Annotated in this window: 47 protein-coding genes and 2 tRNA genes; 29 read left to right on the forward strand and 20 right to left on the reverse strand. The window is 38.4% G+C overall.

The genetic code is table 11. The features are described 5' to 3' along the window. The 4 genes from QZV03_RS04480 to glmM (QZV03_RS04495) all read left to right on the forward strand — a co-directional run. Positions 1-10996, forward strand: a 10996-nt coding sequence (locus QZV03_RS04480; RefSeq protein ID WP_296874502.1) for an Ig-like domain repeat protein, incomplete at its 5' end; no start/stop codon positions are given. A gap of 319 nt (positions 10997-11315) precedes the next feature. After that, the gene (locus tag QZV03_RS04485) at positions 11316-12014 is read left to right on the forward strand and encodes a TIGR00297 family protein (protein ID WP_296874503.1); all 699 of its coding nucleotides are present in this window, start codon (positions 11316-11318) and stop codon (positions 12012-12014) included. Positions 12015-12062: 48 nt separating this feature from the next. After that, on the forward strand, positions 12063-13301 hold the full coding sequence (locus tag QZV03_RS04490) for a 2,3-bisphosphoglycerate-independent phosphoglycerate mutase (RefSeq protein ID WP_296874504.1): 1239 nt from the start codon (positions 12063-12065) through the stop codon (positions 13299-13301). 8 nt (positions 13302-13309) lie between these two features. Next, entirely contained in the window at positions 13310-14644 is a 1335-nt protein-coding gene (gene glmM / locus QZV03_RS04495) for a phosphoglucosamine mutase (protein ID WP_296874505.1), read from the forward strand. Positions 14645-14763: 119 nt separating this feature from the next. Here glmM (QZV03_RS04495) and QZV03_RS04500 read toward each other — a convergent pair whose 3' ends face one another. After that, positions 14764-14931: a rubredoxin gene (locus tag QZV03_RS04500; RefSeq protein WP_296874506.1), complete on the reverse strand. Its 168-nt coding sequence runs from the start codon at positions 14929-14931 to the stop codon at positions 14764-14766. Positions 14932-15088: 157 nt separating this feature from the next. Here QZV03_RS04500 and glmU point away from each other — a divergent pair, with 157 nt between their 5' ends. From glmU to QZV03_RS04525, 5 genes are read left to right on the forward strand one after another with little or no spacing between them, the layout of a single operon-like run. Next, the gene (gene glmU / locus QZV03_RS04505; RefSeq protein ID WP_296874569.1) at positions 15089-16378 is read left to right on the forward strand and encodes a bifunctional sugar-1-phosphate nucleotidylyltransferase/acetyltransferase; all 1290 of its coding nucleotides are present in this window, start codon (positions 15089-15091) and stop codon (positions 16376-16378) included. A gap of 9 nt (positions 16379-16387) precedes the next feature. Then, entirely contained in the window at positions 16388-16870 is a 483-nt protein-coding gene (locus tag QZV03_RS04510; RefSeq protein ID WP_296874507.1) for a gamma carbonic anhydrase family protein, read from the forward strand. A gap of 2 nt (positions 16871-16872) precedes the next feature. Then, positions 16873-17973 carry a histidinol-phosphate transaminase gene (gene hisC / locus QZV03_RS04515; protein ID WP_296874508.1) on the forward strand — a complete coding sequence of 367 codons (1101 nt, stop codon included), beginning with the start codon at positions 16873-16875 and terminating at the stop codon, positions 17971-17973. Next, positions 17973-18677: an anaerobic ribonucleoside-triphosphate reductase activating protein gene (locus tag QZV03_RS04520; protein WP_296874509.1), complete on the forward strand. Its 705-nt coding sequence runs from the start codon at positions 17973-17975 to the stop codon at positions 18675-18677. The genes hisC and QZV03_RS04520 overlap by 1 nt, the downstream gene beginning before the upstream one ends. 11 nt (positions 18678-18688) lie before the next feature. After that, the gene (locus QZV03_RS04525; RefSeq protein WP_296874510.1) at positions 18689-19825 is read left to right on the forward strand and encodes a tetratricopeptide repeat protein; all 1137 of its coding nucleotides are present in this window, start codon (positions 18689-18691) and stop codon (positions 19823-19825) included. A gap of 151 nt (positions 19826-19976) precedes the next feature. Here the strand turns inward: QZV03_RS04525 and glmM (QZV03_RS04530) are convergent, their stop codons facing one another. The 5 genes from glmM (QZV03_RS04530) to QZV03_RS04550 all read right to left on the reverse strand — a co-directional run bounded on the left by glmM (QZV03_RS04530) (position 19977) and on the right by QZV03_RS04550 (position 26007). Continuing rightward, positions 19977-21341 (reverse strand): phosphoglucosamine mutase, encoded by a 1365-nt coding sequence (gene glmM / locus QZV03_RS04530; RefSeq protein WP_296874511.1) that lies wholly within the window; start codon positions 21339-21341, stop codon positions 19977-19979. A gap of 63 nt (positions 21342-21404) precedes the next feature. Next, complete coding sequence (locus QZV03_RS04535) at positions 21405-21803, reverse strand: exodeoxyribonuclease VII large subunit (protein ID WP_296874512.1); 399 nt, start codon at positions 21801-21803, stop codon at positions 21405-21407. 227 nt (positions 21804-22030) lie between these two features. Then, on the reverse strand, positions 22031-23689 hold the full coding sequence (locus tag QZV03_RS04540) for an ATP-dependent DNA ligase (RefSeq protein WP_296874513.1): 1659 nt from the start codon (positions 23687-23689) through the stop codon (positions 22031-22033). Beyond that, complete coding sequence (gene thiC / locus QZV03_RS04545) at positions 23689-24963, reverse strand: phosphomethylpyrimidine synthase (protein ID WP_296874514.1); 1275 nt, start codon at positions 24961-24963, stop codon at positions 23689-23691. Before thiC ends, QZV03_RS04540 begins: the two co-directional genes overlap by 1 nt. Before the next feature lie 870 nt (positions 24964-25833). Continuing rightward, a complete protein-coding gene (locus QZV03_RS04550) occupies positions 25834-26007 on the reverse strand; it encodes a hypothetical protein (RefSeq protein WP_296874515.1) in 174 nt (57 codons plus the stop codon). An 837-nt stretch (positions 26008-26844) separates the two neighbouring features. Between QZV03_RS04550 and QZV03_RS04555 the strand changes: the two genes are divergently transcribed. Both QZV03_RS04555 and QZV03_RS04560 read left to right on the forward strand, forming a co-directional pair. After that, complete coding sequence (locus tag QZV03_RS04555; protein WP_296874516.1) at positions 26845-27699, forward strand: methanogenesis marker 8 protein; 855 nt, start codon at positions 26845-26847, stop codon at positions 27697-27699. A gap of 7 nt (positions 27700-27706) precedes the next feature. Next, complete coding sequence (locus QZV03_RS04560; RefSeq protein ID WP_296874517.1) at positions 27707-28360, forward strand: 3'-5' exonuclease; 654 nt, start codon at positions 27707-27709, stop codon at positions 28358-28360. Positions 28361-28414: 54 nt separating this feature from the next. Here QZV03_RS04560 and QZV03_RS04565 read toward each other — a convergent pair whose 3' ends face one another. From QZV03_RS04565 to QZV03_RS04580, 4 genes are all read right to left on the reverse strand, one after another. Beyond that, on the reverse strand, positions 28415-28804 hold the full coding sequence (locus tag QZV03_RS04565) for a hypothetical protein (protein ID WP_296874518.1): 390 nt from the start codon (positions 28802-28804) through the stop codon (positions 28415-28417). Positions 28805-28812: 8 nt separating this feature from the next. Further along, complete coding sequence (locus tag QZV03_RS04570) at positions 28813-29139, reverse strand: hypothetical protein (protein WP_296874519.1); 327 nt, start codon at positions 29137-29139, stop codon at positions 28813-28815. Between the two features lie 353 nt (positions 29140-29492). Next, entirely contained in the window at positions 29493-31697 is a 2205-nt protein-coding gene (locus tag QZV03_RS04575) for a CDC48 family AAA ATPase (protein WP_296874520.1), read from the reverse strand. Positions 31698-32007: 310 nt separating this feature from the next. Beyond that, positions 32008-33318 (reverse strand): prephenate dehydrogenase, encoded by a 1311-nt coding sequence (locus tag QZV03_RS04580; protein ID WP_296874521.1) that lies wholly within the window; start codon positions 33316-33318, stop codon positions 32008-32010. A 55-nt stretch (positions 33319-33373) separates the two neighbouring features. Between QZV03_RS04580 and QZV03_RS04585 the strand changes: the two genes are divergently transcribed. The 4 genes from QZV03_RS04585 to QZV03_RS04600 all read left to right on the forward strand — a co-directional run bounded on the left by QZV03_RS04585 (position 33374) and on the right by QZV03_RS04600 (position 37693). Continuing rightward, a complete protein-coding gene (locus QZV03_RS04585; protein WP_296874522.1) occupies positions 33374-34435 on the forward strand; it encodes an mRNA surveillance protein pelota in 1062 nt (353 codons plus the stop codon). Positions 34436-34478: 43 nt separating this feature from the next. Further along, positions 34479-35444: a cell wall biosynthesis protein gene (locus QZV03_RS04590; RefSeq protein WP_296874523.1), complete on the forward strand. Its 966-nt coding sequence runs from the start codon at positions 34479-34481 to the stop codon at positions 35442-35444. Positions 35445-35449: 5 nt separating this feature from the next. Further along, positions 35450-36496, forward strand: a complete 1047-nt coding sequence (locus QZV03_RS04595; RefSeq protein WP_296874524.1) for a glycosyltransferase — start codon at positions 35450-35452, stop codon at positions 36494-36496. 144 nt (positions 36497-36640) lie between these two features. Further along, entirely contained in the window at positions 36641-37693 is a 1053-nt protein-coding gene (locus QZV03_RS04600) for a glycosyltransferase (protein ID WP_296874525.1), read from the forward strand. Between the two features lie 5 nt (positions 37694-37698). Here QZV03_RS04600 and QZV03_RS04605 read toward each other — a convergent pair whose 3' ends face one another. Further along, positions 37699-39000, reverse strand: a complete 1302-nt coding sequence (locus QZV03_RS04605; RefSeq protein WP_296874526.1) for an NAD(P)/FAD-dependent oxidoreductase — start codon at positions 38998-39000, stop codon at positions 37699-37701. A gap of 80 nt (positions 39001-39080) precedes the next feature. Here QZV03_RS04605 and QZV03_RS04610 point away from each other — a divergent pair, with 80 nt between their 5' ends. Then, on the forward strand, positions 39081-39362 hold the full coding sequence (locus tag QZV03_RS04610; RefSeq protein ID WP_296874527.1) for a HypC/HybG/HupF family hydrogenase formation chaperone: 282 nt from the start codon (positions 39081-39083) through the stop codon (positions 39360-39362). Here the strand turns inward: QZV03_RS04610 and QZV03_RS04615 are convergent. The 9 genes from QZV03_RS04615 to QZV03_RS04655 all read right to left on the reverse strand — a co-directional run bounded on the left by QZV03_RS04615 (position 39351) and on the right by QZV03_RS04655 (position 46616). After that, positions 39351-39866 (reverse strand): amino acid-binding protein, encoded by a 516-nt coding sequence (locus QZV03_RS04615; RefSeq protein WP_296874570.1) that lies wholly within the window; start codon positions 39864-39866, stop codon positions 39351-39353. The genes QZV03_RS04610 and QZV03_RS04615 overlap by 12 nt on opposite strands. Before the next feature lie 115 nt (positions 39867-39981). Next, positions 39982-40056: transfer RNA gene (locus QZV03_RS04620), tRNA-Ile, on the reverse strand. A 101-nt stretch (positions 40057-40157) separates the two neighbouring features. Then, positions 40158-40442, reverse strand: coding sequence for an iron-sulfur cluster assembly protein (locus QZV03_RS04625; RefSeq protein WP_296874528.1), 285 nt, complete (start codon positions 40440-40442; stop codon positions 40158-40160). 59 nt (positions 40443-40501) lie between these two features. Next, complete coding sequence (locus tag QZV03_RS04630) at positions 40502-41413, reverse strand: DUF5591 domain-containing protein (protein WP_296874529.1); 912 nt, start codon at positions 41411-41413, stop codon at positions 40502-40504. Between the two features lies 1 nt (position 41414). Next, positions 41415-41906 (reverse strand): TIGR00295 family protein, encoded by a 492-nt coding sequence (locus QZV03_RS04635; protein WP_296874530.1) that lies wholly within the window; start codon positions 41904-41906, stop codon positions 41415-41417. Between the two features lies 1 nt (position 41907). Next, positions 41908-42426, reverse strand: coding sequence for a transcription factor E (gene tfe, locus QZV03_RS04640; protein ID WP_296874531.1), 519 nt, complete (start codon positions 42424-42426; stop codon positions 41908-41910). 80 nt (positions 42427-42506) lie between these two features. After that, the gene (locus tag QZV03_RS04645) at positions 42507-43709 is read right to left on the reverse strand and encodes a DegT/DnrJ/EryC1/StrS aminotransferase family protein (protein ID WP_296874532.1); all 1203 of its coding nucleotides are present in this window, start codon (positions 43707-43709) and stop codon (positions 42507-42509) included. Positions 43710-43712: 3 nt separating this feature from the next. Then, positions 43713-45599: a nucleoside-diphosphate sugar epimerase/dehydratase gene (locus QZV03_RS04650; protein ID WP_296874533.1), complete on the reverse strand. Its 1887-nt coding sequence runs from the start codon at positions 45597-45599 to the stop codon at positions 43713-43715. Positions 45600-45755: 156 nt separating this feature from the next. Next, complete coding sequence (locus tag QZV03_RS04655) at positions 45756-46616, reverse strand: coenzyme F420-0:L-glutamate ligase (RefSeq protein WP_296874534.1); 861 nt, start codon at positions 46614-46616, stop codon at positions 45756-45758. Between the two features lie 78 nt (positions 46617-46694). Between QZV03_RS04655 and QZV03_RS04660 the strand changes: the two genes are divergently transcribed. From QZV03_RS04660 to QZV03_RS04720, 13 genes are all read left to right on the forward strand, one after another. Next, on the forward strand, positions 46695-47270 hold the full coding sequence (locus QZV03_RS04660; protein ID WP_296874535.1) for a pyruvate kinase alpha/beta domain-containing protein: 576 nt from the start codon (positions 46695-46697) through the stop codon (positions 47268-47270). Positions 47271-47393: 123 nt separating this feature from the next. Continuing rightward, positions 47394-48530: a cell division protein FtsZ gene (gene ftsZ / locus QZV03_RS04665; protein WP_296874536.1), complete on the forward strand. Its 1137-nt coding sequence runs from the start codon at positions 47394-47396 to the stop codon at positions 48528-48530. A gap of 111 nt (positions 48531-48641) precedes the next feature. After that, on the forward strand, positions 48642-48821 hold the full coding sequence (locus tag QZV03_RS04670) for a protein translocase SEC61 complex subunit gamma (protein ID WP_296874537.1): 180 nt from the start codon (positions 48642-48644) through the stop codon (positions 48819-48821). Between the two features lie 235 nt (positions 48822-49056). Continuing rightward, entirely contained in the window at positions 49057-49527 is a 471-nt protein-coding gene (locus QZV03_RS04675; RefSeq protein WP_292605964.1) for a transcription elongation factor Spt5, read from the forward strand. After that, entirely contained in the window at positions 49527-50009 is a 483-nt protein-coding gene (locus QZV03_RS04680; protein ID WP_296874538.1) for a 50S ribosomal protein L11, read from the forward strand. The genes QZV03_RS04675 and QZV03_RS04680 overlap by 1 nt, the downstream gene beginning before the upstream one ends. Positions 50010-50188: 179 nt before the next feature. Beyond that, the gene (locus tag QZV03_RS04685; RefSeq protein ID WP_296874539.1) at positions 50189-50827 is read left to right on the forward strand and encodes a 50S ribosomal protein L1; all 639 of its coding nucleotides are present in this window, start codon (positions 50189-50191) and stop codon (positions 50825-50827) included. Then, on the forward strand, positions 50827-51837 hold the full coding sequence (locus QZV03_RS04690; RefSeq protein WP_296874540.1) for a 50S ribosomal protein L10: 1011 nt from the start codon (positions 50827-50829) through the stop codon (positions 51835-51837). Before QZV03_RS04685 ends, QZV03_RS04690 begins: the two co-directional genes overlap by 1 nt. 61 nt (positions 51838-51898) lie before the next feature. Continuing rightward, on the forward strand, positions 51899-52204 hold the full coding sequence (gene rpl12p / locus QZV03_RS04695; protein ID WP_295000801.1) for a 50S ribosomal protein P1: 306 nt from the start codon (positions 51899-51901) through the stop codon (positions 52202-52204). Positions 52205-52385: 181 nt separating this feature from the next. Beyond that, entirely contained in the window at positions 52386-55076 is a 2691-nt protein-coding gene (gene alaS, locus QZV03_RS04700; protein ID WP_296874541.1) for an alanine--tRNA ligase, read from the forward strand. Between the two features lie 205 nt (positions 55077-55281). Continuing rightward, positions 55282-55476, forward strand: a complete 195-nt coding sequence (locus QZV03_RS04705) for a hypothetical protein (RefSeq protein ID WP_296874542.1) — start codon at positions 55282-55284, stop codon at positions 55474-55476. 132 nt (positions 55477-55608) lie between these two features. Next, positions 55609-55974 (forward strand): DUF2283 domain-containing protein, encoded by a 366-nt coding sequence (locus QZV03_RS04710; protein ID WP_296874543.1) that lies wholly within the window; start codon positions 55609-55611, stop codon positions 55972-55974. 241 nt (positions 55975-56215) lie between these two features. Then, the gene (gene thiI, locus QZV03_RS04715) at positions 56216-57370 is read left to right on the forward strand and encodes a tRNA uracil 4-sulfurtransferase ThiI (protein ID WP_296874544.1); all 1155 of its coding nucleotides are present in this window, start codon (positions 56216-56218) and stop codon (positions 57368-57370) included. Positions 57371-57434: 64 nt separating this feature from the next. Beyond that, positions 57435-57506 (forward strand) — tRNA-Gln (locus QZV03_RS04720). The last annotated feature ends 165 nt before the right edge of the window (positions 57507-57671 follow it).

Raw genomic sequence — 57671 nt, forward strand, 5'->3', positions numbered from 1 at the left:
TGCTGTAATTTGGACTGGTTCTAATGGTATTGTTGATGATTGTAGGTTTGTTGATAATGAAGCTGCTAAACGTGGTGGAGCTATCTTTTTACAGGGAACATCTAAAGAAAACTGTACCAATACAGTATTTAAAAATTCTTACTTTAGAAATAACACTGCAGGTACCAATGGTGGTGCTATTGATTGGAGTGAAGGTGCTAATGATGGTTTGGTTGATAATGTAACCTTCATTAATAACACTGCTAAAAGATCCGGTGGTGCAATCTTCTGGAACGGTCACGATGGTACAATAACTTACGCTAGATTCTATGGAAATAGGGCACTTGGTATAGCTAATGCTACCGATGTTTATGGTAATGTTACATATGGTGGTGATGGTGGTGCTGTAATGTGGTCCGGTGGATTAGGTAAGGTATATTACTCTAATTTTGTAAACAACACAGCCGCTAAGCGTGGTGGTGCAGTATTCCTGCAAGGTAGTGCGACAGAGCCTTGTGATGATACTATATTTAAAGACGATTACTTTGCTAACAACGTTGCAGGTACCAACGGTGGTGCTATTGATTGGAGTGAAGGTGCTAATGATGGTTTGGTTGATAGTGTAACTTTCATCAATAACACTGCTAGAAGGTCTGGTGGTGCTATTTACTGGTATGGTGAAAGAGGTAGAATCATAGACTCAAACTTTGATGACAACAGGGCATTAGGTCTTGTAAACGCATCAAGTTCATACGGATACAACACAACCGGTGGTGACGGTGGTGCTGTAATATGGACAGGATCAAATGGTATCGTTGACAACTGTAATTTCACAGACAACTACGCTGCAGTCCGTGGTGGAGCTGTATTCCTGCAAGGAAGCCTTGAAGGATACTGTATGAACGTGACATTCAGCAATTCCTTCTTTGAAAATAACGTTGCTGAAACCAACGGTGGTGCTGTAAACTTCTACGTAGGAGCACGTGAAGGTAGGATATTAAATTCAACCTTCAAAAACAACAACGCTAAAACCGGTATTGGTGGTGCAGTTGTATGGAAAGGATACAACGGTACAATCCAAGATTCATCATTTACCGAAAACTATGCGAAAAATGATGGTGGTTCCGTATATTTCGAGGGTGATTATGGTAGAGTTTACAACACTTCATATGACGGCAACACTGCTGGAGATGACGGTGGAGCTCTCTGTTGGGCCGGTAATTACGGTAAAATATATAATTTAACTGCCAACAACAACAGAGGAATAAGTGAGGGTACTTCCCACTCCAAAGGAGGAACCTTAATTGTAACAGGTTCAAACATGACAATTGACGTAATGGAAATTAGCAACAGTTATGCTGAAGTTGAAGGTGGGGGTCTGTTCCTCACAGGTAACAATGTAAACATTTCTAATGTTAAATTCTATTTATGTAGTGTAAATGATGATTCCGCTGAGAATGTCGGTGGAGCATTGGACATTGTCGGAAACAATACTCGCCTCATAAATGCAACTATTCAGGGTTCAAACGCCAGATATGGTGGAGCAATTTATGTTCTTGGTAATCATACAAGAATTATCAGTTCTTCATTTGATAATTCTTCTGCTAATTTAGGTGGTTCTATTTACATTAGTGGAGATAATGCCACAATCATTGGTTCTAATTTCACAAACAGCTATGCATATGAAGATGGTGGTGCAATATATATCACAGGTTTCTTAACTGAAATCTATAATTCAACATTCATTAACGGTACTGCTGCAGATGATGGTGGTGCTGTATACTGGCAAGGTAATAATGGTACTCTTGATGGTTGTGTCTTTGTAAATAACAAGGGTATCAGTTCATATGAAGTTGGTAGCACTACAAAGAAACATACTTCTAAAGGAGGTACAATTTCAATAATTGGTAACTATACAAAGATATCTAATTCTAACTTCACAGACAGTTTCACTGAAAATAATAATGGTGAAAATTTCGGTGGTACTATTTTCATCACAGGGCATGATGTGGATCTTGTTGGTTGTAACTTTAATAATTCAGAAGCTAGAAGCTCTGATGGTGGAACAATATACATAATAGGTCATGACGTTAGAGTTATAAATTCCACTATCGATAATTCATCTGCAAGAAAAGGTGGAGCAATATATATTGATGGTGTAAATGCATCAGTTATAAACTCAACTTTAAACAATACTTTTGCAAAAACTGGAAATAGTTATACCGCTAATAATTTAGGTGGTGCAGTATACATAAAAGGTAACAATGCTAATATTATCGGTTCTGAGATTGAAAATGCAAGCGCTTACCAAGGTGGTGGACTCTACTTAGAAGGAGATTACTGTAATGTTACCAATTCTTCCGTGAAAGAAGGATATGCTTATGTTGATGGTGGTGCATTATATTCCACAGGTTCATATTCAAATGTATACTTCTCCAACTTCACAAGCAATGAGGCTAGAGGTGACGGTGGAGCAATGTACTGGCACGGTGGTAAAAATTCCAGAAATAATACTATTGTTGGCTGTATATTCTTGGAAAATGTTGCTTATGCAAATTCAGGTTCAAACACTAAAGGTGGTGGAGCTATCTATTGGTCTGAAGGTGGATATTATGGTACAATTAAAGATTCCCAGTTCATCAATAACTCTGTTCAGTCAACTGTTAAGGCTGATGGTGGAGCTATCCTTTGGGATAAATGTCACTTTGCAGTAATCGATAACTGTATTTTTGATGGAGATTATATTGAAACAACCAATACTGGTGATGTATGGATTCAAGGAGGAGCTATCTATTTAAGAGTAGATGATCCGTACACTATCAGCAATTCCAAATTCATAAACTGTTATTCTGAAAAAGAAGCAGGTGCACTATATGTCCAAAGTAATACTAATGGACGTAAAATTTTAATTGTCAATACCACATTCATAAACAATGTCGCTCAATCTATTGGTCAAAATTCCAATGGTGGTGGAGCAATTCAAGTCAAACAAGCAGACATTGTAATATTACAAAATGTAACATTTATCAATAACACTGCAAATCAAGGTGGTGCTGTTACTGTTTATGATACCAGAACAAATATCACATTCATTGATTGTACTTTTGATCACAATACTGCTAATAATGGTAATGGTGGTAGTATATGGGCTGAAAAAAAATTCTTCATATATAATACTACAATTGCTAACAGTACTGCATCAGGGTATGGTGGTGGATTATATACTACAGCAGACCTCAGTTATGATAACTTGACTTTCATAAATAACACTGCAACATCCGGTGGAGGTTTATACTGGAATAAAGCAGGCATTAAAATCCAGAATATGGAATTTATAAATAATACTGCGCTTGAAAGGGGTGGTGGTATTTATGTTACTGCAGGTACTGCTACAATCCAGAATGTCAACATGACAGGCAACAAGGCATTTACAGGTTCAGCCATTTGGGCAGATAAAGACATCACATTAGTTGATGTTTATTTAATGGAAAATCAGGCTAATTCAAGTTCACTTGACATCAGTTTCGATGAATCTACTGGAAAAATTGTCGTATTGTTCAAAGGTAAGGATAAATACTTAAATGCAATTTATCTCAATGGAGGGACCAAGTTATACTGTACCAATGTAACCTATTGGGATAAAAGTGGTGAAACCAACTCTGGAGCAAGTAAAATTACATGGCCAACCACAACTGCTCAAGATACTCCGGAAGGCGGTCAAAACCTAACTGTTAGAGTATATGGCGGTGATGGAAAGTTAGTTGAGCAAAATATTTTAACAGACAATGACGGTAAAGTTTACTTAAATCTGGCTGACATTATCAGTGATACTAATTATCACGAAATGTATGTTGAATCAGAACTCAATGATGATACATATTATACTATAATAAAAGCCACTACAAGATCTGCTTCACAGGTCAATGCATCTGCAAACAAAACTACATACCACTCAAATTCAACCCTAAATGTAAATGTGACTCAGGGAGCTACCGGTAACGTATCTGTATATATTGGAGATACATTCATTGCAAATATTACTTTAGATAATTCCAAAGGTTCCATTAATATGTCCACATTGGTTGAAGGAGTTTACTTGCCTGTGGGCAATCACACTTTATCCTTTGTTTATAACGGTAATGTGAAATATGATAAATCAAATACAACCGCAATATTGGAAATAACCAAAATAACTCCAGTAATGCTACTTAACGTAACCGGTATAGGATACAACTTGCTGGTAAATGTGACTGTAATGGATGGTGAGTATAACATTACAGATGTAACCGGAAATGTGACAATTCAAGTTGAAGACAGAACAGCAACAATATATCTCGGTAACGGTCAAGGAATGACCATTATTTACGGTTTACCAATTGGAAACTACACTGTCAATGCAACATATCATGGAGATAACAATTATTATAATATTACAAATTCAACTGAGGCAAATGTAACTGAAAAAACACAAACTGTTTTAGTGCTTGACGTTGACTCTGAAAAATTATACTACATTAACGAAACAGTTCCAATTAAGGTAACCATATTGCCTAAAGGTGAAGGGAATATAACTCTTTACATTAATGGTATACCTCATGAGTTAACCCTGCAGACTGTAGACAATTCAACTTTCGTCGAATTTAATGCTACAGAGCTAAAAGATGGAATAAATTATGTGTTTGCTACATATGAGGGTACTGAAATATATGCACCTTCATGGGCACAAGACAGATTCAATGTAACTAAATACAACTCAACCATTGGAATAGAAACAGCTAATATCACATTCAAAGGCACTGAAATCATCAACATCACTCTTCTGGAGGATGCTGAAGGAATTATAAAAGTATTGATTAATGACACTCCATACCTTGTAGAACTGGTTGGAGGATCTGCACAAGTAAATGTCTCTGATTTAGCTGTTGGAACTTACAACGTAACTGTAATATTCAATGGAGATAAGAAATATTACAATTCAACAAATTCAACATTATTCAATGTAACTAAAATCAAGCCAGCTATTGAAATTGACGTTGACAATGTAACTTATGGAAATGAAACTGTAATTACTGTAATTTTACCTGACGGCGTTACTGGAAATGTAACAATTAAAGTAAATGACACAATCCTTGTATATGAAGAGCAGGAAATTGTTGATGGCAAAGTAACTCTTCCGGGCACAATATTGCCTGCTGGCAACTACACTGTTGAAGCAACATATAATGGTGATGGAAACTACTCAGTATGCACCGCTCAAACTAACTTCACAGTATATAGGCAAGCACCTGTACTTACCGTCACAGTTGAAGATATCAACTATGGTGAAAGCGCTAACATTACAGTAACTGTTCCTGATGGGGTAACAGGAACTATAATTATAAAAGTTAATGGAACTGAAAGCGAGCCATTAACAATAACTGAAGGCAAAGTCAACTTAACTGTTGCAGGATTAGCTGTCGGAAATTATCCTGTTGAAGTTATCTACTCAGGCAACGATAACTATTCTGATGATACAGTCACTACTGACTTTGAGGTATTCCAAATCGGCACTGAATTGGATGTTGATGTACATGACATCACCGTTTGGGATACAGAATACATAAATATTACAATTAAAGACGCTGCTGGTGAAATTATTACAAACGCAACCGGCAACGTGACAATCAATATTGACGGTGTAAACCACACTGCAGAAATTAAAGATGGAATTGCAAGATTCAACACTTCTGATTTAACAGTCGGACACAAAGTCATTTGGGTATTCTATGATGGAGACAGAAACCTGACTGCAAACAGATCAATGGCAGAATTCGATGTAGGTCAAAGAGCTCCAATGGTTAACGTAACCGCTCAAAACATTACTGTTGGCGAAGACGGTAACATCACAGTTAAAGTGCCAGCGAATGCAACCGGCTATGTGATAATTGAAATCATTGGCGGAGACACCTACTTCAAGAATGTAACAAATGGTCAAGCTGTTGTATATCCTCAAAACCTAAAAGTAGGAAACTACACTGTAAGAGCAACCTACTATGGTATATCCACTGACAACTACACTGTAAACACTGCTGAAGCAAACTTCACAGTCAAACCGATTGAAGACTACAATATCACAGTGATTGCAAACAACATTACTTACGGTGAAAACGCAACTGTAATTGTCACATTGCCAAGCGATGCAACCGGAAACGTGACAATCTACATTGGCGGTGTTAACAAGGGAACAGTTAATATTACAAATGGAATTGCAACATTAACTGATATTGCAGGATTAAAAGCTGGCCAACATGAAGTTAACGTAACTTATAACGGTAATGAAAGATATGCTTCAAAAGACAAGAACGGAACAATATTCCATGTCCTGCCGACTGATGACTGGACACTTGACATTGATGTTGAAGCACATAAATACGGTGAAGATACAATAATCACTGTGACATTACCTGAAAATGCAAAAGAAAATGTGACTTTAGAAATCGATGGAGTAAACTACACTGTTAAACTAACCGATGGTGTTGGAGAATTAAGATTAAACAACCTTTCCGCTGGACTGCATGAAGTAAATGCATACTACCCTGGTGATGAAAACTACACCAACAAGTCATCCAGTGACAAGTTCATAATCGATCAGGCAACTCCTGCTATTGCAATAAACACAACCACTGCAAAAGTCGGTGAAAATGCTACAGTCAACATTACAGTATCCGGAAACGCAACCGGAAACGTAACAATATACGTTGACGGACAAATGTTTGAAAGAACAATCGTTAACCATACTGTTTCATTAAATGTAACCGGTTTGGCTAGTGGAAACCATAATGTTGTTGTGTTCTACAAAGGTGATCAAAACTACACTTCAAACATCAACTCAACTTCATTGCTCATTGTTAAAAATAGTTCAGACTTGATTATTGTTGCAACACCTGAAAGTGTTGTGGTGGGCAAGAATACAACAATCACAGTAACATCAGTTAATGTGACTTCCGGAAATGTGATTATTGAAGTGAACGGAATCAACTACACTGTTGCTCTCAGCAATGGCGTTGCTAAATTGAACGTTACCTTGCCTGTTGGTGATTACACTGCTAAAGCATACTTCCTTGGTGATGATAAATATAATGCTTCAACCAACACAAGCAATGCTTTCCATGTAATCAACAAGACTGCCGCTTGGGTAAATATTACTGCAGATAAGGTTGTTGAAATTGATAATAACTTGACATTTACTGTGACTACCAACAGTAATTCCACTTTGGTCGTGAAAGTTAATGGTGTTGTTGTAACTCCTGTTGATGGAGTATATAAATTCAATGGCACTGTTGCTGGTAACTACACAATCACTGCTGAGGTTGCAGAAAATGATTACTACACTCAGGCTTCAAATTCAACAGTATTCACTGTAGTCAAACATAACTCTACTGTAAGCATTGATGTTGGTAAAGTTTATGAGGTTGAATCTGACTTCAATATTGTAATTACTAACAATACTGCTGTAGTCGTAACCATTAACGGTAAAGAGTACTCAGTTGCAGACGGTAAAGTCGTTATCAACACCACTGCATTGACTGTCGGTCACTACATTGTAACTGTTACTATTGCTGAGAATGACAAGTATTATGCTAACAGCACAACCAAAGAGTTTGACATCATTAAACACAATGCTACAATCGCAAGCATTACTGTTCCAGATGTCAATGTCGGTGTTGGCAAAGCTGCTACAATTACTGTGACTATGGGTAACGTAACTGCTGGATCACTCATTATTGAGGTTGATGGACACAACTACACTGTTCCTATTGTTAACAAAGTCGCTCAATTGAATGTGACCCTGCCTATTGGTGATTACACTGCTAAGGCATACTACCTAGGAGACGACAAGTACAACCCAGTAAATGCTACAAGTGATGAATTCTCAGTTAAAGACAAAGAAATTCCTATAATCATCATTGATGCTCCTAAAGTTGTTGAAGTTGACAATAATATCGTGTTCACAGTCACCAATTCAACTCCTGTAAATGTGACTGTAAACGGTGTGACTGTTGAGCTTAAAGACGGCAAGTACACCTACAATGTAACTGTTGCAGGAACTGCTACAATCATTGTCAGGTCTGCTGAAACCGATGAATACTATGAAGGATTCAACTCAACCACTGTAACTGTGATTAAGCATAACTCTACTGTAAGCATTGATGAGATTCCAAACCACTTTGTTGGTGACGAATTCGATATAACTATTAATAATAATACGTCTGTTGTTGTAACAATCAACGGTAAAGAATATCCAGTTGTCGACGGTAAAGTTGTAGTGAACACTACCAAATTGCCTGCTGGAGAGTACACTGTTACAGCTACAGTCTATGAAAATGACAAATATTATGGAAACAGCTCAACTGTTTCATTCAATATTACAAAACGTGCCTCAAGCGTAAATATAACTGTAAACCCAGAATATTATGTTGGTGAAGCATTCAACATAACTATTCAAAATAATACTGCTGTTAATGTAACAATTAATGGTAAAGAATATTCAATTGTAAACGGTAATATTTCAATTCCTGCTGATGAATTGCCTGCTGGACACTACGTCATTACAGCAACAATCAAGGAATCAGACAAATACCTTGCAAACAGCACAACCAAGGAATTCGATGTTATCAAGAACAATTCAAATGTGAATGTAACTGCAGATCCAATAAAAGTTGGACAAACTGCAATAATCGAAATTGCCGGTCCAAATGATTATGGCGGCATGGCTGTTGTCACTGTTTATGGAAAAGACTACATGGTCAAATTAACCAGTGGCGCTGGTCAGCTTGAAATTGCCGGACTCGGTAATGGTACATATGATATTAACGTAACTTACCTTGAAAACGATAAATATCTCCAAAGCATTAACGATACAGTTAAATTAATCGTATCCAAAGTGGATGATGCTGAAATCACTTCAAGTGTTGAAAACATTACTGTTGGAGATCCTGCAGTAATCAAGGTTACAGTTCCAGAGGATGCTACAGGCAATGTGACAGTAACTATTGGAAATATCACAAGAACAGTTCCAATCAATGGTGGTGAAAATGAAATACTTGTTCCTGGCGTTCCTGTCGGAGACCATGAAGTGAAAGTGACCTATAACGGTGATAACAAATACTTGCCTGCTAACACAACTACCTCATTAACAGTCAAACCTGCTGAAACCGACCCTTCAGATATCAAAGTGGTTGATGAAGGTAACGGTACAGTTGTGGTTGTTGTTCCTAAGGATGCAACCGGAAATGTAACCATTACAATCAATGGTACTGACTACACTTCCACAGTCATTAACGGAACCGCAACTTTCGACCTGACTGATGAGAATCCTGGAACATATAACGTAACTGCAACCTACTCAGGTGATAAGAACTACACTCCTGCAACAACAAATGCTAATGTGACAATTCCTAAACATGCAACACCAATGAGCATTGAAGTCAAAGATGCTAAGGTTGGTGAAACCGTTAAAGTGACTGTAAATGTTCCTGAAGACCTTAAAGGCAATGTGACTGTTGAAATCAACGGTAAAACCTACTCTGCAAAACCTTCAAACGGAAAAGCAGAATTCGAAATAACCGGATTGCTTTCAGGCAACAAGACAGTTATTGCAGAATATGATGGAGACGACTGGTACATGGCTAATTCAACCACTGTAAACTTCACAGTATCCAAAAACCCTGCTCCAATATCTGTTGAAGTGGACAACTCCACTAATGGTCAAGCTACAATAACAGTAACCCTGCCAGAGGATGCAAAAGGATATGTGATCGTAAATGTTGATGGAGTTGACTACGGAATCAACTTGACTGCCGGTGACAAGTCAGTTACCGTTCCAATCACACACACTGGAGACTACGTTGCTAAGGTTAACTATCTTGGAGATGACAAATACCTTGGAAACTCCACTTCCAAAGACTTCCATGCTTCAAGCAGCAAAGCACATCCAAATATTGCAGCTGAAGTGGAAAATGTTCCTGTTGGAGAAGATGTGACAGTTAAAGTGACAGTTCCTGAAGGCGCTGACGGTAATGTGACCGTGACTATTGACAATGTCACCGTAACAGCTCCTGTAAAAAGTGGGGAAAACATTATTAAAGTGCCTGGTGTAAGTGAAGGAAACCATGATGTGAACATCTCATACAGCGGTAATGATCGTTATGAACCTGAAAAAATCACTAAATCAGTTTCAGTCTTCAGGTCAATTATTGCTAACGACATGACCAGAGGATGGGGCAGTCCGTATGACTACAAAGCGGAATTCCTGGATGAAACCGGACATGTGATTGCAGACACTGAAGTCAAGTTCGTTGTAAACGGCAAGACCTACACTGCAAAAACCAACAATCAGGGTATTGCTTATCTGGACACATCCAAATTGCCTGTAGGTAAATATAATATAACATGTATCAATCCGGTAACTGGTGAACAAGTCACTGCTAAGACAACTATTGTAAAACGTCTGATTGAAAACAAGGACATTACAATGGACTTCCTTGATGGAACCTGGTATAAAGTAAGGGCTATCGGTGATGATGGTAAACCTGTAGGTGAGGGTGAATTTGTCCAAATCAGTGTACATACCGTAAGTTACTCCTGTAAGACAGATAAGAACGGTTATGCTAAACTCAAAATTAACTTGAACCCTGGCAAGTACACAATTACTGCAGAATACAAGAACACAACAGTGAAAAACAAGCTTGTGGTAAAACAAACCTTTAAATTAGTCAAAAAGACAGTTTCAGTCAAAAAAGGCAAAAAACTCGTCCTTCAGGCTAAACTCAAATGGTCCAATGGTAAAGCCATCAAAGGTAAAGTCATTAAAATCAAATTTAAAGGCAAAACCTATAAGGCTAAAACCAACAGTAAGGGTATTGCAAAGGTTACTATAAAAACTAAAATTACCAAAAAGCTCAAGAAAGGTAAAAAGTACGCTTACTCAGCTACTTACCAGTACAATACTGTTAAAGGCAAAGTGTATGTTAAATAAATAGGAAGTTGATCTTCCTACTTTTTCTTCTTTTTTTGTAAATCTATCATTTGATGTAGATTACTCAGTTTAGATTTATTGATTTTATATCTTATATCTATTTTAATTAGTTTAAGGTTTAATTATTATTGTTGTTATACCAATAACTATCAATATTATTAGGCGTTATTTCCAGTATATTGATTTTCAAAACACTGCCAAAATCTTCATTGATATTGGATTGTAAATTTCATCTGTTTGTAATGGTTTTGGTCAGAATTATCTTAAAATATAAATTTATATATCATCTTCAACAAACATTAATTAAAAGTAGTGTGATATGATGGAAGAGATAATGATTAATTGGGCTTATGTAATCCTTTTATTTATTTTGGGTTTCATTACATATCAAAGGAAATCCCTGGATTTGTTCGGCTCAGTGGTAATGATTGTGATGGGAGTCGTGATAATATTTTCCGCTGGAGTCAACTGGCTGCTTTTAATTGTTCTCTTTTTGATAATGAGCCTCGCTGCAACCAAGTATTCAAAAAAGTACAAAAGGTCTTTGGGACAGTTTGAAGGGAGGAGAACTTCCAAAAACGTAATCTCAAACGGTGTTGTCGCATGTTTCATGGCTGCATTCGGAGGGTATTATTTGCCGTTCGTTGGAGGTTTCATCGGTGCAATCGCAACAGCAACCGCCGACACTCTTGCATCTGAAATAGGGGTGCTTGACCCTCATCCAAGATTGATTACAACTCTTCAGAAGGTTGATCCAGGTACCAACGGTGCGGTTTCACCTCTGGGAACAGCTGTAGCAATAGTGGGTGCTGCAATAATTGGAATTGCCGCATTCTTTTTAGGCATCGTTTCAAATCCGTTATCAGTGATAGTTGTTTCTGTTATTTCAGGTACTGTGGGATGCTTTATGGACAGTATTCTTGGAGCACTCTTTGAAAACAGGGGTTATATTACAAACGAGCATGTGAATCTTCTTGCAACGATTGTCGGGGCTATTGTTGGAATCATACTTATATAAACTTATTTTAACTATTAACTATAAAGATTATATTATTGGTGATATTTTATGAAAGGACTTATTTTGATTATGGATGGTATGGGCGACCGTCCGATTAAAGAACTGGGAGGTAAAACTCCCCTTGAAGCTGCAAACACTCCAAATATGGATAAAATGGCGGCTGAAGGAATAACTGGAATAATGGATTCAATCGCTCCGGGAATAATTCCTGGAAGTGACACAGCACACTTATCAATTCTTGGTTATAACCCTTATGAAGTTTATACTGGTCGTGGACCATTTGAGGCAAACGGTGTAGGTGTGGAAGTTTTACCTGGAGACATTGCATTCAGATGCAACTTCTCAACCGCCGATGAGGACCTGGTTGTAACTGACAGACGTGCCGGAAGGATTAAGGAGGGCACCGATGAGATTGTGGCTGTATTGAACACTATGGTTCTTGAGGACTATCCTGATGTTAAAATCATCTTTAAGGAATCAACCGGTCACAGGGCAGTTCTTGTCTTAAGGGGAGAAGGGCTTTCAGATAAGGTTTCAGACGCTGATCCAAAAGTTGAAGGAAACAAACCTAAGGAAGTAAAAGCTTTGGACGACACTCCTGAAGCTGCAAAAACCGCTGACATTTTAAATAAACTGGTTGTCAAAACCTATGAAATGGTTAAGGACCATCCTGTTAACTTGAAAAGAATTGAGGAAGGCCTGCCACCTGCAAATATTGTAATCCCGAGGGGTGCGGGTGAAGTGCCTGTAGTCGAGTCACTCAATGAAAAGTATGAGGTGAACTCAGCATGTATTGCAGAAACAGGTCTCATCATGGGTATCGGAAGGTTTGCCGGAATGGACATCATTGAAATGGAAGATGTAACCGGTGGAATCGATACCAATTTGGACAATATTCGTGATACAATTGTCGACCAGGTTAAAAACTCAGACCATGACTTCTTTTTGATAAACATCGACGGTGCAGATGAGGCTGGCCACGACGGACAGACCAAGGAGAAAAAGGAATTCATTGAAAAGGTCGATGAAGTTGTCATGAGTGAGCTAATTAAATTAGAGGATGTTTACATTTATTTAACTGCTGACCATTCAACTCCAATTTCTGTAATGAACCACTCAGGAGACCCTGTGCCGGTTTTAATCAGGGGTCCTGAAGTCAGAACCGATGACGTTACAGAATTCTCAGAACGTGCTTGTGCAAAAGGCGGATTGAACCGTATCCGTGGATCAGATGTCATGAACATCATGATGGATTTAATGAATTATGCACACAAGTTCGGAGCATAGGTGATAGCATGGCTGGAAAACTCTTTGGAACCTCTGGAATACGTGGAAAGATAGGTTCTGAGGTAACCTGTGAGTTGGCGTTGAATGTCGGAAAGGCACTGGCCTATTATCTGGGCAATTCCGGAACAGTTGTATTGGGTTATGATACACGTACCACCAACAAGATGCTTGATGAGGCAATAACCGCTGGACTTCTTGAAAGCGGAGTTGATGTAGTCAAGATTGGTATGGTTCCAACACCTCTGGTCGGATATGCAACAGAAAAGCTTGACGCCGATGCAGGAGTAATGCTTACCGCATCACACAATCCTTCCCCGTACAATGGAATAAAGCTATGGAACAAGAACGGGATGGCATACACCTCAGCTCAGGAAAGTGAAATCGAAAAGATTTACTTTGAAAAATCTTACATTTCCGTAAGTTGGGACAAAGTCGGAAAATTGAGCTACAATGAGGAAATCAAAGGTCAGTACGTTGACGATTTGGTGGCTATGGTAGACATTAAAGAGGGTTTGAAGGTTGTCATTGACTGTGCATCCGGAGCCGGAAGCGAAATATCACCACTAGTATTCAGAAAGGCGGGATGCGAGGTCACTACATTAAACTCCCAGCCTGACGGATTTTTCCCTGGCCGCAATCCGGAACCGAACGCCGATAATTTAGGAACCCTGATGAAGACAGTCGTTGCAATCGGAGCCGACCTTGGTATAGCACACGACGGGGATGCCGACCGTATGATAACCGTAGATGAGGAAGGTAACATCTCACCATTCGATTCCTTACTTGCATTAATCTCTAAGGAATTTGACGGGGATATCGTAACAACAGTCGATGCGGGACTGTGTATGGATGAATCAGTTAAAGGTGAGGTTTTAAGAACTCCTGTGGGAGATGTGAATGTTGCAGAGGTAATCATAGAGAAAAATGCGGCATTCGGAGGGGAGCCTTCAGGAACCTGGCTGCACCCTGACTTCTGCATGTGTCCTGATGGAATTTTATCCGGTTTAAGGATGGCAGAAATTGTCTCACGTGACGGTAAACTGTCTAAACTTCTGGCAAAAATTCCTTCCTATCCGAACATCCGTGAAAAGATAACCTGCTCAAAAGAGGAAAAAATAAAGGTCATGGAGAACATGGAGGATCTGCTTAAAGCATCCTTTGACGATATAGTTGACGTGAATTCCCTTGATGGTGTAAGGCTGACCTTTGCCGATGACAGTTGGGTACTGGTAAGGCCTTCAGGAACAGAAGACTATATCAGAATCACTTTGGAGTCCCGTGATGGCGAACGCGCAGAGCAAATCAGGGAAAAATGTGTAAAAATCATTAATGAAAATCTATAGATGAAAATCATTTTCATCTTAACTATTTTTTTTAAATCAATATAATTTTTAAAATAAGCTTGTTTTAAAGGAGAATTCTTTTTTTAAAAAATAAAAAAATCTGAAGAAGATTGATTTATTTATTCTTCTTCAGCGATGAATGCGTCAACACCTAAAGCTGCACATTCTGGGCAAACCCAGTCATCAGGCATGTCTGCAGGAGTTTTTCCAGCAGGAATGTTGTATGCAGGGTCACCTTTTTCAGTATCGAATCTATATTCGCAGTGTAAACAAACATATACAGTCATTTATAATATCTCCTTTAAATTTTTGCTATTAGCATAGCTAATATAATCTTATTATATTTTACCTATTATTTAATAATTTTCATTTGAGCAATCAAAATTATTTTATAAGTAAAAGACAAATACATATAATATTATAAGATAATTTTTATAGGGGATAATAAAAGTGAAAGCAATTATTTTAAGTGCCGGTGAAGGTTCAAGGATGAGGCCTTTAACACTTACAAAGCCTAAGACCATGTTGCCGGTTGCTGGAAAGCCAATCATTCAATATAATATTGAATCATTAAGAGATAATGGAATAACTGATATTTTGCTGATAGTAAGATACAAGGAAGAGATGGTTCGGGATTACTTTGGTGATGGCAGTGAATTTGGAGTTAATATTTCCTATGAAACTCAGGAAGACTTTTTGGGTACTGCAAATGCAATAGAATACGGTAAGGACTTCATTGATGACAGTTTAATTGTTTTAAACGGAGATATTATTTTGGATGATGAAATCATCAATGAAATTATCAAGAAATACAATTATCTCAAACCGGATACACTCATGCTTTTGACAGAAGTTGAAGACCCTTCAGCATTTGGTGTTGTTGAAATTGAAAACGGAAACATAAAAAGCATTGTTGAAAAGCCTAAAAAGGAAGATGCTCCAAGCAATCTTGTTAATGGTGGTATCTACATATTCAATGAAGATATCTTTGATAAAATAGAAAAGACTGAAATTTCCGAACGTGGAGAATATGAAATAACAGATTCAGTCACTCTCCAGATTGAAGACGGAAAAAAGGTTATCGGACACAAGACAAGCAAGGATTGGATTGATGTCGGAAGGCCATGGGAACTCATTGAGGTCAATGAGGAACTGATCGGACAGTTAAAAACAGAAATCAAGGGAACAATCGAAGAGGGAGCGCATATCCACGGTGAAGTCTTTTTGGATGAGGACAGTATAATCAGGGCAGGAGTATACATTGAAGGTAACGTATACATAGGAAAACATTGTGATATAGGCCCTAACTCATACATCCGTGGAAATTCCTACTTTGGTGACCATGTCCACGTTGGAAATGCCGTTGAGATTAAAAACTCAATCATCATGGAAAACACCAACGTAAGTCACTTGAGTTATGTCGGTGACTCCGTCATCGGTTCCAACTGTAACATTGCGGCCGGAACAAACATCGCTAACCTTCGTTTCGACAACCGGTCTGTAAAAACCAAAATCAAAAACCAGATGATTGACAGTGGAAGAAGAAAGCTCGGATCAATCATAGGTGATGCCGTAAAGACCGGTATCAACTCAAGCTTTTCACCGGGAGTGAAAGTTGGATACAACTCCACAATCGGTTCAGGGGTTTTGTTGTATGATGATGTACCCTCCGATACTCTTGTATTGGTAAAACAAAATCATATCATTCAAGACAAAAAGAAAAAACATAAATAAGGCGATATTATGGAAAATAATAAAGACTCTATTGTAATATGCCCAGGCGCACAAGTAATTGGAAAAGTTGAATTAGGCGAAGACGTATCAATCTGGCATGGTGCCGTTTTAAGAGGAGATACCGATTCAATAAGCATTGGAAACAGGTCCAATGTCCAAGACAATTGTGTAGTGCACTGTACCGAAGGTTATCCTGTGGAGATAGGGGAAAATGTTTCTGTAGGTCATGGTGCAGTGGTTCACGGATGTAAACTTGAAGACAACGTTTTGATTGGAATGAATGCCACCGTATTGAACGGTGCCCACATAGGCAAAAACTCAATTGTCGGAGCAGGTGCCGTTGTAAGTGAAGGAAAGGAATTTCCAGAAAACAGTCTGATTTTAGGCGTTCCCGCAAAACGTGTAAAGGAGCTTAATCCGGAACAGATTCAAATGATTCAAAATAATGCGGATAATTATGTAAAACTTTCCAAGCGGTACAAGGAAGACTAATCATGAAGGCAAGACAAATCGTAGAAGAGATGGACTCTTATGTTCCAGGAAGATCACAGGATGAAATCGCACAGGATTTCGGACTCAAAAAGGAAGATATAATTAAATTAGGTTCAAACGAAAACCCTTGGGGTCCTTCTCCAAAGGCACTGAAGGCAATTGAGGAGGAGATGTCTGCAATCAACAGATATCCTGAATCACAGTTGCATGAACTTGTTGAGGAAATCGCAAAATACTCAGATGTTGACACTTCACAGGTCATTGTCGGTGGAGACGGTGCCGATGAAATCATAGATGTTCTTGCAAAGACATTCATCGATAACGGGGACGAATTCATCGTTCCCCTGCCGTCATACATGTATTATGAGTATCTCTTAAAGCAATACGGTGCGAAACCTGTCTATGCAAGATGGGATTTGGATGAAAACAGGCTTGATGTGGATTCAATATATGAAAAGATTTCTCCCAAAACAAAAATGATTTTCCTATGTTCTCCGAATAACCCTACCGGAACACTGATTGAAAAGGAAACATTAAGGGAAATCGCATCAAAAAATCCTGAAATACTCATTGTCATTGATGAGGCCTACTTTGAATACTCAGAGGTTACAAACAAGGACCTGATAGATGAATTCGACAACATTTTTATCATACGTACCATGTCAAAGGTGCTGGGCCTTGCTGGAATGAGGATCGGATACGGTCTTGCATGCAGTCAGATAATAGAGTACATGCACAGGATTAAACCGGTATTTTCCCTTACAAGACTTTCATTTGTGGCTGCCCTCAACACATTCAGGGACAGCGAATATATCGAAAGCTCAATCAAAAGGGGAATCGAGTCAAGACAGTACCTGTATGATGAGGTATCAAAGATTGATGGATTATACGTATTTCCTTCAAAATCAAATTTCATGCTTATACGTGTCAAGGACACAGGATTTACAGCAAGCGAGCTGGCCCATGAGCTCATGAAGAGAGGGGTCATAGTTCGTGACTGCACATCATTCAAGGGTCTTGATGAATACTGGATTAGGATAAGCATCTGCACCCTTGAGGAAGATGAAAGATTTATTGAAATATTGAAAGAGGTCTTAAGCTAATGTATGTGGGCGGTAGCGTAATATCCTCTGTTGAGTTCCATGGCAACATGAGCCTGGTGATTTTCATGTCAAAATGTCCTTTGGCATGCAGATACTGCCACAATGTGGAACTTTTGGAGGACAGCACTGAAAAATCATTGGATGAAATAAAGCAGGAAATAGATTCATCAGCAGATTTTTTAGATGCTATTGTCATTTCAGGTGGAGAACCGTTAGTACAGCCGGATGCAGTAATTGACATATTTACCTATGTAAAGGAGATAGGTCTTAAAACAAAACTGGATACAAGTGGAATCTATCCGGAAAACCTTAAAAAGATTATAGATCTGGGTTTGGTGGATTACATTTCACTTGATGTAAAAACAACATTTTCAAAATACCGCAAAATCACAGGAGCAAACGTCGGTTTTCAGGTCAAAAAATCAATGGACCTGATTAACCAGGCAGGAATTCATCTTGAAATCCGAACAACATATGTTCCGACATTGCATACTAAAAAGGATATCATGAATCTTGTCGATGAAATCGAAGCTGAAATCTATACCATTCAGCAGTTCAGAAACAAGAACGTGCTTGATCCTGCTTTGGAAAAAGTTGAAGTTCCAAACCCTCATGATTTGGTAGACCTTGCACGCGAAATCAAGCCGTACTTTGATGGCGTCGTCAAGGTCAAGTCAGGGGAGTTCGGTGAACAGGTAATTTAGGGAAGTGTTATATGCCAATTTTATCCTTTTCAAGTAATGATATTGAAGTTATCACTGGTAAGAAAACCAGAACCATCAGAAAAGCATGGAAAACACCACTTAAGGTAGGTGACAGATTATATTGTTACTGGAATCTTGTTTCCAAGGAAAAGATGAAGATTTTTGAAGCTTTTGTTACCGGAATCGAAAGCATTCCATTTTCCGAAATCAAGGACAATGACGAGCTTGCAAGAGAGGAAGGATTTGAGGACTCAAAGGACATGCTCAGGGAATTCAAGAAGATGTATGGTGGAAGAATCGACCCTGATGAGGAGTTCCAGATAATATACTTCGAAAAGATTGACATTGATGACTGGAGAGGAGACAAGATTGATGAAAAGGCAATGATTACCAAAAGGGCTGATATTCTTTTTGACAGCGGTAAGTTTGACAAGTCAACAATGTGTTATGAGGCTGCACTGAGACTTGACCCTCATGACGTATACCTTTTAAACAAGCAGGGGGATAACCTTTCAAGGCTTGGAAAGTTCATTGAGGCCATCGAATGTTACGACAAGGCTCTTGAATACGAGCCGGATAACATTTACATTTTAAACAACAAGGCAATCGCACTTCTGAACTCAGGCAACATCAATGAGGCTCTTAAGGTCAGCAATATCGCATACAACTATCGTCCGAGCAGCCCTATAGTTCTCTATTGGAGAGGATTCATTCTGGAAATGCTTGGAAGATATGATGATGCGCTGAGGGTATATGACAAGCTTATAGTCATTGACAGTGAAAATCCAGAGGTTTGGAATTCACGCGGAAACCTCTTAAGTGACATGGGACTTTTGGAGGAGGCAATCGAGTCCTTCGACAAGGCTGTTGAGGTATGTCTTGACGATTCTGAGGTAGATGCCGCCGCAATCAATCGTATGGGCAATGCATATATTGATTTGGGTAAGTTCGATGAGGCACTGGAATGCTTTAACCGAGCCATATCTCTTGAAAAAAACAACATCGACTTTCTGCTCAATAAGGGTGTTGTTTTGATGGAGCTTGGAAAGTTCGAAGAGGCCGTCGAGAGTTTCAATATGGTGCTTTTGAGAAGCCCTGACAATGAGGATGCGTTCTTCCTGAAAGAGGAATGTCTCGAATATTTCTAGTGACATGTAGATTGTCACGCAAAAACATTTAGTTTTCAATAATCGAAGTTATTATATTAAAAATAGCTTTCATTAAATTAACTTTTTTTAGAAAAATTAGTATTTGCTTTATCGCAAATCTTATTAAAATAAAAGAAAAAATGGAGTAGAATTATTTTTTGTATTTTTTTATTAAACCCATACCCCAATCTGTCATTTCATCAGCTTTTTCCTGTGAGTCGGACTCTGAAAAGCATCTGAAAATCGGTTCTGTTCCTGATGGTCTGATGATTACCCAACCGTCATCCTTAAGGATTTTGACACCGTCTGTAAGGTCAAGTTCGAAATCGGTTGTGGTTTTAATCTCATCTGCAATGCTTTTCATTACAAATTCCTTTTCATCGTCCGGACATTCGATTTTCATCTTGCTTGCGTAATAGACAGGAAGTTCTGCTACAAGTTCTGATACCGGCTTTTTGGATTTTGCAACAATCTCAAGGATTTTGGCAACGGTCATGACTGCATCCCTTCCGTAAACGAAATCAGGGAAAATTAGTCCTCCGTTTTCTTCTCCACCAAACAGGCCGTCAGTGTCTTTCAGCTTACGTGCAACAAGAAGGTCTCCAACAGCGGTGGCTATTACCTCTCCGTTGTACTCCTCTGCAATGTCATAGATTGCCTGTGAGGTTGCAACTGTGGTCACAATGGTTCCTCCATTGTTTTCCTTAAGCATTTCGCGTTCGACAAGTGTGAATGTCTTGTCGCCCAAAACGAAGTTGCCTTTCTCGTCAATACAGATGGTTCTGTCTGCGTCCCCGTCGTGTGCAAGACCGATGTCTGCGCCCAATTCCTTAACGACGCTGATTAGCTCCTGGAGATTTTCCTCGATAGGTTCAGGGTTACGTCCAGGGAAGAAACCGTCTGCCTGTGAATTCAGGGTTGTCACTTCACAGCCCAATTTGCGTATGAGATAAGGGGCGGTAAAGCATCCTGCACCTGATCCGCAGTCAACAACAACCTTCAGCTTTGCCTCACGGATTGCGTCTGTGTCGACCTTTGAGACTGCCTCGTCTACATATTCGTCAATAATCTTGTCGTTGTGATAGATTTCTCCGATTTCTGAAAACGGTACTCTGTCAGGTTCTTCGTCAAAGTACAGTCTTTCGATTTCAAGTTCCATATCGTCAGGTATTCCGATACCGTCTTCATCTAAAAATTTAATTCCGTTATATTTTGGAGGATTGTGTGAAGCTGTAATCATTACTCCTCCATCATAATACTTGCGAACAGCATATTGCACGCCCGGTGTTGGCAGGATTCCTAAATCTACAACATCACAGCCGCTTGATAATAATCCTGCGATAACGGCATGCATCAGCATTGGGGAGGTTGTACGTGTATCTCCTCCAACAGCTACGGTTCCCTTGATTTGTGTACCGTAACATGCAGCAAGTCTTGATGCAAATTCTGGAGTTAAAACATCATTGGCGGTTCTTCTAACACCAAATGTTCCGAATAATCTTTTCTTATCAGACATATTAATAATTCCTTTAAGTTTATTATATTATACTTTTTGTTTTCCATAAATAAAAATATAATGCTAACTGACTATTCTCAAACTGTCTCCCCTTGATAATATAAGCTCCATTTCGGAGTTGTACTGTGTGACGGTTCCGACTACCTGGACCTTGTGGTTTTTAAAGCTGTCAATGTCAAGGTTTTTAGATTCAATCTCGGCCACCTGACTTTCAAAGATGATTAATTGGATTTGCGCTTCACCGTCATTAACCGTTAAAAAGTAGCTGGTCTTGGAGCTTGACTGCGCCACATCGGTTATTACTCCCTTGATGGATACTTCCTCGTCTATCATTCCACGGTTTATGTCCTTTATATCAACTTCCTTGACTTCAATTGTTGGAGTGAATGCTATAAGCCCGATCAGTCCAATGAGTGAAGTCACCAGTGCTATTTTAAGTAGTTTGTCGTCTGTAATTTCCATGCTTTAAGGATTAATTTTTGATTTATAAATATGTTGAAGTTTTTTTGACTGCAATATTGATTTAGAGTTGTTATTTAATTGTAATATGCAAAAACTTAAAAAATCGGGAATGTCCGGTCATGGTGAATCCGTCAGCGACTTCAGAATATATGTAAGTTGTGATGGTTAGGATTGTGGGGTTTTTTAAAAGAAAAAATAATGATGATTAATTTCTTAATCTCATTAAATCAGTTTCCTGTATTGTACATTGAAATAAGTCTTTCAACAGTATCCGCATCCATCGGACTTTTGTCCTTACGAATGTTTTTAACGACCGGGAACCTTAATGAGTATCCTGTCTCATATTCTGGGGATTCTACAATTTCGGAAAATGCAATCTCCAGAACTATTTTTGGCTCAACCTTGATTTCACGGCCTTTGGTTGAAATCTCAAGCTCCTTCATTCTGCCGGTCAGATACTCCAGTGTTGCATCGTCAAGACCTGTTCCGACAAGTGCAATGCTTTTGAAATCATCGTTTTCATCTCTTAATGCCACCAGGTATGATCCGACAAAGTCTCCCCTTTTTCCGATACCGTAGGTACCTCCAATAACAACCATGTCCAGTGTTTCAGGTTCGGCCTTGTACTTGAGCATCTTCTTGCCTCTGAGTCCCGGGATATAAGGTGCTGTGCAGTCCTTGATCATGATTCCCTCATGGCCCTCATTGATTGACCATTCGAAGAGTTCCTCGATTTCATTTATGTTGTCCTTGCTGGCCATCTTCATTGTACTCAGGTTCATCTCATCAACTGAGGTGTCGACGAAGCTTTCCAATGTTTCACGTCTCACTTTTAAAGGTTCATCTATCATTGGAACCTTATAATACATCACATCAAAAAGATAGACTTTTAAAGGCACATTCTCCATTGCCTCTTCCACGTTATGTTTTCTTCTGACCCTGTGAAGGACATTCTGGAAAGGCAGAGGCTTGCCGTCACGTGTGGCTATCACTTCACCTTCCACAATATAGTCTTCATGTGGGAGGTGTTCATTGAACAGTTCAACGATTTCAGGCAGTGCATGGGTGATGTTTTCCAGTCTGCGGGTGAAAATCTTGATTTCATCACCGTTTCTGTGAACCTGCAGTCTGATACCGTCATATTTTGTATCACATACTGCACATCCCATCTCCGGTATGATTTCATCCAGAGGCGGTGCCAGCTGTGCAAGCATAGGCTTTACAGGGGTTCCAGGTGTCAGGTTTAGTTTGGAAAGACCCTCTTCACCTTCCTCCTTGGCGGTTCTTGCAACAACTGAAAAGTCGTTTGTGAGCATCTGTGCCCTTTCGACGATTGCCTTGTCGATATTGAACGCCTGAGCTATTGCATCACGGACAACACCGTCACCTACACCGATTCTCAACTCTTCAGTGATTGTACGTGTCAGGTATTTGGCTTCTGTTGCGCTTGCCTGGCTTAACAGTTCCAGGATAACTGCAATCTTACGGTTTGTTGACCTTGAACCTGAAATCTGTGACAATTTTCGAAGGCTGTTGAATACAAAGTCGATTGTCAGAGGCTGTGAGAAGAATGTCATCTGGGACTTTTTGGCATACAGCTTGATGCATGCAAGACCGATGTCTCCCTCGTCACGGACTGCATCCTCAACGGCATCCTGTGTTGTTCCGACAGCTTCTGCAACTGCCCTTTCAACCAGTTTTCCTCCGATACCGATTTCCTCTGAGCTCCATGCCGGAAAGACAGTACCTAAAATCAGGAGGCCCACCTTTTCGATGGTGTCTGAATCAAGAGTCTTTAGGTAGTTTGAGATGATTTCGGTCTTTTCAAGCCTTTTTGTGGTTGCCTCAAGAGCAGAGTAGACATCCACAAGTTCCTGATATTTCATTAGAAGTCTCCTTTGGCTATTTTTACTGCGCAGTATTCTCCGCACATTGCACACATTTCGTCATCATCAAGTTCGCATTTGTCACGGTATTTTCTTGGTTTGGATTTGTCCAGTGCCAGGTTGAACTGTTCCTCCCAGTCAAAGTTCTTTCTTGCACGGGCCATTGCGCGCTCCCTTTCCCATGCCTGAGGAAGACCTTTTGCAACGTCTGCGGCTTCGGCTGCAATCTTTGATGCAACAACTCCTTCCTTCACGTCTTCCAAGCTAGGAAGTGATAGGTGTTCTGCAGGGGTTACATAACACAGGAAGCTTGCGCCTGCAGTTGCGGCTATTGCCCCTCCTATCGCTCCGGTAATGTGGTCATAACCCGGCGCAAGGTCGGTCACGAGAGGTCCGAGTACATAGAATGGTGCTCCGTGACATATTGTCTTTTGTATTTCCATATTTGCCTTGATCTGGTTTAATGGCATGTGTCCCGGACCTTCAACCATTACCTGGACGTTGGCATCCTGTGCCCTTTTTACAAGACCTCCGAGATTTACCAGTTCCTGTATTTGAGGGATATCGCTTGCATCTGCCAGGCAACCCGGTCTGAGGCCGTCACCCAGTGATAGTGTAATGTCGTATTCATAGGACAGTTCAAGTAGATAATCGTAGTTTTCATACAATGGGTTTTCCATTCCGTTGTGGTTGATCCATGAAGCCATGAATGTTCCTCCACGGCTCACGATTCCCATCATACGATTCTGTGATTTTAGTTTTTCAACAATGTCCCTGGTTATTCCGCAGTGGAGTGTCATGAAATCCACACCTTCCTTTGCCTGGTTTTCGATTGCCTTGAAGATGTCGTCAGGGTCCATGTCTATGATTTCCTTGTCTTTTGCTAGAGTTACAACGCCGGCTTCATATATAGGCACTGTACCGATACACAAATCAACTGCATCCATAATCTTTTTTCTGAAGAGTTTCAGGTCTGAACCGGTTGACAAATCCATCAGTGCGTCTGCACCGTATTCCTGTGCAAGACGTGCCTTGTCGACTTCCAAATCCAAGTCATCAATCTTTGATGATGATCCTATGTTGGCGTTGACCTTGGTTGTAAGGCCCTCTCCTATACCGCAAGGTTTTGAGTGTCCGTTAACGTTTTTAGGAATTACGACTTTTCCACTATCAATAAGTTTAACAAGTTTATTTACATCAATGTTTTCTTTTTCGGCAACATATTCCATTTCTGGAGTGATGTTGCCCTTTTGTGCTTCACTTTTTTGAGTCAAATTTATCCCTCATGTTGACTAATCATTAATAAATCTGTTCCTCTTAATATATAGAAGTTTTTCTTGTATATTATCTGTTGAAAAATCGGCTATTTTTTTAGTTTCAATTGTAAATACTTTTTATTTTTTATTTTACTTTATTTTAAATCTAAAAAAATTAATTTAATTATAAAATTGCTTTTGGTTTATAAAATTGATGTTATTTAAAACTTAATAATTTAAATAGGGCTAAAATTTAATATTATTTCACTCAATCACCATTTTTTGGAAAATTTTCAAAACTTTTTTTTTGCAATGATGGGTGATGAAGATATTGGCGAATTTTCTTCATCTTGAAATTGAGGTGATGATTAATGGACAAAATAAAAGTGATTTTAATAATCCTTGAGATTATCAAATTCATTTTGTCCGTTGTCTGTATCTTTAGATAGATTATCTATAGATTAAATTGTTGAATTAAAGAGGAGTTTTTGACGGTTATAAGGTTTTGCAGCTGGAAGTTTTCCTATAATTCCCCTTCTCTTTGTATATTGTTTTAAATGGTACACTTAATCATAAATTATAAATATGTTTAATGAAATACCTAAAAATAGCAAAGATTTAATCTTCGCTATAAACTGTTGAATGAAAAATCATTTCTCAGTTTCAAACCGTTATTGCAAATGGTCTAAAAAATTCGCATGGTTTATGGGCGGCAGTTCATAAACTATTTTTAGACTTACTATTTTTGACAAATCTTTTTTTATCTAATGATGCAAGAATACCATGACCTCTTCAAGGTCGTGGATGAATTGCATTAAATGAGGGGGGAGTTAGATAGGATTGGATGATTACTCATCCGCACCCTCTTGAGAACCGTACGTGTCTCTTTCAAGACATACGGCTCAAATAGACATTTATCTGAAAATCTTCGCTTTCAGCACGAAATATCCTAAATCTTTGCTTATTTACATACTTATAAGTCTTCTTCCAGTCGGTATCAGACCATATAGTATCGTATGATGTTGTGGACTCTAAAACAGTACTGTTTTGAGCATAACTCATCTTTTATCACCATCCTTTTAACAAACAAACATTAATAGTTTTATTTACATGTTGTCTACTCTTTGAAAGTCAGCCATGTTTCCATGCCTGCCACAGAGGGGCAGGTATCCGTTCACAGTTAATAATTTCCCTGTTTTCCTGCTATCTTTCGATTATAACGGCTTTTGCTTTCTTCAAAATCCTCTACCATCTGAAGAATTCCACTTCGTTCGCAGTCCGCTTACCTAGAATAGACATTTTTCTAGGACTTCAAATGGCTTACCGGGTTAATCTCCCATCAGATACGAATAAGGTAAGGTCCAAACTTTACACCGGCAATTCTGCGGGTTGTGCATTATAAGTATTAGTATAGTACTTATTTCCTAATTGCAATCGATAGTAGCACTCATTATAGTGCTTTGTATCCTACCTATCGGCATTTGTCACGATGCTTGCATTCGTTCACTTTAATTAACCATTCTTATTCTTCCTCTAGCCCTGATGACACTGGATACTAGTGTTTCATTAGACATTTTGCTCATGCAACTTCCTAGACTCGTTACCAAGCCAGGAATTTCACAGGAGGAAATCCCAACACAACAGGGATTAAAACAACTTCATGTAAGAAGTGTTTCACTGATACAAAGTAGGGAAAAAGGAGACCCTATCCCGTCGCACATACTTTTCAAATGCTCTCTCTTTAAATTTAAATAGTATTGTAATTAAATTATATTATAACAATCATAAATGGTTGTTAAACCGATGGTTCCGCGGGGAAATAAAACTCTAGGAATCCTCACCTTCTATAAGGTGAGGTTGTTCAATATAATCTTCTTAAATTATCATGATGGTGGTTATATGGTAGAAGATAAACATGTCATTGAAACATTAGGAAAAGTTAGAGTGGTAATTGAAAACGGACAGATAACCGAAGTCGGCTCCTCCGAGATGAAATACTGTCCAATGTTTCACGCAATGCATAAGGTCGATGAGCTGAACGAGGAATTCATCCGCAAAAACATACAGTTCAGGATAGATGACTTCGGAATGTGCACTCCTCAAAGGGTAATCGAAATGGATGACCTGGTGACCGTCGGAATATCCGAAATCCTGAAAACCAATATGGAAAAGGGAAACATTGACTGTGTTGTGGGAGCATGTGACGGTGCCGGAACACTGATAATGACCAATCCTCGTGTGGTTCAGGGGGTAGGTGGAAGAGTTTCAGGTCTTGTAAGCACCACTCCAATACCAGAAGTCATAAAAGGGCTTGAGGAAAAGGACTGCATAATATTGGATCCGGAAACTGCAGAGCTGAACCAGCTTGAAGGATTAAAGATAGCGCTTGATAGGGGATACAAGAATATTGCGATAACAATCCTTCCATGTGAAATGATTGAGGAAATCAGGAATTATCCGGTCGATGACGATGTCAATGTCTACATATTCGTGGCACACACAACCGGTGCAACAGCCGAAGAGGTTGAAATGATGTTTGAAAATGCGGATATTGTTACCGCATGCGCTTCAAAGGCCATTGACGAATATGCGGATGAACACAAGCCATACTACTATGGAGTGAAGGTTCCGATTTTCTGTGCAAGCGATGACGGAAGAAGAATGCTTGATGTGCGTCTTGAAAAAATAGGCAAGCCGTTGACTACCAATGAATATCCAAGAAACAAGGATGATGCACCGCATAAACTGCTGTGATGATAAAATGAAGGTTATATATTTTGATACTGAAACTACCGGTCTGGACTGCCGTGACTGCCAGATAATCGAATTGGCCATGATTACAGTCATCGAGGGTAAGATCGTTGATGAGTATGACAGGTTCATAAAGGTTGACGGAAAGCTTCCTCCAAGAATAACCGAAATCACTGGCATAACTGACCAGATGCTTGATGATGACGGCTTTGATGAGGCAAAAATTGCTGAGGATTTAAGGCAAAGGTTGACTCCAAACACTTTGATGATTGCTCATAATGCACAGTTTGACCTTTCATTTGTCTACAGTCTTTTGCAAAGGTATTATCCAGATGCTGATGAGATTCTTTCTAAAATGGATTGGCTTGATACACTTACTGTATTGAAGGACAGAAAGAAATATCCTCACAAACTGATTGACGGTGTTAAACATTATGGCATTCAAGAAGTCAATTTCCACAGGGCAATCGATGATACCAGGGCGTTGATGGATGTCACAAGGGCCATGATAAATGAACGTCCTGACTTGGAGGAATACATTAACATTTTTGGTTTCAATCCAAAATTTGGTGTAAGTGGTCCTATATTCCCATTCATTGAATATAAAAAACAGTATTATAATAATTTCATGGTTTCTTCAGGCAATATTTTACCTAAAAAATGAGTTCAAGTCAATATTGCTTTTGGTTTGAAATGGGGATTTAAAAAAAATAATTTTCTATTGCAATGCGTTTTGGATTTGAGAAGCTAAATCCAATGCCTTTTGAGCATCTTTTGAGGTGATGATGGTTACTATGTTGTAATCAGCATCCACTCTTAATTCAATGAATTCTGCGTATTTTTTGCTTATTGTCTTTTCGTTTAATTTGTTTAATGCTATACAGATTGCTGTGTGGTATCCAATATCATTTTTTGAATAATTTTTGATGTCATTGTAGTGACCATTGTTGATTATCCAATCATGGGTGTGGAGGTATGTTGAAAGATATGCCCTATTGATAATTGTTCGATCAATGCATTGCAAATCATAGGTATTGTCCGAAAAATTTTTTGAGTTTAGATATTCGGCTAAATCTATAAGATGTTGAGGTATGAATGCATGTGTCATGTTCTGCCTCAGTATCTGTCGGAGACTGCAACATTGCAGATTTCCATCAAATTGTCATGCCCTTCTTTGGCTGCAAATTCATCAACTTCATCAGAGATTAAATCCCATACATCAAAGATTTCCTGGTTGGACCAGGTTTTTGGTGCTCTGATATAGAATGAAGCAAATGAGTCATTATTTAAAGGATTCTTTTCTCTAAATAATATTTCCCCTAATCCATATTTAGAACTTAATTTGATGAGTTTTTGTTCTAATTTGGATAGGAATTCATCGTTTTGAACGACTTTACTTTCTGATGAGGGCATGATTGGACCGTTTTGTAAATGTTCAAGCATTTTTTCACCATTTTAATTTGTAAATAATCTTAATTTTTTCAGTCATGAAAAAATCCTATTTGCCTGCCACTATAATCCTATTAGTTTTTCAAGTATATAAAGATTATTCCTATCTTTAATTTGTCAAATTACCATTTGGTATCAATATTTAGTTCAAAAGACAAATTTACAAGCTTAAATCAATATTGGATCATTATAAAAAAAGTTAAAAGAGGTTGTGGGAAGATTCCATATCTTCCCAGACGGTAGAGAATTTTATCTATAAATTTAAATGGAGGTTGGGAAAGATTTCCGTATCTTTCCCGGGGTTAAATATGGTTAGATATCAGTTTGATTATGTAGGGAGTGTTTCCCTACATGTATTGAACTAGTTGTTCATCTTGGATTTGAGTGCTTCCTGGCTTCACTTTTTCGATTGCCTCTTTGAAGTATTTGTATGGGATTTCAGTAGTTTCGAGATTATCTCTTAAAGCCAACATTGCAGCTTCTCTGCAAATAGCTTCAATGTCTGCTCCAACATAACCTTCTGTGTTTTTGGCCAGTTTTTTGAGGTCTACGTCTTTTGATAGAGGCATGTTTTTGGTATGTACTTTAAATATGGATATTCTTGCTTCTTCATCTGGTTCTTTAACTTCAATGTGTCTGTCGAATCTTCCAGGTCTCATAAGGCCTGCATCCAGGATGTCCGGTCTGTTGGTTGCGGCTATGATTGCCACATCCTCGAGTTCCTCTAATCCATCCATTTCTGTTAATAGTTGGTTTACCACTCTTTTTGTTACTCCGCTGTCAGTGTCGTTTCCGCTACGTGCGCTGGCTATTGCATCTATTTCATCGAAAAAGATTACTGTTGGGGAAGCCTGTTTAGCTTTTCTGAATACTTCGCGTACACCTTTTTCTGATTCTCCAACCCATTTGGAGAGGAGTTCAGGGCCTTTGACTGAAATGAAGTTCGCTTCACTTTCACTTGCCACTGCCTTTGCAAGCAGGGTTTTACCGGTTCCAGGAATACCATATAACAGTGTTCCTTTTGGAGGTCTTATGCCAAGGCGTTGGAATGTTTCAGGATGTTTCAATGGCCATTCTACAGCTTCTTTGAGTTCCTGTTTCACATCTTCAAGTCCGCCCACGTCATCCCATTTGATGTCAGGGATTTGCACAAGGACTTCCCTTAAAGCTGAAGGTTGGATTTCCTTTTGTGCGTTTTTGAAGTCATTGCCTGTCACTACGATTTTTTCCATAACTTCTTTTGGGATCTCCTCGTCGTTTTGGATTTCAGGAAGTATTCTTCTGACTACTCTCATCGCAGCCTCTTTACATAATGATTCAAGGTCAGCTCCCACAAACCCGTGGGTTGTGCTTGCTATTTTATCGAGGTCTACATCATCTGATAGAGGCATGTTTCTGGTATGTATTTCCAGCACTTCTTTTCTCTCTTCTGTGTCGGGTACACCGATTTCAATTTCTCTGTCAAATCTTCCAGGACGTCTTAGTGCAGGGTCAAGTGAGTCCGGTCTGTTGGTTGCACCGATTACAACCACTTGTCCACGTGATTTAAGGCCGTCCATCAATGTGAGAAGTTGTGCAACGGTTCTTCTTTCAACTTCTCCATTTGTTTCTTCTCTTTTTGGCGCAATTGCGTCAAGTTCATCGATGAATATGATTGAAGGTGAGTTCTCTTCAGCTTCCTCAAAGTATTCCCTGAGGTTCTCTTCGGATCCACCCACATATTTGCTCATGATTTCAGGTCCGTTTATCAGAATGAAATGAGCGTCACTTTCACTGGCCACTGCTTTTGCCAGTAAGGTTTTACCGGTTCCAGGAGGTCCGTGCATGAGTACACCTTTAGGTGGTGCGATACCCAGTTTTTCAAAGAGTTCAGGTCTTTTAAGAGGGATTTCAATCATTTCCCTTACTTTTTTGACTTCCTCTTTTAGCCCACCGATGTCCTCGTAGCTTACATCAACGAGGTTGCTTACTCCTTCGATTTTACTTACATCCACAGGAGTTTCGTGCAGTTGCACTTCGGTATTCGGACCGACTATTACGATGTCTTTAGGATTTGTGGAGATTACTGCGAATTTGATTTCGCGCATTGCAGGGGTAAAGTCCATGAGCTCATCAAAGAGACTGTTGAATCCTCTTCCCATACCAGGTCTTGGTGCACGGATTTGGGATCCGATGATGTCTCCCTGTACCATCACTTTTCCTGCAAACAGTCCACGAACATCACCTTGTACACGGATATTGTCTTCGGTTGGTGCAAGAACAACTTTTTTAGCTTCTGTAGCCTGTGCTTTTTTGACTGTAACTTCTCCACCTATTGTTGCTCCTGAATTTTTACGGACCAATCCGTCGATTCTTATTACTGAAAGGCCAATGTCTGTTTGTGAAGGAAGGGCAATTGCTGCAGTTCTTCTTTCACCAACGATTTCGATAAGGTCTCTCTCATGGATTCCTAAATTGTCCATGACATTTGGGTCAAGCCTTGCAACTCCTTGACCTACATCCTTTTGTGAAATTGCTTCTGCAACTTTTAATGTGATTTCATTTTCTGCCATTTTATCATCTCCATTTTGGCTGTAATGTAAATGTAATTGTAATGTCAAAATCTTTTTGTTACTTTTTGTAACTTTATTGACAAACTAATCTGTGTATGTTTTAGTATATAAAGGTTTCGGTTCAGCCGATTTTTTAAAATGGATTGTAATGGCTTTAATTAATAAATAGAAATTTTATTGTTATTTTGGTACTCTAAAAATATCTTAAAAATATTTTTGATAAAAAATATAAAAAAATAGTTGATTATATTAAATTCTAAAATTTAATTACTTTTAGACACTTTAATCATTGTTCGTATCATGTAAAACATTATCTGATTGTTCCGCCAAAACCGATGAACAGGTTCTCAACATTTTTGACGGCATCTTTTTCAAGGGCAATGATTTCAAATGTCAGACTTATTGAATCATCAGCGATTTGCGAACCGCTATATGCATCAATCAGCTTGATATTTATTATATTGTCTATTTTCATCACTGTGTTCTGGATGGTTTCAACATTAACATTTTTTGAAAATACGCAACTTATTGATCTGGTGATTTTTGCTGAATTTTCAACTTTCCACTGGTGAAGCTCATCTGGAAGCATGATTCTGATGTTTGCTATACGGAGTTTCTTGACTTTATTGCCTCTTTTCAAAACTGCAGTCTTGTTGTCAAGCTCTTCAAGAACTCCAATATGGACCTTTCCGGAATAGATGTGCCTCAAACCAATTTCCTGACCTATGCATTCGTTCAGATAGCTGTATTCGTAGTTCAATGCGCCTATGGCCTTGTCACTTCTACCCAATGCATTTGTGATATCGCCCATATGCTTTGTAGCATTGATTGCAATTTCAACGAATTTCTCCTCATCTTTAGCATTGATGACATCCCTCAATTCGGTAACGGCTTCGGCAAATGTATTTCTGATGTGCGGGCCGTTGCTGTTCATGGATTGGATGTTGTATGTCAGATAAGGGTTTTGAGAAACGATACGTGCAATCATATCAATCATCAGATTGTATATCGGACTTTCATAGTCTTCGCTTTCTGTCAGGTCAACTTTCAGCTTTTCAATGGCTGAAGCGGTTGAGATGAATGAGAAGTGAGTCAAAACCTGCACAATACTCATCATGAAGTCATGCTTTTCAGCGGTGGTTTCGATGATTCTCATGTTCTTGGATGCGAGATAGTCATAAACCCTCTTATACCACTTGCCTTTTTTGTCTGCGGTCAATACAATGACCTGATTGTCAAGTCTGGTGGTGCGGGGGCCGAAAACCGGGTGTGTTGGAATGTATTCGACATTGTCGGGCAGAACCTCCGCCATTGTCTTTGAAGGCTCCTCCTTGATGGATGTAACGTCAATCATTACCGAACCGCTTTTCATGAATGGGGCAACTTCGCGAATCACGGAGGATGTGTGCTGAATCGGAACGGAAACAATCACCATGTCACAGATGTTTGCAATTCCTGCATTGGACTCAATATAACTGACGTCAAGCTCTTCAGCAACCTTTCTGCCCTTTTTGTGATTGGTACCGGTAATGTATACCTCAAATTCGTCTCTAAAATAATAAACAAGTGTCTTTCCTAAACCGTCTGTTCCACCAATAATTCCAACATTCATTTTAATCATTAAATATTTTAATTTATAGGTATATATTATTATCTAGAAAATTAATGTGACAATTATGAAAATCGTAAAGGAAGATGAAAAGGAAGGAATGGTTGAGGTTGTCCCTGAAACCCTGGATGATTTGTGGCACCTGTCCCACATAATTGAAGTTGGAGACAATGCGTCCTCAAAAACCACCCGTAGGATACAGGACAATACGGGAGATAAGCTGAGAAGTGATAGGGGAGTTAAGAAAACATTCACTTTGGGTCTTGATATTGAAAACATTTCATTTCACCTGTTCACAGGAAAATTAAGGTTGACCGGAGTCATAACAAGGGGGCCTGAGGATTTGATTCCACTGGGATCACACCACACCCTTGAGGTCAAGCTCAACACCCCATTGAAAATCAGAAAGCCGAGATGGCCAAAATGGGCAATCAAAAGGGTTAACCAGGCTATCGAGGCATCCAAAAAACTGGCGGCAATAATAGTGGTTCTTGAAGACGATACCGCAACATTGGGTTTGATGAGGCAATTCGGCATTGAATATTACGGTCCGATTAAGGGACATGTCTCAGGAAAGCGCATTGTAGACAAAAACAGGCAAAAGAACATTGTTGAGTTCTATGAAAAGGTAATCGAGTCAGTAACAAAGTTCGATGCAATCCAGAACATTGTAATTGCCGGACCGGGATTTGTCAAAAACGATTTTCATGATTATCTGAAAGACAAACACCCCGACCTTTCAAAGATTTCAATCGTCGAGCCTACAGGTTCCGGTGGAAGGAACGGAATAAGCGAGGTTTTAAAGAAGGGCACAGTCGAAAAGCTGACTTCCGAAAATCGTGTTGCCCTGGAGATGGGAGCCATCAACAACCTGCTCACTGAAATCGGTAAGAATTCCTCTAAAATTGCATATGGTGTTGGCGAAACCCAGAATGCAATCAACCTTGGAGCGGTTGAACAGCTGCTGATTCTTGACACCAAGGTGGCCAGCGAGAATATGGGCGATGCAATGGACATGGTCGAGAACATGAAGGGTGATGTCATGGTCATCAGCAGTGAACATGAGGGCGGAAAGCAACTGGAAAGCCTCGGAGGTATGGCGGCCATTTTAAGATACCCTATTAATTAATATTTATATATTAAAAAGAATTAAAATTAATATGTGATTTAAAATGATGTATTCATCGATACTTTTTGCATTAATATTTGTTTTTATTGTATCTGCAGTCGGTACGGCTGTAATAGATATTATATTCAGATTTTTGGGAAAAAGGGGATATATGGGAAATCTCTTTCCTAATGTACGGGGAGGTATTCCACGTGCAGTGGGAATTGTGCCGTTCATAATCCTTTCATTTTATATGCTTCCAAAATTCAACAATCTGATTTTGATAATAGGTATTTTTGCATTAATCGATGATATTCTTGGACGCAGAAAATCCTACCGTTTTAATATTGAATATGGACAGTTGTCAAGGGGAATTGGAATAATTCTTGTCATGATTGTCGGTTTGGCTGAAGGATTGGGACTGTCAGCTATATTTATCGCGCTGATGGTTCAGCCAATGAACATTTCAGACATGCAGCCTGGATCAACCTGTATCGTGACAATCATAATGTCAGTTTTGACAATTCTTGTAATGCTTCTTATCGGTTCACCGGACTATGCGGAACTGCCTGCAATGTACACTCCGCTTCTGATACTTGTGGTTTGTCTTGCATACTCTCCACTTGACTTTTCAGGAAAAATCATGCTTGGCGAAGTTGGAAACCACACTTTCGGTGTAGCGCTTGGAACAGCATTCTATGTTATGGGAGGATTGGTTGGAGTGATTGTCTTCGGAATAATCACAACAGCACTGATTGCTTTTGTCAGAAGGAATAACCTAACCGTATTCTTCCGTCAGAAATTGAGATTGCTTGACCCTACATTCGGGGACTTTTTCATGGATGTGTTGACCGGAGGGGGATTGGGAGATCTTGTCAGAAAATGGGTGCTTAAAGACAAGCAATATGATGTCAGATCCCCATTGTTGATTCTTTTAGGATTTAGAAGATTGTTATATAATCCTCATGCAAGTCATGCAAAAAGCTATATTCCGGATAATTATGTTCCAAGGCTTGAAAGAAGGGAATGATTTATATGAAATGTTTATTTATCGTTACTGGTAGAGGATTGGGTGGAGATGCAATGACCGCACTCAATGCAATGAAGGCACTTGAGAAAAAGGGAGTTCAATGCGAAATTGCACTGGATGCCTCCGCTCATGGTACACTATTTGAAAAGAACGGATACAAATGGCATAAGATTTCTGTTCCTCATGCCGGAGGCCATTCCGCTACCAAACTCTCAGCGATAAAAGGTGGTGTCAAGCTATTCGCCGCAACATTCAAGGCCAGAAGCCTTATCAAAAAACTGAAGGTTGACTTTGTCGTAGGTGTTCTGGGCGGAGGGGCAATTGTCGCCTCACTTGGAGGTAAGGTTGCAAGAAAACCTACATTCTCACTGATATCAACACCTCTTGATTCAAAGGTCTGTCCCAAATTCAACCAGTGCTATATATTGCCTGAACTGAACATGTTCAGATGGGAAACACTGCCGAAAAATACTGCAAAGGCATTTTATCCTCTCTCAGATAATATGGGTGATGGTGATGAGGCAATAGCACTTTCAAAGCTAAAGGAATATCCAAACTTCGATGAAAACAAAAAAACAATCGTATTTTCATCAGGTTCATCAATATTCAAGGGCATGATTGATGGGATAAACATTGTTGCAGACAAGACCGATGAATACAATCTTGTGCTGGTCGGAATTCCTTTAAAAGAGGAATACGGTGAGCTGATTGATGAAAACAAAATAATTTATGCCGGTTACATTGACTGGATCAATCATCTTTTCAAGTTTGCAGACTTGACAGTTCTCACAGATGACGGTGTGTCCCTGGAAGAGGCATTCACCAATGGAAAGCCTATTGTGGCTCTTGCACGTGTCAAATGGGGAAGATATCAGAACATGGCTGGTGTGTTCAAGGGTGCAATGATAGAATCTGAAGTTGAAAATGTCTGTGAAAGCATAGATGAGGCATTCAGAAACTATGATGCCATGCAGGAAAAGGCCCTTGTTTATGGTCAGCAATGTTTGGATGCTGCCGATGATTTGGCAACAGATATCTTAAGTAGAATATAACTACTTCCTTTCTACAACAAATATAAAGATTTAAATATAAAATGCGAGTTATTAAATATAAATCTATTTTATGATTTTTAATTTTTATCAATTTAAGATGAATATTCATGACTTTTTCATATTCATCTTAACAGGGGAAAATCTATGAAAGCTTTGTTTATCGTTACAGGCAGGGGTTTGGGTGGAGACTCAATGATTGCCTTAAATACCATGAGGGCATTTGAAAAAAGGGGAATTCAGTGTGAAGTTGCCCTTGATTCGTCTGCAGTCGGGACATTGTTTGAAAAAAACGGATACGATTGGCATAGAATATCAGTTCCCCATGCCGGAGGTATGTCTGCAACAAAATCATCTACATTTTCTGCAGCATCAAAATCATTGAAGGCAATGTTTGTTGCAAGAGACCTTATCAAAAAACTGGGTGTCGATTTTGTGGTAGGTGTACTGGGTGGAGGAGCGGTTATTGCTTCTCTTGCAGGTAAAGTTTCTCGAAAGCCAACGTTTTCGATTTGCCTAACTCCGCTTGATACCCGAATATGTCCAAAACTGAATCAGTGTTATATTCTCCCCGAATCTGAAAAGTTCAAGTGGGATGTTTTGCCGAAAAACGTCAAAAAAACACATTATCCTCTATCTGACAATATTGTTGAGGGCAATTCTGATATCGCTCTGGACAAGTTAAGAGATTATCCGAATTTCGATGAAAACAAAAAGACAATCGTCTTTTCTTCAGGATCATCAATATTCAAGGGTACAATTGATGCGATGAACATTGTCTCAAGTAAGAGTGATGAATACAATCTGGTTTTGGTCGGTCTGCCGTTGCATGAGGAATATTCCGATTTGATTGATGAGGATAGAATCATCTATCTGGGATATATTAATTGGATTAACCATTTGTTTGAGTACAGCGATTTGATGGTTTTGACTGATGACGGAATCTCGATTGCAGAGGCCATAACTTGCAAAAAACCTATTGTCATACTTGCCCGTGTCAAATGGGGAAGATATCAGAACATCGCAGGAGTATTTAAGGGGGCAATCATAGAATCTGAAGTTAAGGATGTATATGAAAACGTTCAGTTGGCTTTTAAGGATTATGATGATCTTCAGGAAAAATCAATATTCTATGCGAAGGAATGTCTTAAAGCCAGTGACACTCTGGTTGATGACGTCTTAAAAAAAGTAAATGAATAGTGGCATTACAGCCACAGATTTTTAATTATTTTATAATTGGTATCGGTTGATGGGTGTACCTCTAAAAATTCACCGTAATCATCCAAATCATAGTCCATTCTCATCAGATAGGAAAGGTATGCAATATCGCTTGTTGAAGATGGGGATATTGAGTTGATTTTAGCTATTTTATTGTTTTTCCCATCAAAGTCTATTTCTGTATAGCCGGTGTTTCCCTCAAGTATTTTCCAGAATGCACCGGGACCTGCAATTCCAGGTATTGCAATTGTTGATTTTTCATCATCATCAAGGTCCAGTTTTTCATTTTTTACAAAACTCACTTCAGTGTTCAAACTTAATGTTTGAGGAATGCAGTCGTAGCTTATTTTATTTGCATACTTTGCCATATTCCTTGCTGCTGTGATGCCCTCTTTTCTAGCTACTGGAGTCAGTTGATATCCTCCGGTAACATCGCCTGCTGCATATACATTATCAACATTAGTTTGCATCATTTCATTTACTTTGATGGTTTTATCAGGGTTGAGCTCTACGAATCCTTCAGCTATTTCACTGTTAGGGGTTCTTCCGGTTGCAAAAAATGGAATCCCCTCCAGTTCCTGGTTGTCGGTAGTTAGGACCTTGTCTTTAAAGACTTCACTAACATTTGTGTTTTCCATTATGTTGACGTCAGGCATGAGCTTTTCTAAAACGTATCTTTTTGTTTCAGGTGCCAATTCCTTCAGAAATGTGCTTCTTGCAAGTACATTGACTTCACTTCCCAGGGTTGAATAGATGTTGGCAATCTCGCATGCGATTATTCCTCCCCCAATGATATTTAACTTTTCAGGCACGTCATCGAGTTTTAGAATGTCCTTGTTGGTAAGTCCAAACTCTTTTCCCTTGACATCCGGAATGAATGGCCTTGCACCGGTGGCAATCATCAGATTGTCCCATTCAAAGCTTTCATTGTTGACTATTACCTCTCCGTCTTCAATTTTGGCCTCACCATAAATGACATTGTTTCCAACACTTTCGTTTTCCATTTGATTTAGTTTTCTAAGCATTTGCTGTGTTTCTGTAATTTTTTCAACAATTTTCTCATATGAAATTTCAATTTGGCTTTTGAGAAATCCGTGTTTGTTGAAACGGTTGTTTTCATCGATAAATTTTGTAATGTCTGTAAGTGCGCAGACAACCATGCATCCTTCATTCAGACAGGTTCCTGCTATATGATTTTTTTCAATTAAAGTAACGTCTTCTCCTAACTTTCCAAGTTCAAGTGACCCTAATCTTCCTGCGGGACCGGATCCGATAACAATATTTTTCATTTAAATTTCACCTGTTTAGATAGTTTTATATAATACAAACTTTTATATTAATAATATATAAATTTTGGAGATGGATAATTATGTGTATTGCAGCACCTGCTCACGTTGTTGAGATTAACAGGGAAGATAAAATTTTAGTTGCTGACTTTGGTGGGGCAAGACAACAGGCTAAAATCGACCTTTTACCTGAAGTCGAGCTTGGCGATTATGTTTTAATCCATGCCGGTTATGCAATTGAAAAATTAAGTGAAGAAGCTGCTAAAGAATCTTTAGAAGCTTGGGAAGAACTTTTGGAAACTCTTGAAGAAGAAGATAAAGAAATGGAACAAGCAAGACAAGAGTTCTACGACTCAATAAATTGAGACTCTTGTTACTCCTTTTATTTTTAAGAATTCATTAATCAAGTCGCCTTTAACGGGCTCTTCGGTTATTATTGTTAGTATTGGATTTTTTTGAAGTTCTGTGTCTTCGGCATAGGCTTGTCTAATACTTATACCTTTTTTTGATATCAGATTTGTGGTGTTTGCAAGAATTCCTTCGCTTTCGCTGCCCACTTCAATTTCGATTACTCCCAAATCAAGGTTTTTGGCGATGTTTTTTAGAAGTGATCCTGCTGGTATGATGTTGTTGAACAGGTTATACAAATCTTCATCTTCTCTGATAACCTCAATTGTTGATTTTATTGCACGTCTGTCAACTTCTGCTGCTGTTGCAAGTGCCTTGTCGCTGATTTTCAAGTTTCCACAGTATATTTTCCCGTCTTCATTCAGTGACAGTCCAAGTTCAATCATCTTTTCTGCAACGCGCAGTCTTGCCGGATATTTTTTAAATTTTTCATTTACTTTTTCCCACATTTTAATCATCATTCCAACTTTTTGTACATTCAAGTTATAATTTGTTGAATATGATATTTAATAGTTTGTAAAAAAAAGTCGATAAAATTGTTATGTAATTGAAAAATTCCCAAAAAAATAGTTTTAGTAGGCTAGATGGGATTCGAACCCATGACCTCCCGGTTATCAGCCGAGCGCGCTAACCAAGCTGTGCCACTAGCCTATGTGATTTGTGTGACAGTTAACTGTCAACACTAATACATATGTAAATTACCCTATATAACTGTTTCGGTTAAAAGGTAATTTTTTAAAAAAATTTAAAAATTATCTATTAATCATTTCGTTAATGGACTCTGCCATGGCATGTCCTTCAACAGTAATAATAGCTTTTTCAATTCCTTCAACGTTTTCTGCTCTGATTTTAGTATCAGCAGCGATACGAGTAATACTCATACAACCTGGGTTGGTTGGTTTAAGAGTAATTTTAGCTTGATCACCATCAACGGTAATGTTTTGTACAATTCCCATTTCTACGATACTGATTCCCATGTGAGGGTCGTTAATTGGAGTAATTGCGTCTTTAATATCATTTACTAAATCTTCTGACATAATATGTCTCCTCTAATTTTTGTATTTATAACTATTAATAATGTTATTTATAAATATTGTTATTTTTTCAAACGGTGCTTCAGTTTAACACCGATACCATTCCTGCACTCTTCCATCTCACGGCCTGTCATGACAGCTCTTCCCACTCCAACAACGGTGTCGTCACGTACAACCGCCACTTCGTCATTTGGAAGAATCTTGTGGTCTGCCTTTTCGATTCCTGGTGCGAAAACAGTATTGGTCTGCAAGTCAAAATCGATGTTGACAATATGGATTCCCAAATCCTTGAGGATTTCTCCACCGGCAAGATTTAATCTGAACAGTCCGTAATCCTTATTCAGCAATGCCAATTGTGTGCCGTTTGATAAAATCCTTTTGTGATACATTCCCTTGGTTTTGACATTGTCAGGTATGAATTTGTCTCCATTTTCACCAAACTGGTATTTTGCAATTGAGCGAAGTTCATGCAATGTTTTTTCTCTTCTGTTGACTCTTTCGTGATTTTTAAGTTCCATCCTTAAATTATAAAGAGAATCAGGGGAAGTCGGACGGTCGTCCTCACAGACATTGACAAAATCGTCAACAAACGCTTCAAGGGATTCCAGATATCCTCCGGCAAGGTTTGCTACAATTTTTTTGCCTTCACAGTATTTGGCTATCAGCTTGCCGCTTTCTTCAACCTCATCGCTTGACCAGGAGCCTGTGGTACTTACATCATATGACTGAATTGGAAATGTGTTTTCAAGTTCCCTTGGACATATTCCGAAAGGTGATGTAACGATAAGTTCCTGAAATGATCTTGTAAGCTTTCTAAACTTCTGATGAGATTTGGAATTGGAGTAAGGCTTTTTCATACTGCACGGGAGCAGAACGACAGTGTCGCCCAATGGTTTCATAATCTCCATTCTCTGTCTCCACCTTACCGCTTCCGGACGATAAAGGGACTCTTCACTAGAACAAATTACCTTCATGTTATTCCTCAAAAGATTTAATCAATTCATTATCAAGTTCAATCAGTCTTTCAATATTGTCATCGCTGTCTTCAATGGTCCTTTTCCATTTGCTTATTACAAAATCAATGTCAACTTCCTCGGTTCCGCTGATTAGATTGTCTGCATGTGCAACTATCTTTTCCTCAAGTGTTTGCGGAACGTAGGATTTCTCTGGAAGTCCAAGCTTTTTGGCTTCCTCAGGGGTAATTCCCGCACCGATATGCCTTTCAATTATGTTCAGCACGTCCTCGGAGTATCCATATCCTCTGGCAATCTCAACACCTTCTATTGCATGGGTGATGCCGTGGGTTCTGGACCTTCCAATATCGTGCAGAAGGGCACCTTTTCTGATGAGTTCGGTGTCTGCATTATCAAAATTAGAGGCTATCTTCATAGCCTTTTTATAAACTGCCTTGCAGTGGTCGATGACATTACTTGGAGTATTTTCTTTTTTAAGTAATTCAATTTCCATTTTATCTATTTTTGTCACTGAAGGATTTGAAATTACTTTCAACCATTTCGATGTCTTCCTTAAGCTGCTTGATGGTTTGTTCATTGTCGTGGAATTCTAATTCCTCTCCACATGCAGGACAAAGGAACTCATAATCGGAAGCATCATCAAAAACAAGTCTAACGTGTCCTTGTGGACAGATGAAGAACATGTTGTTTTCTTCACGTTCAAGTTCATCATTAAGCATTTTTAAATAATCTTCAGAATCTTTTATGATATGGTTGATAACTTCTTCTTTTTCAAATTTCCAAGTATATGTGAACCATTGTGTTTCAGGGTCTTTGCTTCTTTTATAACTTGCCAATCCTAAATCGTAAAGTTTATAAAGAATTTTTCTAACGATATTCAGTTTGATTCCAGTTTTGTTTGCAATTTCTTCATCGGTGTCCACACCTTCATTCAGGGCTTCAACAATCGGAAAATTGCTTTCATCTTCTACAACATTGGTTAATAAAGTCTTTACTAATGGATCGTTTAACATTTAATTTCCCCTAAAACATTATATGTGAATCATAAAATTGATATTAGATATATTTTTTTTCTTATAAAAACATTGCTGATTTAATAATTATCAAGAATTTCCAACAAGTTTGAGGCAATATAATCTACTTCCTCATCGCTTAAGGTAGTGTAGATTGGAAGGCTTATTTCATTTTCAAATAATCCGTAAGCGTTAGGATAATCTTTAATGTCAAATCCTAAATTCTTGTAGGCAGTCAATAATGGGAGCGGTTTGTAGTGAACGTTTGTGCTGATTCCGCACTCTTCCATTTTAACAATGATTTCATTTCGCTCAGCCAGGCCCACACCTTCAAGTCTTGCAAGGTAGAGATGTCCTGAAGAAGCATGGTTGTCACCGGTATGTTTTGGAACAGTGACTCTTGTATCTTTGAATGCATCTTCATATCTTTTTATGATTTCATGTCTTCTTTTGAGCATATCGTCATATCTTTTCAATTGCACAAGACCGATTGCAGCCTGAATATCAGTCATATTACATTTGTATGCCGGAATTAGGATATCATATTCCCATGAACCCTTTTGGGTTTTCTCAAGGGCATCCTTTGTCTGGCCGTGAAGTGAATAGATTTGATACTCCTTATAAAGCTTTTCGCTGTCAATTCCCTCATGTGACTTCCAGGTCACGGCTCCCCCTTCGGCTGTTGTCAGGTTTTTAACAGCATGGAATGAAAAGGTTGTAAAATCCGCAAGGGTTCCGGATCTTTTGCCGTTTTGCATGGCACCAAAACCATGTGCTGAATCCGCCACGACAATTATTCTGTTGAATGCCTTTTGAATTTCGTTTGCCGGACTGAACAAATCCTTTTTGCTTTCAATAACTTCAAAGATTTTATCATAATCACATAGGATACCTGCGATGTCAACAGGAATGATGGCTTTTGTTTTGTCTGTTATTGCATCGGCCATTTTTTCATAGTCCATTTCTTCCCTGTCCGGTTGGCTGTCAACCATAACTGGGGTTGCTCCAACATGGCAGATTACACTGCATGATGCTGTATATGTATATGCGGGTACAATAACCTCGTCACCTTTACCAATGCCCAATACGCGTAAGGTCATCTCCAGGGCAGTTGTCGCCGCACTTAGACAAACGGTTTTTTCGCTTCCGCAATATTCGGTTATCTGCCTTTCAAATTCCTTTGTCTTAGGTCCGGTTGTAATCCATCCGGATTTCAATGCTGCAATAACTTCATCAATTTCTTCTTCTGTAATGTCCGGGGGTGAAAATTGAATATTCATCATGATTTATTCTCCGTTAACTTCTTCAGGTTCCTTATATGTTGGAACACATTTTTTCATGGTTTCTTTTATCTCCTCTTTTGAGGTATTCTCATCTTTTATGATGTCTCTGAACATGTCCAATTTCTCTTCAATATCGTCCATTGTAAAGTCCATGGATTCTGTTATGAATATCTTGTCATGTTTTGTTGATTCGAGGTTTTCCTCATTCATCAACAGCTCTTCGTAAAGCTTTTCACCAGGTCTCATGCCTGTAATTTCGATTTCCATATCCTCTCCAAGGGTATATCCTGACAGTTCAATTAGGCTTTTTGCCAAATCGTAAATCTTGACGGGTTCTCCCATATCAAGTACAAATATCTCTCCACCTTCAGCATATGTAATTGCCTGAAGTACCAGTGCAACCGCTTCAGGTATTGTCATGAAGAATCTTGTAATTTCCTTATGGGTAACGGTTACAGGTCCGCCATGGGCGATTTGTCTTTTGAATAAAGGTACAACAGATCCGTTACTTCCCAAAACATTACCGAAACGAACTGCGACAAATTCTGTGGAGCTTTCCTTGTCCTTTGCCTGTATGATCATTTCGCATAACCTTTTGGAGGCGCCCATGATGTTTGTCGGATTGACCGCCTTGTCTGTTGAAATTAGAATGAATCGTTTGATGTTGTATTTGTCTGAACAGTTGACCAGGTTGTATGTTCCGAATACATTGTTCTTGATTGCTTCTGTCGGGTTGTTTTCCATCAGCGGAACATGCTTGTGGGCAGCCGCATGAAATACTATTTCCGGTGAATACTGCTCGAATATTGCATCCAGCCTGTCTTTTTCACGGATGTTTGCGACAACTGCCTTTATGTCATTGTTTGGATGTGTGGATTTAAGTTCCACTTCGATATCATACAGTCCGTTTTCGTAATTGTCCAGCAATACCAACTGCTTTGGATTGTGAAGCATTATCTGTCTGCAGAGTTCTGAACCTATGGAACCTCCCGCACCGGTTACCAGAACGACATGCTTGTTGATCAGGTTCTTGATGTTGTGGTTGTCAAGTTCGACAGGGTCCCTTCCAAGCAAATCCTCAATGCTTACGTCCCTTAGGCTGCTGTAGAGATTCTCCTCTGTGATGATTTCCCTCAAACTAGGAAGGACCTTTACCTTTGCGGAGGTTTTGTTACATATTTCAAGGATTTCCTTTTTGTTTTTGTTGTCGATGTTTACTATTGTAAAGAATATCTCGTCGATGTTTTCCCTTTCACAGATTTTTGCTATGTCGTTTCTGTTTCCGATAATCCTTACTCCGGCGACGGAATATCCTCTGCGCTTGTTGTTGTCATCGATGATACCGATTATTTCATATTTTCCTTTTAGTGAGGAATTTAAGGTTTTGATTATGTCGTTTGCAGAGTATCCTCCTCCAATTATTAAAAGATTCTTCTTGTGTCCTTCAGGGGTTTTCATATCCTTGTGGGCATTGTTTAAAAGATAATATTTTATAATCAAACGGTATGTGATGAGGATAATTCCAATGATTGATCCAATAATTAAATTTTGCAGGATGGACGGATTTTTCATTTTTAAAATTACTTCTTCGATAATTGAGACAATCAATGCGGAAACTATTGAAAGAATAAAATACACGATGTAATCCTGGTTATTTTCATAACGGATAATGTTCGAATATCTTTTTGTTAACCTGAAAACAATCTGATAAACGATTATTGATAAAACAATTCCTGTTAGAATTTCCATCTTTGTAACATCACTTGTAGGATTCATTAAAAATGAGTCTGTAATGAGTACTGATATGAAATAATAACCTAAGATGATTGATAAACAATCGGCTAAAGGCAATAAATAGTTTCTAAATTTGGCAATATTGTCCACATTCACAAAAATCAATCCATATATAATTTATATTAATTATATATTTTTGGCAAATCATAAATATAAAACTTTCTTTTTCTTAATTTTTAGGGATTCTGCATCTTTTTTTCCAATCAGTCGGTTATGATATTGGATTGAATGTTATTTAAATGGTGGTAGCATCTAAATTTTTCTTATGATGACTGCAGGCGTATGGGTAATTGAATCCAAATCTTCAATGGTGACTTCATCAATTTCAGAACCCAAAACTGCCTTGACACTATGGATTGTCTTCATTTCAGTTGAAAGTGATTTCTGGTAGTCCTCTGCAATGTTTGCAATTTTAAGGGCTTTTTCAACACCGATCTCTTCGCTGCATCCTAAAGGGGTGGATCCCATATTCTCTGAGAGCTGTCCCTTGACGTATCCGAAAAATCCGTTGTTCGCATCAATTCCGTCAATTGCTATCGGAAGGCCTGTAAAGTACTTGCCGTTTTTCATGTATGTGGCGTCGGTATCGATAATCATCACGCAAACCTCTTTTCCGATTTCCCTTTTCAAGTCCTTCGCTACCTTTTCGGGATTGTCCGGAAGCAGTGAAACGTATGTTCCTGGGGCATTGCTTAAATCAATTCCTGCCTCTGAAGCGGGTTTGAGCGCATGCTTGAGACCATACAACTGAAGTACAACTTCCTTATGTGCTTCGGTTTCCTTTGGAAGCTTTCTCAAATTCTTGATGGTTCTCTTTTTAATCTTGAGTAATGGTCCTAAAACATATCCCCACAGGTACTTGCTCCACACCACTGTCAGGAATTTCGCAGTCAATGAGGGAGTGTATTTTGATTCATCGACCAGACGGTTCTGGCTGACTGAGATGGGAGTTTCCGCAATGACCAGATAATCTCCATCTTTCATGATTTCTCTTGCCGGATTGATTATACAATCAAGATTGTCATTTGGCTTGATGTAACCGGTTTCAATTGGAATTACAACATAATCTCCATTGACTACATGTTTAATATTTTCAAGTTCACGCACTGTCATAAAAATCTTTATTAAAAATCGATATTATAATATAAATTAACTAACTATTTAATGATTATCTTGTTAGGGGCAATTGACATGGAAAGAAAATTTATCACATATTTCGAAAAACAGGGTGAAAACTACACAGACGACTTGATTAAATCCGTTAAAGACAAATTCGACGCTTCATGTGATGTAAAAAGGGTGCTGATAGCTTCATCAACAGGCGAATCCGCATTGAAATTGCATGCCGCATTGGACGACTTTGATGTTGAAATCATAAACGTTACCCATCACATGGGATTCAGTGCCGAAAACGAGGCTGACATCACAGATGAAATGATTGAAAAGTTGGAAAAAGTCGGAATAAAGACATATATTGGTGCTCATGCCTTCAGTGGAGCTGCAAGAGGAGTGACCAATAAATATGGAGGTTTCTCTCCTTTGGATATTGTGGCAGATACATTGAGAATGTTCTCCCATGGTGTAAAGGTTTCAGCTGAAATTTCAATCATGGCGGCGGATGCCGGTCTGATTCCTGTTGGCGAAAAGATCATGGCAATCGGTGGAAGGGGCCACGGTGTTGATACTGCAGTCATTTTGACACCTGTAAACGCCAAGGACCTGTTCAACCTGAAGTTTCATGAGATAGTTGCAATGCCAAAAGAATGATGAAATTATTTTTAATTTCGTCGAAATTTTTTCATATTTATATATAATTAGTTGCATTTAAATATTAGTTATCATAGAAATATATAACAATATTTTTAAATAGCAGATATGTGGGGTTAATTTGTGAAATTTATAGATGATGCAATCAAAGAATCCGAAGAAAGAATGGAAGAAAAAGCACCTGATAAACTCACATCTGACATTGATGATGAGCTTATAGGTATTATGAAAGGTGTTAAGACTAATATTTTTGTTGTTGGTGCTGGAGGAGCAGGTAACAATACCATCTCAAGATTAAATGAAATGGGTATCGAAGGTGCAACAACAATTGCAGTAAATACTGATGCTCAAGATTTATTTTACAGTCAATCCGGTACAAAAATCCTTTTAGGTAGACAAACCTCCAAAGGTTTAGGTGCAGGAGGAGAACCATCAGTAGGTGAAGAATGCGCTGAAGAAAGTGAAGATGAAATCAGAGAAGAATTAGAAGGCGCAGACATGGTTTTCGTCACCTGTGGTCTTGGTGGAGGAACCGGAACCGGTTCAGCACCAATCATCGCTAAAATCGCTAAAAAATTAGGTGCATTGACTGTTGCTGTAGCTACCTTACCATTTTCTGCTGAAGGAATTAGAAGAAGAGAAAATGCAGATCAGGGTTTGGAAAAACTTTACGAAGCTGCAGACACTGTAATTATTATTCCTAATGATAAACTATTAGAAGTCGCACCAAACTTGCCTTTAAATAAGGCATTCATGGTTTCCGATGAAATCCTAGGAAGAGCTGTTAAAGGAATTACTGAACTGATTACCAAGAAAGGTCTGGTCAGTCTTGACTTTGCTGATATCAGAAGTATCATGAGTGGCTCTGGAATGGCTATGATTGGTATGGGAGAATCAGATTCTGGCGACAGAGCATTAGAATCTGTACATGAAGCATTAAGCAGCCCATTATTAGATATCGACATTTCAAATGCTACCGGGGCTCTGGTTAACATTTCAGGTAGTTCTGACTTAACTTTACATGAAGCTGAAAAAATCGTCCAAGTTGTTGCTGACAAACTTGATCCTGAAGCAAACATCATTTGGGGTACTCAAATTGATGAAAGTCTTCAAAATACTGTTAGGACCACTGTTGTTGTTTCAGGTATTACTGACAACTATAAAGCAGATGACACTCAAGATATTGATTATATCGATGAGAGTGAAGAATCTGAAACCACCAGTGATGAATTAGATGATTTTATTGATGGAATTTTCTAATTCTATCTTTTTTATTTTTTGTAATAATGCAAAGATTTATTAATGTTTAAGTTATAAATTATCTTATTACAATTATTTTATTATTATCAATTTTTTAATTTAGGTATTCAAATGAATGTACAAGAAGATTTTGACAAATTTATAAAAGATGCAAAAAGAGTATTAAAAGTATCAAGAAAACCTGATGCTAATGAATATGTCGATTTAGCCAAAATTTCTGCTTTAGGAGTAGTTGTTGTTGGTGGTATCGGTTATATCATAGTTTGTTTAGGTTCCTTAATTGGTATCTAAAACCAATTTCTTATTTTTTTGATCCAATTTTAATTTTTTTTGTTGCATTATTTTTTTCTCAAAAAATATATTTTTTTTGAAAACTTTTATATAGTATGATTAATCATAAATATTAATATTATAGAAATCTTATTTTTCAGAATTTTCTATCTGGAAATAATGGCTTTTATAATATTTTTAACTTAATGTATGATTTTATTAACTAGAAAAAACTTTAAAAATAGGTGAATTTTTAATGGAAGATACTAACAGTTCCATATATGCTCTTAAGACCTCTGCAGGTCAAGAAAGAAATGTTGCCAGACTTCTAGCACGTAAAGCTAGAACCATTGATGGCATAGGCATTTCATCAATTCTTGTTCCAGAATCTTTAAAAGGATATATCTTAGTTGAATCTTCAACCAAAATAGATCTCAGAAACCCTGACTTAAAGGTACAACATTTAAGAGGGGTTGTTGAAGGTAGTGTTGGAATTACCTTCGAAGAAGTAAAAAGATTCTTAAAGCCAGAACCTATTATTTCCTCAATCCAAAAAGGAAGTATTGTTGAGCTTATTTCTGGTCCATTTAAAGGTGAAAGAGCAAAAGTGGTTCGTATTGATGAATCACGTGAAGAAGTCGTTCTTGAGTTAATAGAAGCGGCAGTACCTATTCCGGTTACTGTAAAAGCTGATCAAATTAGAATAATTCAAAAGGAGGCTGACTGATGGCTAAAGATACAGTCGAAGTTCTTATCGAAGGTGGAACCGCTACTCCAGGACCACCATTAGGACCTGCTTTAGGACCTCTCGGTATTAACATGATGCAAGTTGTTGAAGAAATCAACAAAAAAAGTGCTGACTTTGCAGGAATGAAAGTACCTGTAATCATCAGTGTTGACAGAGATACCAAAGAATTCGAAATTGAAATTGGTACTCCACCAACCACTGCACTCATCATGGAAGAATTAGGCATCGAAAAAGCTTCTCATGAACCAGGTTTAGACATCATCAATGATGTCCCTATCGAAACCGCTTTAAAAATCGCTAGAATGAAATTCGATTCATTACTCGCTAACGATTACAAAGCAGGCGTCAAAGAAGTTATGGGAACCTGTGTAAGTATGGGATTATCTGTTGATGGTAAAGACCCAAGAGAAGCACAAAAAGACGTAGATGCTGGAGTATACGACGATATTTTATTAGAATAAATATTGTCCTTTAAAATTTAAATTAAGTTAATAAATACAGTGTATATGATGTTATAATTAAGTTTATAATTGATATACTGTTTTTAATTCATGCAATCGTTTAAGAATTTTTTTCTTGTAATCGATACTCATGAAACCGAAAAAAATATCCAATGAACATACGTTCATGGGGGATGAATATGACACAAGATGTAGTTAACGCGGTGAAGGAGGCTAAAGAACAATCTAAGCCGAGAAACTTCACTGAGTCCGTAGATATTATTATTAATATCCGTGACTTAGATGTCAAAAAACCAGAAAATAGGTTTAATGAGGAAGTTACTCTTCCTAACGGCCGTGGCAAAGATGTTAAAATCGGAGTCATTGCTGATGGGGAACTCATTGTTCAAGCTAAAAATGCTGGTCTTGACGTTGTAATTAACAAACAGGATTTAGAAGAGTTCGGAAAAGACAGAAAAGCAGCTAAAAAAATGGCTAACTCTGTTGATTTCTTAGTAGCTCAAGCTGATATGATGCCACTCGTAGGTAGATTCCTCGGTCCAGTTTTAGGTCCACGTGGAAAAATGCCTAAACCAGTGCCAGCAAGTATCAAATTAGATCCTCTTTTAGAAAGATTACAAAGTACTGTCAAAGTAGGTGTAAAACAACAACCAAGTATTCAGATTGTTGTTGGAAGCCAAGACATGTCAGACGAGGATATAGCTGAAAATGTGGAAACTGTTCTAACAGTCTTAGACCGCAATTTAGAAAAAGGAAGAAGTCAAATAAAGTCCATGTTTATTAAAACAACTATGGGACCAGTAGTGAGGGTGATCTAATGGCTCATGTTGCTGAATGGAAAAAGGAAGAAGTTAAAGAGCTAATCGGTTTAATCGGTCAATACGATGTAATCGGTATTGTTGACTTAATGAACATTCCTGCTAAACAGCTCCAAGAAATGAGAAAATCATTAAATGGTAAAGCTGTTATCAGAATGTCCAAGAAAAACCTTATTGATTTAGCTTTTGAAGATTGCAATGCTGAAAAAACCAACATTGTTGATTTGTCTGAACATATGGATGGTCAAGTTGCACTTATCGCAACTGAAATGAACCCTTTCAAATTATACAAAATATTAGAAGACAGCAAAACCTCAGCTCCTGCAAAACCAGGATCTATTGCAACTGATGATATTATTGTACCTGAAGGGGACACCGGTTTTGAACCAGGTCCATTCTTAGGTGAATTACAACAAGTCGGAATTCCTGCAAAAATTGACAAAGGAAAAATATGCGTTCAAAAAGAAACTGTTGTAGTAGCAGCTGGTGAAGAAGTATCCAAACAAGTTGCAGCAACATTATCAAGAATGGATATTAATCCTATGGAAGTAGGAATTGATTTAAAAGCAGTATATGAAGAAGGATCTGTTTATACTTCTGATTTACTAGCAATCGATGAAGAACAAACATTAGCTGACGTACAAAATGCATTCAGAAATGCATTCAACTTATCTGTTAACGCAGCTATCCCTACTGATGAAACTATTTCCACTATCATTACTCTTGCATACACCAGAGCAATCAATGTCGGTGTAGAAGCAGCTATAATGACTTCCGAAACTTCAGAACCAATCATTGGTTTAGCACAAGCTAAGATGTTAGCATTAGCATCCGAAGTTGCAGATGCACCTGGTGCTATTGACGATGAATTAGCTGAAAAACTTTCCAATGTTGCTGTAGCAGCTGCTCCAGTAGTAGAAGAAGTTGTTGAAGAAGAAGAGGAAGAAGAGGAAGAAGAAGAAAGTAGTGAAGAAGAAGCAGCAGCTGGGTTAGGAGCTCTCTTCGGGTAAATTAATTTAAAATTTTTATTATTATAAAAAACTAACACTTTAAAAAATTAATGGTGATAACATGGAATACATATATGCGGCAATGATTTTGCACAGTGCAGAAAAAGATATTAACGAAGAAAATGTTAAAAGTATTATTGAAGCAGCAGGAATTGAAGCTGATGATGCTAGAATCAAAGCTTTAATCGCAGCTTTAGAAGACGTTGACATCGACGAAGCTATGGAAACTACTGCAATGGCAGCAGCAGCACCTGCAGCTGCACCTGCAGCAGCTGAAGCAGCTGAAGAAGAAGAGGAAGAAGAAGAGGAAGAAGAAGAAGCTTCTGAAGAAGAAGCAGCAGCTGGATTAGGTGCTCTCTTCGGATAGATTTTTTAAATCTATCACCTTTCTTTTTTTTATTTTTCTTTTTGATCAACGAACTGACTATTTTTTTAAAAGCTTATTTTTTCAAATTTATAACAAAACCGTTTTTTTGCCGATTTTTCATTAATTATTTATTAGTCAAAAAACATATTTTATACTAATAAATTATTTAGAACTGATTTATATGGTAGAAATTTTTGACGAACTTGGTTATAAAAAACAAACTTGTAAAACTTGCGGACAGGAGTTTTACTCACAAGTCGACCGTGACACCTGTGGGGACGCTCCATGTGATGAGTACGAGTTTATTGCAAATCCTGCAACCGACAAACCGTACAACTTATATGAAATCCAGAAAGTTTTTAGAGAATTTTTAGAAAGCGAAGGACACACTCATGTCCACAGATATCCCGTTCTTGCCAAAAGGTGGAGGGATGATGTATTTCTGGTTGGCGCATCCATTTTCTGTTTCCAGCCTTGGATTACCTCAGGTCTTGTTAAGCCGCCGGCTAACCCAATCGAAATGGCTCAGCCTTCAATCAGACTCAACGATGTTGATAATGTCGGACGTACAGGAAGACACATGACCTGCTTTACAATGGGAACCCACACTGTAATCAACAAGGAAGATGACTTCATCTACTGGGAAGACAGAACCATTGAACTGTGCCACAAATTCTTTGAACATATAGGCATCAACACCGAAGAGATAACATTCATCAAATCCTGGTGGAGTGGTGGAGGTAATGAAGGTCCATGTTATGAGGTATGCTGCCGTGGAGTGGAACTCGCTACCCTTGTATTCATCCAATATGAAACCCTTGAAGACGGATCCAAAAAGGAAATTCCTATCAAGGTTGTGGATACCGGTTACGGACTTGAACGTATCGCATGGATTTCACAGGGAACCCCAACAGCATACGATGCATGTTTCGCACCTGTGGTTGACAAGCTCAAGGAGTTGACAGGTGTTGAAATCAATGAGGACATTCAGGGAAGAAACGCCCAGATTGCAGGTATGATGGATATTGAGGATATCGGGGATTTAAAAGAGTTAAGACAACAGGTTGCTGACAGTCTTGATTTGACACTTGAGGAATATCTGAAGGCCGCCGAACCTATGGAAGCGATCTATATCATAGCAGACCATACCAGATGTCTGGCATTCATGATTGCCGACGGTATCATTCCGTCAAACGTCAAGGAAGGTTACCTTGCAAGACTTGTTTTGAGAAGAACCATCCGTTTCATGAAGGAATTGGACATGAAGGAATCTCTTGCAGACGTAATGGCAATTCAACTGGATTTCCTATCAAAATTCTACCCTGAAATTCGTGATTCAGAAGAACATATCATGAACATCATCACTTTAGAGGAAGAAAGATATGCATCAACAGTCAAAAAAGGTAAAAGCATCGTTAAAAGAGCAATCAAAAGGCTTAAAAAAGAAGGAAAATCAGAAATGCCTCTTGAAATGCTCATTGACTTGTATGATGCTCACGGTATGCCTCCAGAAACTGTTGTTGAAATGGCAGGCGATGACTTTACCGTAAATGTTCCTGACAACTTCTTTACCCAGGTTGCAGGAGCACACGAAAAGGACACCTCCAACAAGAAGTCCACATTCAAAGTTGACTATCCTGAAACAGACTTACTGTTCTATAAAGATTTCTACCAAGAAGAATTTGAAGCTGAAGTTTTAGGACTGGTTGAAAAGGATGGGGACAAATGCCTAATCTTTGATAAAACAACATTCTATCCTGAAGGAGGAGGTCAACCTTCCGATATCGGTGAAGTTTCCATTGATGGAAATGCATTTAAAATAAAACATGCTGAAAAGATAGACAATGTTGTGCTGCATCATGTGGATGGAGACATAACTGATGATGTTGTCGGCAAGAATGCCACTGGTAAAATCGATTGGAACAGAAGAATAACCCTTGCACGCCACCACACAGGAACTCACCTTGTTATTGCGGCTGCAAGAAAAGTCCTCGGTCAGCACATTTGGCAGGCAGGTTCACAAAACGAGCTCACACGTGCACGTATTGACCTTTCACACTACAAACGTATCACTCAAGAGGAGCTAAACGAAATCGAGAAGCTTGCAAACGAATACGTGATGCAGAACATCGAACTCGACATCAAGTTCCACACCCGTGACGAGGCACAGGAACTATACGGATTCGTGCTCTACCAGGGTGGTATCGTACCGGGCAAAATGATTCGTGTCGTTAAAATCCCTGGCGTTGACGTGCAGGCATGTGCAGGAACACATGTGATGAGAACCGGTGTTGTTGGACCGATTAAAATCAACAAGACCGAAAGGGTGCAGGACGGTGTTGAAAGGATTGACTTTTCAGCAGGTCTTGCAGCAATCGATTCCATGCAGCACGATTCAGAGCTTTTACGTGAAAGTTCAGGAATATTCAAGGTTGAAAACGACCAGCTGCCTAAAACCTGTGACAGATTCTTCTCCGAATGGAAGGCACAGAAAAATGAAATCGACCGTCTGAAATCCGAAATCGCATCATTGAAGATGAACTCTCTTGCAGATGAGTATGATGAAATCAACGGTTTGAAGGTTGTCCATCAATTGATTGAGGCAGACTTCAAGGAACTTCAAAAGATGGCAACCGACTTTACAGACAACGGCAAGGCAGATGTTGTCATCATGGGAAACAATGATGGTAAAATCGTTGGTGCAGCTTCACAAAATGCCATTGACAGTGGAGTCAAGATCAATGAAATCATCAAGACTGCTGCAGGTGTTTTAGGTGGTGGCGGTGGAGGCCGTCTGACCTTGGCACAGGGTGCAGGTAAGAATGCAGACAAGATGGATGAAGCTATCCAGACTGCAGTTGATTTAATTTAAAGGGATTATTATCCTTTATTTCTTTTTTTTTTAATTTTCGATTTTTTTTTAATTATAAATACTTTTTTGAAGTGTGATTTTGTGTTTTTTCGCACTTGGGCAATTTAGATATGTTTTGGAGTATTAACTTATTTTGTGTATGGTTTTAATGAAAATTATTAATAGTTAATTTTTACATACATAACAAATTGAAAGTGATGATTTAATGGCAGAATATAGCTTTTGTGAAGGAGATAAAATACTTCAAAATTTAATTAAATCTGAGGATAAAAATAAAATGTATATTTTAACTCCTCATTTAAAATCTAGGGCTAATTTAAGAAAAATTGACATTGATTATATTAAAAAGATGCTTTTAACGCAAGAACCGCTTGGTGTATTGTCCAGTAGGAAAAAATAGATTTAAAATTTTTTATCCAAGTGAAAATGACCCCTACTTTGATTTAATCATTGTCATTGCGATTGATGATGATCAAAAAATTATAGGGGTTACAACATATGAAGATATAATAAGTCATAGGGAGGGAATAAAATGATTAGGAAAGAATTTAAAGTAACAACTGAATATGAGGAATCATTGGACATTTATACCATCACTGTAGATGAAGATTTTGAATTTGGTAAATCATTAGAGGTAGAAGATGGCGTTATTTTGGATTTTGATAAAAATAATATTCCCATATCCATTGAAATTTTAGATATTTCTAAACGTTTAGATATTGAAAAAAAGGAAGTTGCTTCCTCAACTATTGACATGAAGATTGTTTGCACTGGTGAACTACTGGAAATATCAATTGTATTTGTCTATATGGTTCATGATGAGAAATTTGAAAAAACTATTGACTCAAAGCTAATTAACACATTTGAAGTTCCTCAAATTGAATTGGCTACCGCATAGGTAGTTTCAAACATTATTATTTTTGAGTTAATTCATTCTTTTCAATAACAACACTTGAAGCAGTTTGGATACTGTAAGACAAATTTAAAAAATTATATTGATGTTATTCTGTGGATTTAATCCATTACATTAATTTTATAAGTAAGTAAGCTTAAAAATTATACTTGCTGTTATATTTAAAAACTAGTATTGAAGGGATTGCTATTTTTTTCAGCGTGTACTAAAATTAAGAGTTGTTTAAATGAATTATGATTTAATAATTGCTAGATATGGTGAAATTGGATTGAAAAGTCCAAAGATAAGGTCACGTTTTGAAAGAAGGCTAGTTAAAAATATTAAAGCTACTTTTGAATGTGAAGTCGAAAGAAACCAGGGAAGAATTTATATTCTTCCTGAAGACTTTGAAGACGGGGTTGAAAAGTTGAACCGCGTATTCGGTGTTGTCTCATATTCTCCGGCAACTTCAACAAAAACTACCTATGAGGACATTGATGAAACCTTAACCGGTTATGTTGAGGAATTGGTAAAGGAGAATCTAATCGATGAGAACACCAAATTTGCAATCAAATGCCGTCGTGTTGGAAAGCATGACTTTACCTCACAGGAGATGGCGGCACACTGCGGTGGTGTTGTAAGAAATGTCGTTTTGGCGCCGGTCGATTTGACAAATCCTGATTTGACAATATTTGTTGAAGTAAGGGATGGGGATACCTATATTTTCCATGAAAAAATCAGAGGGCCTGGAGGACTGCCTCTGGGAACACAGGGAAAGGTTGTGGTATTGCTTTCAAGCGGTATAGACTCTCCCGTTGCAGCCTATCTCATGATGAAGAGAGGATGTGAGGTCGTGGCACTTCACTGCAACAACGATCCGTTTTCAGGTCCGAAGGTCACTGAAAACTTCAATCTACTTGTTGACCAGTTGAATATTTATGCTAAAGGAACACCAATCAAGCGAAGGGTTGTTGACTATGGGGAATACCTGACAGCCGCCAAACAGAAGGCTCCGGAGAAAATGACCTGTGTATTATGCAAATCCGGAATGTATCACATTGCAGAAAAACTGGCTCGTAAGATTGGGGCTGATGCCATTGTTGACGGAAGCAGTGTGGGACAGGTAGCCTCACAGACACTATCAAACATTCTGGCCACAAGATACGGTGTTGAAATGCCTATATTGTCTCCTCTGATTGGACTTGACAAGGAGGAAATCACGGCTATAGCAAAGGACATAGGCACATTCGAAATATCAAAAATTGATGATGGCGGATGCAGTGCCGTTCCTAAATATCCTGAAACCCGTGCCGATTTGGAACGTGTAAAGCAGGCATGTGAGGATATGGATCAGGATGCGGAAATTGAAAAAGCATTTGAAAAAATAAGAAAACTTGATTAAGTTTTCTTTAAATTTTTTTTTTTGGTGTAAATTTATATATTATGTTTGACAAAATTAATAGTATAGTCCCGTGGGGTAGTGGCAATCCTTTTGGGCCCTGGACCCAAAGATAGCGGTTCGACTCCGCTCGGGACTACTAAATTATCTTATTTTTTTTAAAACACCTGTTATACTATTTTTATCTCATGCATACTGACTATTAATGAGTATAATTATCTTGCATAGATGACAATTATTAAATACTATACTTGTCAAAAATAAATAATGTATAGTAAATAATTACTTTACTAATCGAGGTATT

The sequence above is a fragment of the uncultured Methanobrevibacter sp. genome, from assembly GCF_902788255.1.
GTDB lineage: Archaea > Methanobacteriota > Methanobacteria > Methanobacteriales > Methanobacteriaceae > Methanocatella.

Excerpts from the sequence above, each read along its gene's own strand:
- QZV03_RS04485 (WP_296874503.1), top strand. The coding sequence starts at position 11,316 with ATGATGGAAGAGATAATGATTAATTGGGCTTATGTAATCCTTTTATTT.
- QZV03_RS04490 (WP_296874504.1), top strand. The coding sequence starts at position 12,063 with ATGAAAGGACTTATTTTGATTATGGATGGTATGGGCGACCGTCCGATT.
- glmM (WP_296874505.1), top strand. The coding sequence starts at position 13,310 with ATGGCTGGAAAACTCTTTGGAACCTCTGGAATACGTGGAAAGATAGGT.
- QZV03_RS04500 (WP_296874506.1), bottom strand. The coding sequence starts at position 14,931 with ATGACTGTATATGTTTGTTTACACTGCGAATATAGATTCGATACTGAA.
- QZV03_RS04510 (WP_296874507.1), top strand. The coding sequence starts at position 16,388 with ATGGAAAATAATAAAGACTCTATTGTAATATGCCCAGGCGCACAAGTA.
- hisC (WP_296874508.1), top strand. The coding sequence starts at position 16,873 with ATGAAGGCAAGACAAATCGTAGAAGAGATGGACTCTTATGTTCCAGGA.
- QZV03_RS04520 (WP_296874509.1), top strand. The coding sequence starts at position 17,973 with ATGTATGTGGGCGGTAGCGTAATATCCTCTGTTGAGTTCCATGGCAAC.
- QZV03_RS04525 (WP_296874510.1), top strand. The coding sequence starts at position 18,689 with ATGCCAATTTTATCCTTTTCAAGTAATGATATTGAAGTTATCACTGGT.
- glmM (WP_296874511.1), bottom strand. The coding sequence starts at position 21,341 with ATGTCTGATAAGAAAAGATTATTCGGAACATTTGGTGTTAGAAGAACC.
- QZV03_RS04535 (WP_296874512.1), bottom strand. The coding sequence starts at position 21,803 with ATGGAAATTACAGACGACAAACTACTTAAAATAGCACTGGTGACTTCA.
- QZV03_RS04540 (WP_296874513.1), bottom strand. The coding sequence starts at position 23,689 with ATGAAATATCAGGAACTTGTGGATGTCTACTCTGCTCTTGAGGCAACC.
- QZV03_RS04550 (WP_296874515.1), bottom strand. The coding sequence starts at position 26,007 with ATGAGTTATGCTCAAAACAGTACTGTTTTAGAGTCCACAACATCATAC.
- QZV03_RS04555 (WP_296874516.1), top strand. The coding sequence starts at position 26,845 with ATGGTAGAAGATAAACATGTCATTGAAACATTAGGAAAAGTTAGAGTG.
- QZV03_RS04560 (WP_296874517.1), top strand. The coding sequence starts at position 27,707 with ATGAAGGTTATATATTTTGATACTGAAACTACCGGTCTGGACTGCCGT.
- QZV03_RS04565 (WP_296874518.1), bottom strand. The coding sequence starts at position 28,804 with ATGACACATGCATTCATACCTCAACATCTTATAGATTTAGCCGAATAT.
- QZV03_RS04570 (WP_296874519.1), bottom strand. The coding sequence starts at position 29,139 with ATGCTTGAACATTTACAAAACGGTCCAATCATGCCCTCATCAGAAAGT.
- QZV03_RS04575 (WP_296874520.1), bottom strand. The coding sequence starts at position 31,697 with ATGGCAGAAAATGAAATCACATTAAAAGTTGCAGAAGCAATTTCACAA.
- QZV03_RS04580 (WP_296874521.1), bottom strand. The coding sequence starts at position 33,318 with ATGATTAAAATGAATGTTGGAATTATTGGTGGAACAGACGGTTTAGGA.
- QZV03_RS04585 (WP_296874522.1), top strand. The coding sequence starts at position 33,374 with ATGAAAATCGTAAAGGAAGATGAAAAGGAAGGAATGGTTGAGGTTGTC.
- QZV03_RS04590 (WP_296874523.1), top strand. The coding sequence starts at position 34,479 with ATGATGTATTCATCGATACTTTTTGCATTAATATTTGTTTTTATTGTA.
- QZV03_RS04595 (WP_296874524.1), top strand. The coding sequence starts at position 35,450 with ATGAAATGTTTATTTATCGTTACTGGTAGAGGATTGGGTGGAGATGCA.
- QZV03_RS04600 (WP_296874525.1), top strand. The coding sequence starts at position 36,641 with ATGAAAGCTTTGTTTATCGTTACAGGCAGGGGTTTGGGTGGAGACTCA.
- QZV03_RS04605 (WP_296874526.1), bottom strand. The coding sequence starts at position 39,000 with ATGAAAAATATTGTTATCGGATCCGGTCCCGCAGGAAGATTAGGGTCA.
- QZV03_RS04610 (WP_296874527.1), top strand. The coding sequence starts at position 39,081 with ATGTGTATTGCAGCACCTGCTCACGTTGTTGAGATTAACAGGGAAGAT.
- QZV03_RS04615 (WP_296874570.1), bottom strand. The coding sequence starts at position 39,866 with ATGATGATTAAAATGTGGGAAAAAGTAAATGAAAAATTTAAAAAATAT.
- QZV03_RS04625 (WP_296874528.1), bottom strand. The coding sequence starts at position 40,442 with ATGTCAGAAGATTTAGTAAATGATATTAAAGACGCAATTACTCCAATT.
- QZV03_RS04630 (WP_296874529.1), bottom strand. The coding sequence starts at position 41,413 with ATGAAGGTAATTTGTTCTAGTGAAGAGTCCCTTTATCGTCCGGAAGCG.
- QZV03_RS04635 (WP_296874530.1), bottom strand. The coding sequence starts at position 41,906 with ATGGAAATTGAATTACTTAAAAAAGAAAATACTCCAAGTAATGTCATC.
- tfe (WP_296874531.1), bottom strand. The coding sequence starts at position 42,426 with ATGTTAAACGATCCATTAGTAAAGACTTTATTAACCAATGTTGTAGAA.
- QZV03_RS04645 (WP_296874532.1), bottom strand. The coding sequence starts at position 43,709 with ATGATGAATATTCAATTTTCACCCCCGGACATTACAGAAGAAGAAATT.
- QZV03_RS04655 (WP_296874534.1), bottom strand. The coding sequence starts at position 46,616 with ATGACAGTGCGTGAACTTGAAAATATTAAACATGTAGTCAATGGAGAT.
- QZV03_RS04660 (WP_296874535.1), top strand. The coding sequence starts at position 46,695 with ATGGAAAGAAAATTTATCACATATTTCGAAAAACAGGGTGAAAACTAC.
- QZV03_RS04670 (WP_296874537.1), top strand. The coding sequence starts at position 48,642 with ATGAATGTACAAGAAGATTTTGACAAATTTATAAAAGATGCAAAAAGA.
- QZV03_RS04675 (WP_292605964.1), top strand. The coding sequence starts at position 49,057 with ATGGAAGATACTAACAGTTCCATATATGCTCTTAAGACCTCTGCAGGT.
- QZV03_RS04680 (WP_296874538.1), top strand. The coding sequence starts at position 49,527 with ATGGCTAAAGATACAGTCGAAGTTCTTATCGAAGGTGGAACCGCTACT.
- QZV03_RS04685 (WP_296874539.1), top strand. The coding sequence starts at position 50,189 with ATGACACAAGATGTAGTTAACGCGGTGAAGGAGGCTAAAGAACAATCT.
- QZV03_RS04690 (WP_296874540.1), top strand. The coding sequence starts at position 50,827 with ATGGCTCATGTTGCTGAATGGAAAAAGGAAGAAGTTAAAGAGCTAATC.
- rpl12p (WP_295000801.1), top strand. The coding sequence starts at position 51,899 with ATGGAATACATATATGCGGCAATGATTTTGCACAGTGCAGAAAAAGAT.
- alaS (WP_296874541.1), top strand. The coding sequence starts at position 52,386 with ATGGTAGAAATTTTTGACGAACTTGGTTATAAAAAACAAACTTGTAAA.
- QZV03_RS04705 (WP_296874542.1), top strand. The coding sequence starts at position 55,282 with ATGGCAGAATATAGCTTTTGTGAAGGAGATAAAATACTTCAAAATTTA.
- QZV03_RS04710 (WP_296874543.1), top strand. The coding sequence starts at position 55,609 with ATGATTAGGAAAGAATTTAAAGTAACAACTGAATATGAGGAATCATTG.
- thiI (WP_296874544.1), top strand. The coding sequence starts at position 56,216 with ATGAATTATGATTTAATAATTGCTAGATATGGTGAAATTGGATTGAAA.